This is a genomic window from Ornithinibacillus scapharcae TW25, assembly GCF_000190475.1.
GTDB classification, from domain to species: Bacteria; Bacillota; Bacilli; order Bacillales; family Amphibacillaceae; genus Ornithinibacillus; species Ornithinibacillus scapharcae.
Genome location: NZ_AEWH01000057.1, coordinates 1 through 45,637 on the forward strand (window position 1 = coordinate 1; position 45,637 = coordinate 45,637).

At 37.4% G+C, this 45,637-nt stretch carries 13 protein-coding genes and 5 pseudogenes; all 18 read left to right on the top strand.

Features of this window, described 5'->3' with window-relative positions; genetic code table 11:
• The first annotated feature begins 80 nt into the window (after positions 1–80).
• The 18 genes and pseudogenes from G5W_RS24355 (at position 81) to G5W_RS0115255 (ending at position 45,348) form a co-directional block, all read left to right on the top strand.
• A complete protein-coding gene (locus G5W_RS24355) occupies positions 81–4,754 on the top strand; it encodes a type I polyketide synthase (RefSeq protein ID WP_157998054.1) in 4,674 nt (1,557 codons plus the stop codon).
• Between the two features lie 20 nt (positions 4,755–4,774).
• Positions 4,775–7,672, top strand: a complete 2,898-nt coding sequence (locus tag G5W_RS25000) for a type I polyketide synthase (protein WP_010097990.1) — start codon at positions 4,775–4,777, stop codon at positions 7,670–7,672.
• A 24-nt stretch (positions 7,673–7,696) separates the two neighbouring features.
• The gene (locus G5W_RS0115200) at positions 7,697–12,574 is read left to right on the top strand and encodes an SDR family NAD(P)-dependent oxidoreductase (protein WP_010097991.1); all 4,878 of its coding nucleotides are present in this window, start codon (positions 7,697–7,699) and stop codon (positions 12,572–12,574) included.
• Positions 12,571–13,296 (top strand): acyl carrier protein, encoded by a 726-nt coding sequence (locus G5W_RS25005; RefSeq protein ID WP_029191154.1) that lies wholly within the window; start codon positions 12,571–12,573, stop codon positions 13,294–13,296. Before G5W_RS0115200 ends, G5W_RS25005 begins: the two co-directional genes overlap by 4 nt.
• Before the next feature lie 193 nt (positions 13,297–13,489).
• A pseudogene (locus G5W_RS24925) lies at positions 13,490–15,037 on the top strand (type I polyketide synthase); the annotation flags it as partial.
• A 306-nt stretch (positions 15,038–15,343) separates the two neighbouring features.
• A pseudogene (locus tag G5W_RS24930) lies at positions 15,344–17,958 on the top strand (SDR family NAD(P)-dependent oxidoreductase); the annotation flags it as partial.
• Between the two features lie 177 nt (positions 17,959–18,135).
• Positions 18,136–19,566: pseudogene (locus G5W_RS24935) on the top strand (type I polyketide synthase); the annotation flags it as partial.
• Between the two features lie 353 nt (positions 19,567–19,919).
• Complete coding sequence (locus G5W_RS0115220) at positions 19,920–31,070, top strand: SDR family NAD(P)-dependent oxidoreductase (protein ID WP_029191157.1); 11,151 nt, start codon at positions 19,920–19,922, stop codon at positions 31,068–31,070.
• A 181-nt stretch (positions 31,071–31,251) separates the two neighbouring features.
• Positions 31,252–31,734 (top strand): SDR family NAD(P)-dependent oxidoreductase, encoded by a 483-nt coding sequence (locus G5W_RS22925; RefSeq protein ID WP_029191158.1) that lies wholly within the window; start codon positions 31,252–31,254, stop codon positions 31,732–31,734.
• Positions 31,715–31,804, top strand: a pseudogene (locus tag G5W_RS24940) (KR domain-containing protein); the annotation flags it as partial. The gene G5W_RS22925 and the pseudogene G5W_RS24940, both read left to right, overlap by 20 nt.
• Positions 31,805–32,161: 357 nt before the next feature.
• Positions 32,162–37,675 (top strand): annotated as a pseudogene (locus G5W_RS22930) (beta-ketoacyl synthase N-terminal-like domain-containing protein); the annotation flags it as partial.
• Between the two features lie 110 nt (positions 37,676–37,785).
• Positions 37,786–39,066 carry an acyltransferase domain-containing protein gene (locus G5W_RS24535; RefSeq protein ID WP_272941579.1) on the top strand — a complete coding sequence of 427 codons (1,281 nt, stop codon included), beginning with the start codon at positions 37,786–37,788 and terminating at the stop codon, positions 39,064–39,066.
• Between the two features lie 16 nt (positions 39,067–39,082).
• A complete protein-coding gene (locus tag G5W_RS24540; RefSeq protein WP_010097994.1) occupies positions 39,083–39,769 on the top strand; it encodes an ACP S-malonyltransferase in 687 nt (228 codons plus the stop codon).
• Complete coding sequence (locus G5W_RS24380) at positions 39,730–41,064, top strand: PfaD family polyunsaturated fatty acid/polyketide biosynthesis protein (protein WP_010097996.1); 1,335 nt, start codon at positions 39,730–39,732, stop codon at positions 41,062–41,064. Before G5W_RS24540 ends, G5W_RS24380 begins: the two co-directional genes overlap by 40 nt.
• A gap of 53 nt (positions 41,065–41,117) precedes the next feature.
• Positions 41,118–41,807: a 4'-phosphopantetheinyl transferase family protein gene (locus G5W_RS0115240; protein WP_010097998.1), complete on the top strand. Its 690-nt coding sequence runs from the start codon at positions 41,118–41,120 to the stop codon at positions 41,805–41,807.
• Positions 41,808–41,869: 62 nt separating this feature from the next.
• Positions 41,870–43,135: a hydroxymethylglutaryl-CoA synthase family protein gene (locus G5W_RS0115245; protein ID WP_010097999.1), complete on the top strand. Its 1,266-nt coding sequence runs from the start codon at positions 41,870–41,872 to the stop codon at positions 43,133–43,135.
• A gap of 387 nt (positions 43,136–43,522) precedes the next feature.
• A complete protein-coding gene (gene fapR, locus G5W_RS0115250; RefSeq protein WP_050801684.1) occupies positions 43,523–44,164 on the top strand; it encodes a transcription factor FapR in 642 nt (213 codons plus the stop codon).
• Between the two features lie 218 nt (positions 44,165–44,382).
• On the top strand, positions 44,383–45,348 hold the full coding sequence (locus G5W_RS0115255) for a tRNA dihydrouridine synthase (RefSeq protein WP_010098002.1): 966 nt from the start codon (positions 44,383–44,385) through the stop codon (positions 45,346–45,348).
• The last annotated feature ends 289 nt before the right edge of the window (positions 45,349–45,637 follow it).

The following is a 45,637-nucleotide window of genomic DNA, read 5'->3' on the forward strand; positions in this document are numbered from 1 at the left end:
GTATTCAACATTTAGTTATGACGGGGATCAAGGAGAGGGTATATAAGTTTCTTAGATTAAAAGAGAAAGTAGAAACAGAAATGGAAAAAATAGAAACGAAAAAAGTTATGGTTCCTCCAGGTAAAGGCAGACGACCAGAAATGGAAGATTGGACTATTGAGGAATGTGTGCTTTGGGAATTAAAGGATGGCGTTACACAAATTCTTAAAATGCCTTCAGAAAAGTTAGATGTAAAAGAAAACCTTGCCGAATTTGGGTTTGATTCGATAAGCCTTGGTGAATTTGCGAGTGTATTAAGCGATCGTTATGAAATTGATATAACACCCGATTTATTTTTCAGTTATCCAACTTTGGAAAGATTAAGTCATTACTTATTAGAACGCTATGCAAATGAAATGCAAAAGCTTTATCAAGAAGGTGAGGAAGTTTCACTTGCGAAAGCGGAAGTTGCGGCAACAGTAGGTGAAGAATTAAAAAGAAAGGAAAGAAAAATTAGACGTAATGATTGGAGTAGAACTTCTCCAATCACTAAAACAGAGCCTTTAGCAATCATTGGGATGAGTGGAAGGTTCCCAGAGGCGCGCAGTGTAGAAGAGTTATGGGATTTACTTTATAAAGGTAAAGAGGTTATAAAAGAAGCTCCATTAGAACGTGTCGAGTGGTCAAAGGAAGAGAGAAAAGGCAAAAAGTTTGGAGCTGTGCCAGGTATGGCAGAATTTGATCCGTTATTTTTTGAGATATCTCCTCGCGAAGCAAGCTATATCGATCCAAGACAACGGTTATTGCTCCAGGAAACTTGGAAGGCACTAGAGGATGCTGGCTACGGTCCAAAATCATTTAAAGGTGAGAAGGTAGGAATGTTTGTAGGTATAGAAGATGGAGAATACAGGACATTAGTTGATAGTGAAGCAAGGATTACCTCGAATCATAACGCTATCCTTGCTGCGAGACTTTCCTATTTCTTAGACCTGGATGGTCCGAATATGGCAATTAATACAGCTTGTTCTTCTAGTCTTGTAGCGGTACACCAAGCATGTCAGAGTCTGTGGAACGGTGAGTGCGATACTGCCATTGTTGCAGGTGCTAATTTGATGATTACTCCAGAGAGTTACAATAGTATGCAGAAAGCAGGAATGCTATCAGAAGATGGAAAGTGTTACGCTTTTGACAAAAGGGCAAATGGGATGGTACCTGGTGAGGCTGTTGGCGTTGTTGTTTTAAAGAGGCAATCCAAGGCAGAGGCGGATCGCAATCCTATCTACGCAACAATAATGGGAAGTGGCATTAACTATGATGGGAAGACAAACGGCATTACTGCTCCTAGTGGAAACTCACAGAGCAAACTCATTAGGGAAGTGTATGAACGGTATAAAGTAAATCCACAAGACATGGAATATATCGTTACGCATGGAACAGGGACAAAGCTCGGGGATCCGGTGGAAATCAATGCATTAGCAGAGGCTTTTAAAAATTTTACAGAGGAAAGTCGTTACTGTGCATTGACTTCGGTCAAGCCAAATATCGGACATACTCTAGCGGCTTCGGGAATAGTAAGCCTTATTAGTCTAGTCATGTCATTAAAGAAAGAAATGATTCCAGCGAGTATCAACTGTGATCAATTAAATGATTATATACAGTGGGAAGACAGTCCATTTTATGTAAACAGTGCAAATAGGGAATGGAAGGACAGAGAAGGAAAGAAACGACTGAGTGCTGTCAGTTCTTTTGGTATGAGTGGTACGAATGCCCATGTAGTGGTTCAAAGTTATGTTCCAGAACGAATAGAAACAAGGCATCTAACTAATTCGAATGAAAAGCCATATTACTTACTAGCCTTATCTGCTAAGACTCCAGAATCACTGCAGAGGAAAATTGATGATTTGAGAGAAATGTTTGAACAAAATCAGCATATCTCACCATCTGAACTAGCAAATATTAGCTATACATTGATGGATGGAAGACATCATTTTCGATATCGTCTTGCTGTGGTCGTAAGAGACGCTATGGAAGCCATTCGAGTACTAGAACAAGCAGATAGTACTGGTAATGTACCGAATATGTTCAAGGGAACATTAGATAGACATTTTACCCCACAAGCGGCAATGGTTAAGAATGTAGAGGAATTAATAGAGCGTTCTCAAGAAGCAGAAGGGAATCCTAAAACGTATAAAGAGAATCTCTATGCACTAGCTGAACTTTATTGCATGGGATATGAGGTCTCTGGTGAAGAAATCCTAAATAGTTTGGAGCCATATAAGTTACGTCTACCTACGTACCCATTCATGCAGGAAGAATATTGGAGTACAAATGTAGATACAGGACAGGTAAGCACTGGAAAGGCTGAAGCAATTCATCCACTTCTGCACCGAAATACGTCAAATTTCTATGAGCAAAAATACTGTTCAGTATTTTCAGGAGAAGAGTTCTTCATGAAGGATCATGTGATTAATGGAAATATGACATTTCCGGGGGTTGCTTATTTAGAAATGGTGAGAGCAGCTATCCATGATGCAATGGGAAATGAGGACAAGAATCTTGTTGGACTAAGACTGAAGAACATAGCTTGGATTCAACCCATTACAATTGTTGATAATCCTACTGAGGTTAGTATAGGACTAAATCCGGAAAAATATAATGAAATTGGTTACAAGGTGTATACGGAAGATGGCGAAGAAGGAATAACGGTTCATAACCAAGGTAGTGCGGTATGGATAGAAAAAACAGGGGATCTTGTCCTAGATTTGCAAACTATCAAAGAATCATGTAACGAATTAGTAGGTTCACAGCAATGCTATGACACGTTAAGTAGAATGCATATGGTATATGGACCGAGTTTCCAAGCAGTTAAAGAAATTAGGGTGGGAACGGACTTAATCATTGCTCAGATTAGCATACCTGAAATTGTAAGAGATACGATGGAACAGTTTTTGTTACATCCTAGTATGTTAGATGGGGCATTGCAAGCCTCCATAGGGTTTGCACTTCATGCAATTGAAACGAAGCCAAGCGTACCATTTGCAATTGACGAGATGGAGGTATATGGACACTGTGAAAGTAATATGTGGTCAGTGATTAAGAAAGTTAACAGTGCAGATAGTAGAGTTGTAAAATATGACATTGATCTTTGTGATGATAAGGGTCATGTATGTGTACGTATAAAAGGTTATACATCTCGTGTATTAGAAGGAAGCATAAAAGAAGATAGCGTAACGGAAACGAGAATAATGCAAGTGGATTGGAAAGAAAAACAGATAATAGAAAGAGAAGCCCCTAGATACCAACAACATATTGTTATCTATTGTGATTTCGAGAACGTTCCGAGTGACTTACATTTCAAGGGAAAAGGACTTCATTCTGTACAGAGTATAGCCTTAACCAGTAGAGAAAGTAACATCGACCTACGATATCAAACTTATGCTGTCAAAATCTTTGAGGTTATGAAAGAGGTGCTTTCTAATCCATCAAGTGATCGTTTGTTGCTTCAAGTAATCATACCAAAAAACAATCACTCTGAAATATATAGAGGATTTGTAGGTATGTTAAAAACTGCGTATCAAGAGAATCCAAAAATCACTACTAAGCTGATAGAGATAGATTCCATGGAGAGCAATATGAAAACCCTATCTATTATAAAGGCGGAAATGAATAACCCAGAAGATATACACATCAGATACCAAGATGGAAAAAGACTTGTTCCGGAATGGAAACAGGCGGAATTACAAGAAGTGACTACCGTACCATGGAGAGAACAGGGAGTATACCTTATAACTGGCGGTGCTGGGAAACTGGGGATGATATTTGCTAGGGAGATAGCGGAACAGTTAAATAAAGGCACGATTATATTAACTGGACGCTCACCAGAGGATATTGGAATGAAAAAGAAAATGAATGAGATTCAAGAAATGGGAGTTACATGTAACTATCATCAAGTAGATATAACGAACAAGATTCAAGTCAAGGATCTCATTCAAAGAATTACAGAAGAGTACGGTACTTTAAATGGCATTATTCATGGGGCAGGAATTATGAAAGATAACTACATTATGAAAAAGTCTACTGAGGAATTTACGGAAGTCCTTGCTCCCAAAGTAACAGGAACGGTAAATCTTGATGAAGCGTCGATGGACCTCCATATGGATTTCTTTATCTTATTCTCTTCTATTTCTGGAAGTATGGGGAACCCAGGACAGTCTGATTATGCGGCCGCAAATGATTTTATGAATCATTATGCTAATTATCGAAATGCGTTAGTTATGAATGGGTTTAGAAACGGAAAGACATTGTCCATTAATTGGCCATTATGGCAAGAGGGCGGAATGAGTATTGCCGCTAAGTCGCAGGAAATAATGGAGAAAAACAGTGGATTAATTGCGATGCCAACAGAAAAAGGTATTCAGGCTTTTTATGGTTCATGGCAGATAGCTACAAGTCAGGTAATGTGTCTCTACGGTAATGTGAATAAGTATCTAAATCTAGTCCAAAAACCTAATAATCACATCGTCCAATCAACGAAAATACAAGAAAACCAAGTCGGGATTTCAGATACAGACCAAGGAATGATGAAGGAAAAGACTGCACTCTATCTAAAGAAACTATTATCAGGGACACTCAATTTGTCGGTTAATCAATTAGAAACCGACGCACCTATGGAAGAGTATGGAATTGATTCTATGATGACCATTGAACTAACCAATGAATTAGAAAAAAATTCGGATCACTTTCCAAAACGTTATTTTTTGAATATCAGACTATAGGAGAGTTGAGTGAGTACTTTATGAAGTCATATCGAAACGAGTTGCAGGAATTATTGGGAATAGGACTATCTGATACGAAATCAACGGAATCTGTACAGATAAAAGAAAGAAAGGATAAACCAGAAGTTGTAGAACGTTCAAGACCAGTAAGATTGTTGACCAAAAAGACTTTCAACTTGGAGGATAGGAATGTTGACGAGGATATTGCCATTATTGGGGTATCTGGAAAATATCCTCAAGCAAAAGATGTAGCAGAATATTGGGCTAATTTACGAAGTGGTAAGGACTGTATAAATGAAATTCCGAAAGATCGTTGGGACTATACTCCGTATTATGATGAAGATAAAAGTAAGAAAGGAAAAGTCTATAGCAAATGGGGAGGATTCATAGACGGGATGAAGCAGTTTGATCCATTATTCTTTAATATTTCTCCTAAAGAGGCTGAATTAATGGATCCTCAAGAAAGACTCTTTCTTACAAGTGTTTACGAGTTATTGGAAGACGCGGGATATACTCCAGAGGAATTGAGAAAAAATAGTAGCATTCTAGGAAATGTCGGTGTTTATGTAGGCGTCATGTATAGCGAGTATCAATTATACGGTGCTGAGCAGCAAAGCAAGGGCAGACCATTGGCGTTATCAAGTAGTGCATCATCCATCGCTAACCGTATTTCTTATTATTTCAACCTCCATGGACCGAGTATAGCGTTAGATACAATGTGTTCCTCTTCATTAACAGCAATCCATCTTGCATGTGAAAGCATAAAAAATGGAGGATGTAATGTAGCGATAGCAGGAGGAGTAAATCTGTCTCTCCATCCAAATAAGTATTTCCTACTTTCCCAAGGTAAATTTGTATCTTCTAATGGTAGATGTGAAAGCTTTGGTGAAGGAGGGGATGGTTATGTACCAGGAGAAGGTGTGGGATCTGTCATGCTTAAAAAGCTATCACAAGCGATAGCGGATGGGGACCAAATATATGGTGTTATTAAAGGCACTGACGTAAATCATGGTGGTAAAACCAACGGATATACAGTACCTAATCCAACTTCACAGAGTGAAGTGATTGGAAGAGTACTAGAAAAAACGGGTATTAACCCTAGAACAATAAGTTATGTAGAGGCACATGGTACAGGAACATCACTAGGTGATCCTATTGAGATTACTGGGTTAACACAAGCATTTAGAAAGTATACGGATGATAGACAATTTTGTGCAATTGGATCGGCCAAGTCGAATATTGGACATTGTGAAAGTGCGGCTGGAATTGCTGGGCTTACAAAAGTTCTGATGCAGATGAAGCACGGAGAAATTGCACCTTCATTACATTCGCAAACCTTGAACCCGTATATAGACTTTGAGAGTACACCATTTGAAGTACCACAAGAAGTAAGGGAATGGAAGAGACCAATACTTGAGATAGATGGTGTAAGCAAGGAATATCCAAGGAGGGCAGGCTTATCTTCATTTGGTGCAGGTGGGGCCAATGCCCATGTGATTATAGAAGAATACCAACCTTTCGAAGAGACGGAAGTAGTGTGGTCCAATAACCAAACCCCTTACATGATTATTTTATCTGCTAAAAATAATGAACAGCTAAAAGAGAAAGCTAGAAGCTTAAAGGACGCTATTCGTTCAAATAAATACACGGAGAGAGACCTTCCATCCATTGCCTATACACTCCAAATTGGGAGAGAGGCTATGGACTATAGACTAGGGATGGTAGTTCCCAATTTAGACCAACTAGTAGACAATTTGGAAGTATTTCTGAAAGGTGATACAGATATAGATGATTTTTATGTCGGGACTACAAAAGGCAGTAATGAAGGAATATCCATATTGGCCAATGACGAGGATATGACACAAATCATTGATCTATGGGTCAATAAAGGAAAGTACGCCAAATTACTACAGTTCTGGGTAAGGGGATTTCATGTTGATTGGGAGATTTTATATCAAAATGATAAGCCAGCTAGAATAAGTCTTCCTACTTATCCTTTTGCAAAGGAAGAATACTGGATTCCGAACCATGAAGAGACACGTTCATCATCTAATCATAAAAATGGAACGGTACACCCATTAGTCCATGCGAATACGTCCGATATTCTAGGGCAAAGGTTTAGTTCGCAGTTTACTGGAAGTGAAACCTTCTTTAAGCCGGGTATAGAGGAGAAGGAACACATTCTTATGAATGAAGCTCATATAGAGATGGCTCGTATTGCATCCACTCTATACATTCATAACGAACATTCTAATCTTGTGTTAAAGGATGTTTGTTGGAATGACCCTGTCACAATAGATGAACTTTCCAAGAAAATTAATATTGTCTTGTATGAACAAGACAATGAAGAAATAGAATGGGAGATTTATAGTGAGAAGGATATGGATGGAGAAGAGTATATTGTTTGTAGCGAAGGAACCGTTATGACTCGGGAATCCGCTGAATCTGAGAAAATGGAATGGAATGTTATCAAAGAGCAATATCCAATAAGTCTTTATGCGCAAGTAGTCGAGGAAATTAATAGTAACTTAGAAGTTAATAGTCTTATTGATAATATGTGGACTACCGAAAAACGTGATGCAGGAGGCTCGTTACAACTATTAATTAGGCTCAACCATTCTATTCCAACATTAGACGAAGGGTATCAACATCCCGTAGTAATCGATCCATCATTGTTAAAGTCATGTATACAAGCTATTCAAGTATATCGTGGCAAAGAGTGGCATGATGCAAAACTTCTATCCATGAGCGAGGCAGAATTTATTGCCGATTCAGAAGTTCCAAGATGGGGAGTTATACATGTCCAACAAAAAGGACACGATGAACCAAATATGTTGGAAGTAGATGTGACCTTTTATGATGATTTAGGTAATACAGTAAGTGTTCTAAAAGGATTGAGATATGGAAATACAAACTAGGGCGAAAGGAGTTGAGCCATACTAATGACTAATGAACCAATGATAAATTTCAAATCAAAAGCTAACAGAATAGTTCAGGATAAAACCTCCAATTTTCAAGCTCCTAGTAAGGGTAGGAAGCCTGAAATGAATGGTTGGACGATAAAGCAATGTGTACTTTGGGAAATAAACGACTTAATTAGTCAAGCGCTTGGGATTCCTAAGGACAAGTTTTACTCAGATGAAAATCTAGCAGACTTTGGATTTGACTCTATATCCTTAGTTCATTTTTCCACTAGTTTGAGTGATAAATATAACATAGATATTACACCAGATGCGTTCTTCGGATATCCAACGGTTGATCGGTTATGTGAATATTTATTAAATCAATATGGGGAAGAAATGGCAGCATATTATCATGAGGAAATTAAAGAAATCGATGTAGGGATTCAGAATCATTCCAGTTCGACAAATTCGAGTTCGAGGACTAATCCATCTGAAGGGCAGAATAATTTTGGGAATAGGCGAAGTAATAGCAATTTATTTCGTGAGAATAATAAGGATTCCGTTCTGACCTTCGAAGAAACTTGGCAGGAAGCGGCGCTAACAATAATAGAGAAAGATTTTCGGAGTGTTGTTGTTTTTATAACAGGTGAAGAACGACGTCTTGCAATGGAAAAAAAGATAAAACAACTATCGCCAAAAACAGAAGTACACTTCGTTGGGGATGGCGAAATCTATCGAAAAGAATCAGCCAACCGTTACACCGTTGATTATCGAGATAAAAGCGGTTATGTAGCGAGTCTGAAGGAAATTAGCGCATCGGCGGGAAGGGTAGACGCTATTCTCTATTTGTGGCCGGTAGAGAATCGAAAATACATCACAGATCCTACCGGAATCCTTTATATGCTTCAGGGAATGGCAGAGGCTAAGATAAAGAGTGATAGAGTCTTAATTGCTGGTGAATATAATGACGAACTTGAACGCTGTCATTTAGAATCCTGGATAGGAATTGAACGTTCCACTGGCTTAATAATACCAGGAACAAAGGTGAATATAATAATTGCCAAACGTGAAGAGAGAGAATTTGTCGATTGGGCAGAACGTATGTGGAAGGAATTACAGGCAGCAAAAGCAGAAAGTGTATGGTACGAAGGTATTCATCGAAAGGTAAGTAGAATTCTCCCTACACATATGAAAGATAATCATAGAAATGTCCCCCTCAAAAAAGGGGGGGTCTACCTTCTAACTGGTGGAGTTGGTGGGCTTGGTATGATTTTTTCTCGTTGGCTAGCTCAAAAATATCAGGCGAAATTAATTCTTGTTAATCGCAGCAGTAAGGAGTCGAAGAAAGAGAAGCTTCAGGAATTAATAGACATTGGAGCGGAAGTCGTATATTACAGTGCGGATGTATCGAATACGGAACAGTTAAAACAAGCAATAAAGGCAGGGAAAGAACGCTTCGGAAAATTAGATGGTGTCATACATGCTGCTGGAATTGAAGGGCAAGGAAGTATTTTACAAAAAACTGTCAAAGAATATCTTCGTTGTTTAGGACCTAAGATACAAGGGACGCTTGCTCTTGAACAAGCATTACAAGGTGAAAAAATAGATTTTATCTGTTATTTCTCTTCCAGTTCAGCAATCATAGGAGATTTTGGAAATTGTGATTATGCTGTAGGTAACAGATTTCTCATGAGTTATGGGGGACATCGTCATCAGGCAGGATATCCTGGAAAGACTGTTGTCATTAACTGGCCACTTTGGAAGAGTGAAGGGATGGGGTTTGCTGATGAAGAAGGAAGCAAGATGTACCTGAAATCCAGCGGACAACGATTCCTAGAATCTGAAGAAGGCACCGAAATCTTTGAAAAATTGCTCCAACAAACGAATATCCAACATCTAGTTATGACTGGAAACAAGGAGCGAATCAATAAGTTCCTCGGAATCGAAGAAGAGACTAAGAGAGAAGTTAAACAAGAGATAAAGAAACATAACGTGATGGTTCAATCCGGAAAAGGAAGACGACCAGAAATGAAGGATTGGTCGATTGAGCAATGTGTGCTTTGGGAGTTAAAGGATGCAGTTAGACAAATTCTTAAGATACCAATAGAAAAGTTAGAAATAGAGGAAAACCTAGCAGATTTTGGGTTCGATTCCATTAGTCTTATTGATTTTGGTGATAGCATAAGTAAGCGATATAAATTGGATATAACGCCAGATGTGTTCTTTGGATATCCGACATTGAAAAGATTAAGTGGATATTTATTAGATAAATATGCTGCGGAAATGGAAGAATTTTATTCAGAAACAAAAGAAGAGATTCCGGATACATCCAATAAAGTCCTGAATCCAACACACAACCTGGATAGAAAGAATAAAAGAAATTCTAGACGAAAAAGGATAGGAAAGAATCCAAGAATAAAAGAAGAGATTGACTCTATTGCAATCATCGGAATGAGTGGGAGGTTTCCTGAGGCAAGAAGTATAGACGAGCTTTGGTCCATACTCATTGAAGGAAGAGAAGCAATCCATGAGGCCCCAGCGGAGCGTACTGAATGGAATGAGGGGGATGGAAGAGGAAAGAAGTTTGGTGTCGTACCGGGTGTCTCTGAATTTGAACCGTCCTTCTTTGAAATCTCACCTCGTGAAGCCATCAGTATGGATCCTAGACAGAGATTATTGCTCCAAGAAACATGGAGGGCATTAGAGGATGCGGGCTATGGTGCTAAATCATTTGATGATGAAAAGATTGGTATGTTTGTAGGAATAGAAGAAGGAGACTACACAGCATTAGTTCAGGACGATGCAAGTATTACATCAAACCATAATGCAATTCTTGCCGCACGACTTTCCTACTTTCTAAACTTAGATGGTCCAAATATGGCCATTAATACAGCGTGTTCCTCTAGCCTAGTAGCTTTACATCAAGCATGTCAAAGCCTTCGGAATGAGGAATGTGATACCGCGATTGTAGCAGGCGCTAATCTCATGACTACTCCTGGTAGTTATATAAGTATGAGTAAAGCCGGTATGCTCTCAGAAGACAGTAGATGTTATGCTTTCGACAAAAGAGCTAACGGTATGGTGCCAGCAGAAGCAATTGCTGTTGTCGTATTAAAACGACTTTCTAATGCAGAAGAAAATAATAATTCTATATATGCAACAATTGTAGGTAGTGGAATCAATTATGATGGGAAGACAAATGGTATTACAGCTCCAAGTGGTCCATCACAAAGTAAGCTTATCCGAGAAGTGTACGAGCGTTATAACATAAATCCAGAAAATATGGATTATATCGTTACCCATGGAACAGGGACAAAGCTAGGCGATCCCGTGGAAATTAATGCACTTGCAGATGCTTATAAACAATATACCCAAAAGAGTAAGTATTGTGCCTTGACCTCGGTCAAGCCTAACATCGGACATACTTTGGCGGCATCAGGGATCGTGAGCCTTATTAGTCTTGTTATGTCATTAAAACATGAAACAATACCTGCAAGTATTAACTGTGAGCAGTTAAACGATTATATCCGTTGGGACGCTAGTCCATTTTATGTAAACAGAGTGAATAAGGAATGGAAGGAAACAAATGGTAAAAAGCGATTAAGCGCCGTTAGTTCTTTCGGAATGAGTGGCACCAATGCCCATGTGGTAGTCCAAAGCTATTCTAAAAGGGATGATAGTGAAAATCCAGCGAATCAGCACAGGATACCATATTATCTGCTGGCACTTTCGGCAAAGACATCAGAATCTTTACAACAAAAAATTCATGATTTGAAAGTACTGTTTGAGCAAAAACAAGATATGGGACCAGCAGAACTAGCAAATATTAGCTATACATTGATGGAAGGTAGACAACATTTTCAACATCGTTGTGCAGTAGTTGTAAGTGATACGAAAGATGCGATTCAAGTCCTTAACCAAGTAGAAGGTAACGGGAATGGAATAAATATCTTTAAAGGTATTGTATCCAGAGACTTTACTGTTCAACCAAGTATATCTAAATCTATTAATGAATTAGTAGAGAGATGTATGGATGCTGAAGGAAACTCTCAAACTTATAAAAAGTATTTGAAAGAGTTGGCTAGTTATTATTGCGAAGGGTATGAAGTGTCATGTGAAGGCCTTCTAAGTCTTGTTAAACCAATGAAAATTAATCTTCCTTCATACCCATTTATTAAAAAGGAATATTGGGTTAGGAAAAAGGAAAACAGAACCCTTTCAGCAGATAATCATGAAAAGAAATTCTCAATTGGGGAGGAGAAGCTCAAGCAACCTCAAGCTATCAATAAGAAAGAAAAAAGCGAACCGAAACCAGTAATAATCGAAACGAGACAGGAGCCAACAGTATCTAATAAAGTAAATTTACGATTAACTAATGACTTCAAAGGAAATATGCCAGTAGGTATAACCCTTACACCACTAGAAGAAATTACGAATTACGCTGAAAAGAACCACTCGTATCTTACAAATAAAAAAACGATAACCTTATCAACTTTACCATCACAAGAGAAGGCAAAACAGATGGCTGGTGTAAGGATAACGGAAGATAAGTTACTTATAGAGTTATCCAAGAGTCTAGCAGAAGAGTTGTTTATGGATGAAGGAGAAATTGATATCGATAGAAGTTTCACAGAGCTGGGTCTGGATTCGATTGTTGGGGTGGAATGGATCCACGCTATCAACAAGAAATATCAGACTTCCATTAAGACAACAAAGATCTACCAATATCCAACACTTACAACCTTTGCGAACTACTTCTATAATGTTCTATCAACCATGACCAATAATAATGGTAGTAATCCCACACCTACGAATAATGACCATAAACACTCACCTCAATTGATAGAGAACCAACAAGAATTTTCCGAAAAGAAGGAAACCAAAGTTCATCCTGTGATAAAAAAGAGGCGTTATTGATAGAGTTATCCCAGAGTCTAGCAGAAGAATTGTACATGGACGAAGGAGAAATTGATGTCGATAGAAGTTTCACAGAGCTGGGTCTGGATTCAATCGTTGGGGTGGAATGGATCCACGCTATCAATAAGAAATATCAGACTTCGATTAAGACAACAAAAATCTACCAATATCCAACACTTACAACCTTTGCAGACTACTTCTATGATGTTCTCTCATCTATGGAGGTTAACAACATCAATAAGGAAGATAGTAATTCTACATCTACGAATAATGACCATAAAAAATCACTTCCTATAATAGAAAGTCAACTAGAATTTTCCAAAAAGAAGGAAACCACCATTCATCCTGAGATTAAGAAAGAAGCGTTATTAAAAGAGCTATCTAAAAGCCTAGCAGAAGAATTGTACATGGACGAAGGAGAAATTGATGTCGATAGAAGTTTCACAGAGCTGGGTCTGGATTCAATCGTTGGGGTGGAATGGATCCACGCTATCAATAAGAAGTATCAGACATCAATTAAGACAACAAAAATCTATCAATATCCAAATCTAGTAGAATTTACGAAATATATGCATGGTGAATTAGTTAGTCTGAATGAGAATGCCGAAAGCATAATTCCATCTGATGATGAAATGGAAAAGTTATTGTGGCTAGTATATCAAGGAGAGATGGATATTCATAATGCTGAAGAGTTAATAGCCATTAGTAAGAAGGAGGGGTGAAAACATGGAATTAAAAAGTATTCTTAAAGCATTACAGGAGAAAAAAATAACACCTGAAGAAGCTAGAGCTGCAATGCAAAAGTTACAATCGGGCAATACAGTTACAGATTCCGATAAAAAATCTAACCATAGCATAAATATCGAAAGCGATAATCCTAGGAATATTATTCATAGCTCAAAGGCTACTAGTTTTGATGAGGATAACAATCGCATTGCAATTATAGGAATATCAGGACGTTACCCTACTGCAGATAATATGGACGGTTATTGGGATGTACTTGTTAATGGTAAAAATACAATAAGAGAAATACCAAAAACTCGATGGGATACAGAAAAGTATTATGACCCAGATAATACAAAAGAAGGAAAGATTTATAGTAAATGGTTAGGTATGCTTGATGATGTCGATTGTTTTGATTCCTTGTTTTTTGAAATCTCACCATCAGAAGCAGAAGTAATGGACCCCCAACACCGTCTTTTTTTAGAAGAGGGGTATAAGGCATTTGAAGATGCTGGTTACAATATCTCTACCTTAAATAATACAAAATGCGGTGTATACTTGGGAATCGTTAATGGGGAATACGATGCATTAATGAACAAAAATGGAACAAAAAATACAAGTGTTACTGGTAATAGTAATGCAATTGGTGTAGCACGAATAGCGTATTATCTTAATTTGAAGGGTCCGGCAATATCTATTGATACAGCCTGTTCCTCTTCTCTAGTGAGTACGCATTTAGCAATACAAGCTTTACGTAATAGGGAAGTGGATATGGCACTAGCTGGTGGGGTAAGTTTGTATCTATCTCCAGAATCATACGTTAATATGTGTGCTGCTGGAATGCTATCTCCAGATGGACAATGCAAGGCTTTTGATAATAGTGCGAATGGTTTTGTTCCAGGTGAAGGTGTGGGAGCCATTGTATTAAAGAGACTTAAGGATGCAGTGGCTGATGGAGACTATATTTATGGGACTATTATCGGTTCGGCTATTAATCAAGACGGAAAGACGAATGGTATAACTGCTCCTAATCTAGAAAGTCAGATAGAGCTAGTTAATGATTTGTATAGTAGATATCAGATTAACCCAGAGAGTATTAGTTATGCTGAACTGCATGGGACAGGGACTAAATTAGGTGACCCAATTGAACTGGAAGCATTAGCTACCGCATTTGGTAAGAAGACCAATGCCAAAAATTATTGTGCAATCGGATCGGTGAAAAGTAACCTTGGCCATACCTCTGCTGCAGCTGCAATGGCAGGAATTCATAAAATAATATTGTCCATGAAGCATAAAAAGCTAGTACCAACATTACATGTTCAAACACCTAATGAACATTTTGATTTTCATGATTCCCCTTTTTACATCAATTGTGAAACGACCGATTGGAATGGTAGAAATAATACTCCTAGAAGAGCAGCAATAAGTTCCTTTGGATATAGTGGTACGAATGCACATGCTGTAATTGAGGAATATGAAATGGGTGCAGTAGAAAGAAAATCATTAGTCATAGACGAGAATCATCCAGGAGTATTTGTATTATCGGCCAAAAACGAAACCCAGCTCATGGTATATGTGGAAAAGATGAAACAGTACTTAGATAATTACCAGGATAGTGTTCTTGCAGATGTATTGTTTACGTTGCAGGTTGGACGTGAACCGATGAATGAAAGACTTGCGATTATTACTTATGGCAAGGAAGACTTAACCAATAAGCTTTCCTTAATTCTAGAAGGAAATTTAGATTCTGATTGTTTAAGAGGCAGAATCAGTAAAAAACGAGGAAACAATAAACAAATAATAACTAACGTCGGAAGTAATACAAAACATGAAGAATTACCCATTCAGAAACTTTACGATGTTGCACAGTCGTGGGTGAATGGGGAACATGTTGATTGGAAAGATGGTTACGTAGGCTATGAACCTCAAAGAATTTCACTTCCAACATATCCATTTGAAAGGGAAGTGCATTGGTTTCAAGAAAAAGAAGCGGATTTCCAAAGTTTGTCGTTAAGTGATAATTCGATTACTTTGCATCCATTATTACATCATGATACCTCTAATTTTGACGAGCAAAGTTTTCAATCGATTTTTACAGGGAATGAGTTTTTTGTTACGGATCATATTATCAATAATAGGAAGGTACTACCCGGAACAGCTATTTTAGAAATGGCGAGAAAAGCCGGAGAATTGCTAGGTGAAGAGAATGTTTCTAGCCTTCGCAATATTTCCTGGAATCATCCGATAAGTGTTGAAGATGGCAGCCAGAACGTGAAAATTCGTCTGTTTCCACAAGAAAATAATACAACTTTTGAAGTGAGTATCTCGAATCAATTAGTTGATGACAAAACGGATGAGATTATATGTGCAGAAGGTGTCATAGAATATGGAAACATCCCAAGAGAGAGTCAGGCATTGAATATACGTGCCTATAAATCTCGCTGTCTATCAAGTGTAGATACAAAAAAGAATTATGAGAATATGAGGCAAAATGGCCTTATTTATGGACCAGATTTTCAAACGGTTACTGAAATCTATTATAACGATAATGAAGTGTTAGCAAAACTGGAGTTAACGGATAGTAGTCAATCAGAAACCAAAGATTATGTACTACACCCAGGATTGCTTGACGGCGCAATGCAGACGATTTCTGTATTTCTACAGGGACAAGATGATTTAGTATATCTTCCGTTTTCTATGGGAAGAGTAAATATATTTTCTTCCTTAACGAAAACGGGTTACGTGTATACAACGCTTGCTGCAAATAGTGGAGCGAAAAGTAGGCTGAAAAGCTTTGATATTGTTGTTACAGATGAAGTAGGTAATATCTTAGTTGAGATTAATAACTTTAATGTAAGACCAGTTCAAGCAACATCTGCTCCAATAAACAATGACAGGTTTACGGAAGCAGCAGTTTCGGTAGAGGCGAGTCCAACATCTTATTATAAGAAGGTTTGGGTTGTCGAGGATAGTAAAAGGTCTAAAAAAGCTCAAAGCGGTGCAATCCTACTTTTTGATGTAAATAAAGATCTTTATAACGCTTTACGTTCCATAACTGATTCAAAAATTATACTAGTTCAACCTGGAAAACAGTATGACCACATAGATGAATATATGGTGGTCATGAATCCTTCTAAAAAGGATGATTATAAGACTTTATTGGAAGTTCTAATAAAAAGTGGTTTAACACCGAATAAAATCATCTATAACTGGGGGAATGATTCATCCATTCATGGACAACATCAATTAAATAATAGACTGGAACGTGGTGTCTATTCCATATTAGCGTTAAGCCAAGCGATTACAGAGGTTAGACTTAATACCGAAATACAGCTATTGTATGTCTATTATTCATCCCAAAAGCAACTCGTTCCTGAACAGAGTGCTATGAGTGGTTTCTTTATAACCCTTCACAAAGAAAATCAGTTATTCAACTATAAGACAGTTGAATTGGCGAATCCATCCATTTCGATAACTAAAATTGCTAGTTTTGTAATGGACGAATTTCTTGTAGATGATCATGACTTTGGCATCCGTTATGATGGAATCAATCGATGGGTTACTAGGATAAAGAACGTAGAAGAAAACGAAGTTCTAACTCATTCGGATTTCATTAAAAATAATGGTGTATATATGATAACTGGAGGAATGGGTGGCCTCGGATTAATATTTGCACGATACTTGAGCAACAAGAGAAATATTAAGATTGTGCTCACTGGTCGAAGAGAATTGAGCGCGCATGATTTAGAGGAAATAAAAGAACTAGAAGCATTAGGTTCAGAGGTCCTCTATGTACGAGCTGATGTATCGAAGCGAGAGGATGTAGAGGAACTTATAAAAAAGTAAAAGCAAAATTTGCGCGCATTGATGGAGTGATTCATTCAGCTGGTGTTATCAGAGACTCTCTTTACTTGAAGAAACATTACGAAGAAGTGAAGGAAGTATTGGCAGCTAAGGTCTTTGGTACAAAAAATTTAGATGAAGCTTTACAGAATGAAATATTGGACTTTTTCGTTGTATTTTCGTCTCTAGCGTCTGTAGTTGGAAATGTCGGGCAGTGTGACTATAGCTATGGAAATAGTTATTTAGATCACTTTGCATCCGCTAGAGAGGAACTGCGTGCAAAAGGAAAACGTTACGGGAAGACACTTTCGATTAATTGGCCTTTCTGGGAAGAGGGTGGAATGTATATTGACCAAGAGGCTAAGAAAGCGATGGAAGAAGATGGAGGAATTTTCACGTTAAACTCCAACGAGGGAATTAAGGCATTTGAAGACGGACTTCACTTAAATGTACCCCAATTGATCGTTATAAAAGGAGTACAAGAAAAAATAATGGAACTTATTGATTCCGTTACTGGCCAGAAAATGAATAAAGCAAAAGTACTTATGGAACAAGGTTCTGTGGAAGTACAAGTTCTAGAAACGAAAGATGATCATCAAGAAAAGATTGAAAAGATACTCCGTGAAGAGACGAATCAATTTTTAAAAGGAGTGCTATCAGAAAAGACCAAGATACCTGTTGAAAAGATAGACATGCTGGAACCATTTGAAAAGTATGGAATTGACTCTATCCTGATTATGAGTCTTACTCGTTTGTTGGAGAAGTCCTTTGGGGAACTTTCCAAGACCTTATTTTTTGAGTATAGAAATTTAGAGGAGTTATCGGAATATTTCCTTCAGGATAAAAGAGATATGTTAATGGAAATGTTCGGAACACTACTCTCCGATAATGAAAATAAAAATGAAATTAATGAAGCGAAACATGATGAAAAGCCATTATTAATTCAGGAAGAGCAATCTAAGGTGATACCTACTGTACAAGATACGGATACGGATTCCAAACAAGATGATATCGCTATTATTGGAGTGAGTGGACGTTATCCACATGCCGATAATTTAGAAGAATTCTGGGATGTTATAAGCAACGGTAAAGATTGTATTACCGAAATTCCAAAGGAACGATGGGATTACCGTAAGTTTTATGACCCTGACAAACAAAATCTTGGCAAGTCCTATAGTAAATGGGGAGGATTTATTCGGGACGTAGCGATGTTCGATGCATTATTCTTTAATATTCCCCCGATTGAGGCGGAGGTTATGGACCCCCAGGCAAGATTATTTATGGAGGTTGCATGGCATACACTTGAAGATGCTGGCTACACTAGAGCATCCCTTGAAAAGGATAAAGTTGGCGTTTTTGTAGGTGTGATGAATGGGATGTATGAACTTTTCGAAAGCGAAATAAAAGGGAAAACCGTTCCGGTAGGGTCATCTTTTGCTTCGATTGCGAATCAAGTTTCATATTTTTGTAATTTTAATGGACCAAGTATGGCAATTGATACAATGTGCTCCTCCTCTCTAACTGCGCTACATCTAGGCGCAGAAAGTATTAGAAACGGTGAAAGTGACTTAGCTATTGCTGGTGGAGTAAACCTTATTATACATCCTAATAAACATTTGTTACTAAGTATGGGGAAATTCGCTTCGAGTGATGGTCGCTGTAGAAGCTTTGGCGAAGGTGGAGATGGTTATGTTCCCGGTGAAGGAATTGGAGCAGTTCTACTGAAGCCATTAAAGAAAGCTATAGCCGATAAGGATCACATTTATGGAGTGTTAAAGGGCAGTGCTATTAATTCCGGTGGGAAAACTAGTGGATTTACCGTACCGAATCCAAATGCCCAAGGAGATCTAGTTGCGAATGTATTTCAAAAATCGGGTATTGATCCAAGAACAATTAGCTATATAGAAACCCATGGGACTGGAACCTCACTAGGGGATCCGATTGAGATTACAGGACTAACAAAAGCATTTAAAAGGGAACAAGGACAAGAGGAGATGGAGACGCAATATTGTTCAATTGGGTCTGTGAAATCTAATATAGGTCACTTAGAATCAGCTGCTGGAATTGCTGCATTGACAAAGGTGCTTCTCCAAATGCAAAAGAAAAAGTTGGTTCCGTCTATTCATTCGAGTCCACTTAACCCGAATATAAACTTTAAAAATACACCTTTCTATGTACAAAGGCATCTTCAAGACTGGGAAGAACCTGTCATTACAGAAGGTAGTATAAAGAGAAAGGTACCTAGAAGAGCAGGGATTAGTTCATTTGGGGCAGGCGGATCTAATGCTCATATAATTGTGGAGGAATATCAATCAGACTTGATAGAGACTTTAGTAGATAGGAAGAAACCTAACCTCTTTGTTGTCTCAGCTAAAAATAAAGAGAGAGTACGAGAGTATATCCGGTTGTTAACCGATTACTTACGTCAAAATTGCGGCATGAATAAGAAACAAGCTAATAAAATCATTAGTAAAAACTTATCCTTTGATACGGTACAACAAACTATTAAGGAGTCTCTTTCAGGATTACTTGGTATCCATCAGGAGAATATTGACTCTGAAGTCAGTATGCAGGAGTATGGATTGGACATTGTTCAATCAACGAAATTAAAGAATGCTATTAATCTAGCATTGGATATCGAATTACCTGAAATAGAAGTGAATAAGGAGTTATCAATTTACTCACTAGCAACCTTAATAATGAACCTTGTAGATAATGACATTGACTCACATAATATAGAAGGAAAAAGGATGTTAATGTTACCTCTATTGCTTACACATTGCAAGTAGGTAGAGAAGCAATGGAAGAGAGAGTAGCAATTATTGCGGAGAGTAGTGAAGAGTTATTACAAAAACTCGAACTATATTTGGATGGTAAAGCGAATATTAACCAATTATATGAGGGTAATGTACTAGATAATAAGCAGAATCTCCAAACAATCATAGAAGAAAATACTCGCGGTAAAGCTATAACAGACCTTTTAGAAAATGGAAAATTAGAAAATATCGCAAAGCTATGGGTTGCAGGAGCTAGTATCGATTGGAATCTACTATATCAGGAAGAAAAACCACACCGCATAACATTACCAACCTATCCGTTTAGTAAAGAGCGTTTTTGGCCAAAAGTTATGAAGGAGAGTGTGAGTAATCAAGCAGTAGTGGTGGAAGTTATCCATCCACTATTAAATAAAAATACATCAAATATTCATGGATTGCGATATAGCACTGTATTTCATGGTAATGAGTTTTTCTTAGAAGACCATATGATCAATGGTAAAAAGATTTTACCAGGTGTTGCCTATATAGAGATGGCTCGAGCGGCTTTGGAAGACTTACTGGATGCTTCAGAAAAAGAAAGTAGTTCTGTGCAAATTCAGCATGTAGTGTGGCTTCAACCATTCGAAGTCAGTGGTAAAGCTAAAACTCTTCATATATCCATCTTACCGAATGAATATGATCAATTGAAATTTACTATCTTTAGTGATTCGGAAGAGGAAAGTATGGAATCTATAGTCCATTGTGAGGGTACTGCGCGTTTTAATCAATCATCTGAACAATCTAGTCTGGATATAGATTGGATTAAATCTGAATGTAATTTTTCTAAAAAAAGCGGAGAATCGTTCTATCGCTATTTTGAGAAAGTGGGAATCAATTATGGTCCTTCTCATCGAGGCATTAAGGAAGTGTATAAAGGAGAAAACCAACTTATTGCTTCCTTATCTTTACCTGAGATAGAAGGTGTCAATAGTAGCAAATTCAGATTACATCCAAGTCTATTAGATTCAGCCTTACAAGCAACTATCGCTTTTTCATTAACAGAATATAGCACCACGGAGGCTATCTTCACAAGTGCTGAGACGAATAAGCAGATTCATTTGCCTTTTGCATTAGAAGAAATAGAGATTATGAAAGATTGTTCCGCTAAGATGTGGGCCTATATCTATAAAGATATGCAACAGAAAGAAGAAAAAATACAAAAAATTAACATTGATCTTTGCGATGATGAAGGAAATATTTGTGTTCGTATAAAAGGGTTAGCATTTAGAACGCTTCAAAGCGAGGATAAGGCTACAAACATTTCACAAGTTACAGAGACGAATAAATTACTTTTTACCAAAAGGTGGAGAGAAGTTTCGGTACTGGATAACAAAGAGAACCAATTAGAACATAATAGAATTGTATTTCTCTGTGATCCTGATCAGCAAACCATGTATCATATTGAAACACGACTACACAACACGAAATGTATACCTCTTCGTTCTCATGCTACTAATCTATCAGAGAAGTATACGGATTATGCGGTTCAATTGTTGCATGAAACTAGAAAAATTCTTTCCAATAAAATTAATAATCCAGTATTCATACAGTTATTTATCAGTACTAAATCTGAAGATCGGACATTGACCGGGTTATTAGGATTTCTGAAGACTATGCAACTTGAAAATCATCATTTTGTAACTCAGTTAGTTGAATCACAGCAAGATCTAGATGCGGAAAACATTTGCAAGTGTTTAGAGGAAAGCGGGGAGCTCCCTTACGAACAGCATGTCCGATATCGTAACCAAAAAAGATATGTAAGTGAAATGGAACAAACCTCTGTTAAACCATCCAGCCATATGCCACATTGCTGGAAGGATCAAGGTTTATACCTTATTACAGGTGGGGCTGGTGGTCTTGGAGCCATTATAGCTAATGAAATTGCACAAAAAGCCAAGCAAGTAACCCTATTATTACTTGGTCGTTCACCATTCAATCCGAACATAGAAAAACAAATTAAGAACTTAGAAGCATTAGGTGCTCAAGCAATATACAGACAAGTAGATGTAACAGATAAACAACAAGTCGAAAATCTAATCCAGGAAGTTGTCAACCAATTTGGAGCCATTAATGGGGTTATTCATTGTTCCGGAATAATCCGCGATAATTTTATCGTGAAAAAAGATGAAGAGGAACTGCGTGCTGTTTTAGCTCCTAAAGTGTCAGGCATTTATAACCTGGATGAGGCCACGAAAGAGATGTCTTTAGATTTATTTATCATTTTTTCATCCTTGGCTGGAATTATGGGCAATATTGGACAAGCAGATTACGCTACTGGAAATGCATTTATGGACTCTTTTGCAGAATACAGAAATCAGTTAGTTAAAAAAGAAAGACGATCCGGGCATGCTATTTCTATTAATTGGCCATTATGGCGTGACGGTGGTATGCAAATAAGTGGAGAAATGGAAGAAATCATTCAGGAAAGTACTGGATTAGTACCAATGCAAACGTCGACTGCAATCGAGTTGCTTTATGAAAGCATCCATAGCGGTCAATCCCAGGCGCTGGCACTGGAAGGGGAATATGAGAAAATAATCCGTTACTTATACCGTCATACATCTGAAAGAAAAGACATAGAAGGGAGTCTGGAGCAAGAGAAAGAGAATATTGTCCAGGAAAATATGAAAGAAAAGTTTACCAATATTTTAAAACAAATGCTTTCTTCTGAATTAAACCTTGATGTCGGACGTATTGATCCAAGAGTTTCTCTAGAAACTTATGGAATTAACTCCATCATGATTATGCAGCTAACCAATCAGCTTGAGAAGAGTTTCGGATCATTACCAAAAACGCTATTCTTTGAATATCAAAGCTTGTTAGAGCTGACGGATTACTTCTGTGAAAACTATCCAGAGCATGTAAGAGAATTGACTGGTGTAAAGAAAAATCCAGTAATAATGGTACAAGATAAGCCTAAGAAGATTGAAACAGAAAAAAAACATACCTACTGGAGCCAAATGAGTAAAGCTCCAAGTAGAAAAGAGAGTAATAATGGAACAACAGGTAATACCATTATGCAAGTAAATAACGATATGGATATTGCAATAATTGGGGTTTCGGGTAAATATCCGCATGCCAATACCCTAAAGGAATTTTGGAATATACTAAAAGATGGCAAAGATTGTATAACAGAGATTCCGAAAGAACGTTGGGATCATAGTATCTACTATGATGATGACAAGCGAAAATTAGATAAAACCTATGCCAAGTGGGGAGGCTTCCTAGACGGGATAGACCAGTTTGACCCTCTATTCTTTAATATTGCACCAAGTGAGGCACAAATGTTAGATCCTCAAGAAAGATTATTTTTGCAGTGTGCTTATAATGCCATAGAAGATGCAGGTTATACAAGATACACCCTTGGGAAAAATGACAAGAATAGCTTGGAATCTAATGTAGGTGTCTATGTAGGTGTCATGTATGAAGAATACCAGCTTTATGGAGCACAGGCACAAGCCTATGGCCATATGTTAGCACTTAGTGGAAGTCCAGCTTCCATTGCTAATCGAGTCTCTTATATAAGTGGTTTCAATGGACCTAGCATGGCTGTGGATACCATGTGTTCTTCATCACTTGTTTCCATCCATTTAGCATGTCAAAGTATTCGAAATGGCGAATGTGACACAGCTATTGCAGGTGGAGTAAATCTATCGCTACATCCAAATAAATTCCTTATGCTTGGGCAAAACAAATTTATGTCCAGTAAAGGAAGGTGTCAAAGCTTTGGAAAAGATGGTGATGGCTATACCCCAGGTGAAGGAGTAGGGGCAGTTATTTTAAAGCCGAAAGCAAAAGCAATTGAAGACGGCGACAATATCTATGGAATTATTAAAGGTTCAGCGGTTAATCATGGTGGTAAAACCAATGGTTATACCGTCCCAAATCCACGAGCGCAAACAAGTGTAATTAGTAAAGTACTTAAGCGTTCAGGGGTGGATCCGAGAACTATCAGTTATATAGAGGCACATGGTACTGGTACTGCGTTGGGTGATCCAATAGAAATCGCAGGATTGAATAAAGCGTTCGAGGAATATACCAAAGACAAGCAATTTTGTCTGGTAGGATCTGTAAAGTCTAATATTGGTCACTGTGAAAGCGCGGCTGGAATTGCAGGTTTAACGAAGGTTCTATTACAAATGAAACATAAGAAGATTGCTCCATCTTTACATTCATCTGAGCTCAATCCAAATATCGATTTTGAGCAAAGTCCATTTATAGTTTCACAAAAACTAACTGATTGGAAGCGTCCGATAGTGGAGAGAGATGGTGTAAAGAAGGAATATCCAAGGATAGCAGGAATTTCTGCATTTGGAGCTGGAGGTGCAAATGCCCATCTTATTGTGGAAGAGTATATTCCGGAAGAACCGGAAATAGTGACTGAGGATGAACAGAGTGAGGATCCAGTAATGATCACTCTATCAGCTAGAAAGGAAGAGCAGCTAAAGGAAGTGGTTAAGCAATTAATTACTTGGCTTCATGATGAACAACCATCCTATGAAAAATTAAAAAATATAGCATACACGCTTCAGGTTGGGCGTGAGAGTATGGAAGAACGCCTGGCATTTATTGTTACTTCCAGTATGGATTTGGAAGAGAAACTTACGGAGTATTTGAGTGGTTCTGGAGACTATTACAGGGGTCAAGCTAAAAGTATCAATAATGTCCTACACGTACTAGATTCTGATCAAGAGTTTCAGAATGTTCTCAACACATGGTTCAAACTCGGGAAGTATTCAAAAATACTAGAACTTTGGGTGAAAGGGCTGACTATTGATTGGGATAATTTCTATTTTATTGATGAACGGAGAAAACGTATCAGTTTACCTACGTATCCTTTTGCGAAGGAACGTTATTGGATACCTGAGGTAGAGGGAGTTCTTTCTGACAATCAAATTGCAAATAGTGTTCACTATATTCATCCATTAGTACATTCAAATTCGTCTGATTTTAGTCAACAAAAATATAGCTCATTGTTTACAGGTGAGGAATCATTTTTCACTGATCACCTGGTAAATGGTAGAAAGACAATGCCAGCAGTGGCTTATATTGAAATGGCTTATGCTGCGATTCGAAATGCTTTTAACATGGATGAAAATGATCCTTCCACCTTCGAATTTAGGGATATTACTTGGATTAGACCATTAACTGTTGATAATGCCGTTGAAGTTCATATTGCTCTAGATTTAGAAGAAAATAGTCAGGTTTCCTTCGAAATTTATTCCGAATCTGATGAAGGGAATTCTGAAAAAGTAATTTATTGTGAAGGTTTTGCAGTAATCAGTGCGGGTACGGAATCCCCTGAAATTGACTTGCGAGAGAGATTAAATAACTGTAATGTGATGAAATTGCAATCGGATACCATTTACAATCAGTTTGATTCGATCGGTATTCAATATGGAGATAAACAACGAGGAATCGAGTCCCTTAACCTTGGTAAAGAACAGGTGTTAGCTCACCTAGTTCTTCCGGATTCATTAGAAGCTTCACTGGTTGATTATCGACTTCATCCTTGTATGCTAGACTCTGCTTTCCAAGCAGCCATTGGCATGACATTAGCAGAAGAACAATTAAGCAACGAATCAACCACAGCAGCGTTAGCACCAAAGCTCCCATTTATGATTAAACGAATGACTGTTTATAAGGACATCACTTCTATTATGTGGTCTAGTATACGGCCTAGTAATCAGGATATAGCAGAAAAAGGAGAGCTTTTAGATATCGATCTTTGCAATACGGATGGTGAGCTTTGTGTTCGAATGGAGGAAGTTTATTTTCGCTCGCTTAAACAAAGTGATAGAGAAAGCAATTTAGAAGGACATACATCCAAAGGGGAGGCAGAAAATGAAAAGATTGAATCCCTAACTATCATTCCGGAATGGAAAGAGAGTGCTTTGGATAGAAGCAGAGATACACGTCCATATACGAAGCGTATTGCTATACTGTGTGAAGTAGATAATCATATACAACAGGAACTGTACACGAAATGCACCGATTATGACTTCATTACAATACAATCTGACTCTAGTAATATCGCACATCGTTTTCAAGAATACGCTGTAACGATCCTTGAAGAAATAAAGAAGCTGATGCATAGCCATACTCAAGACCGCAATCTCATACAAATCTATATTCCTCTAGCCTCTAATAATTATCCATTGCTGGGGTTAGCGAGTTTACTGAAAACAGCAAACTTGGAGAATCCAACTATATTTGGACAGGTAATTGGGATTGAGGATCAACATGATACAAACCAAATTGCTACATGGTTGGTTGATAATGCAACATATAGTCAGGATCATTCTGTGTTATATAGGGATGGAAAACGCTTGGTGCAAACCCTAAAAGAACATGATTCGATGCTACCAGGAAAACCAGTTTGGAAAAATAATGGTGTCTATCTAATTACTGGGGGTATGGGGGGCTTAGGCTTAATTTTTGCTAAAGAAATAGTCAATAAAGTCAAGAATGCAGTTATAGTTCTAACAGGCAGATCCCCACTAACTACAGAAAAACAGGCTAAGCTTCATGAATTGATAAAGAATGATGCAACCGTGTTGTATGAAAGTGTCGATGTTAGTGTGAAAGATTCTGTAGAGAACGTAATTGAAAAAATCGAGACGAACTTTGGTAAGATAACTGGAATTATTCACAGTGCAGGACTGGTCAACGATAACCTTATCTATAAGAAGACTCGTCAAGAATTTTTAGATGTACTTACACCTAAGATCCAAGGGATAGTGAATCTTGATATGGCTAGTAAAGACCTTGACCTAGACTTTTTAGTTATTTGTTCATCATTATCAGGTGTTACAGGGAATGTTGGTCAGGCTGATTATGCAACGGCAAATGCCTTTATGGATGCTTACGCAACACACCGAAATGAACTGGTTAAACAGAACCAACGGAATGGACAAACATTATCGTTAAATTGGCCACTTTGGCAAGATGGTGGCATGACTATAGACGAATCACTTCAAAAATCGATAATTGTTCGTACAGGTATGACTAGCTTACGAACAGAAACTGGATTAGAGCTATTTTATAGGTCACTGTCACTACAGGAAAGTCAGGTTATTCCTGTAGAAGGTTTTGCAGATAAAATACGGTCTCTATTGCTAGAACATGAGAATCATAACAAAGCGGATGTGGAAGTAATACTACCAAATCGTGAAGTGATAGAACCAACTAATGAGGGTTTATATGAGAAATCTGTTCTGTTTATTAAGCAGATTTTTGCTGATGCATTAATGATTCCTATACAGGATATCGATGAAGACGAGCCACTGGATAGGTATGGTATCGATTCAATTCTAATCATGAAATTAACAGATATATTAGAAGGAACATTCGGGTCGTTACCAAAAACTTTGCTATTTGAATATCAGAATATCAATGCTATTACTAAATATCTTGTTGATAGACATCAGGATAAACTAATTAACCATATCGGAGTAAGTGGTGATGAGGCGCATAGCAACAAAGAAGAAATAAAGCCAGTGTCAGTAAAAGCAAAAGATGTGAAGACCGTTAGGAAAAAACAAATGGTACAGGATATTCAGTCAGGTATTGTAAAACAATTGGAAGAAACTAGTACAGATAATGACATAGCGATAGTTGGTATGTCAGGTGCGTTTGCTCAGGCAGATGATATAGAGGAATACTGGAAAAATCTACTTCAAGGTCGTGATTGCATTACCGAGGTTCCATTGTCACGCTGGGATCACAGTAAATACTTTAATGAGGACGTAAATAATCCTGGAACTGCCTATACGAAGTGGGGCGGTTTTATGAAAAACGTGGATAAATTTGATCCTTTGTTTTTCAATATTACACCTACAGATGCAGTAATCATGGACCCACAGGAAAGATTATTTATGAAATCAGTGTATGAAGCGATTGAAGATGCTGGGTATACAAGACACGAACTTGGATATAACCCAGGTTCGGATGTTCGTAGAAATGTGGGAGTTTATGTAGGTGTAATGAATGAGGATTATCAGCTCTATGCTGCTCAAGAGCAAAAGGTAGGAAATCCTATTGTTTTATCAGGAAATCCGGCATCTATTGCTAATCGTGTGTCATATTTCTTTGACTTCCATGGACCTAGTTTAGCAATTGATACGATGTGTTCTTCTTCTCTGGTCGCTATTCATATGGCATGTCAGGCAATAAAACAAGGGGAATGTGAATATGCCATTGCTGGTGGAGTCAATGTAATGAGTCACCCGAATAAATACCTTCTTATTAGTCAGTCCAAATTTGCTTCGACTAATGGAAGATGTGTTAGCTTCGGAAAAGATGGAGATGGTTATGTTCCTGGTGAGGGCGTCGGCACTTTACTTTTAAAATCAAAAGAACAAGCAATAAAGGATGGAGACCATATATATGGTGTTATTAAAGGGAGCTCTGTCAATCATGGTGGAAAAACGAATGGTTATACCGTCCCAAATCCCAACGCTCAATCGGAAGTCATTCGTACTGCATTGAATGCGGCGAATATTACTCCTGATACGCTAAGTTATATTGAGGCACATGGAACAGGGACAGCCTTAGGAGATCCAATAGAAATTATCGCATTGCAAAAAGCATTTGGAGAAAATGTCGATAACACACAAAAATGTGCTATCGGATCTGTAAAATCAAATATTGGTCATTGCGAGAGCGCATCAGGTATAGCTTCCATTGCAAAGGTGCTACTTCAGATGAAGCATAAAAAGATTGTACCGTCCTTGCACTCAAGCGAACTAAATCCAAATATTGATTTTGAAAATAGTCCATTCTATGTTCCACAACAAGTAATGGAATGGAATCGTCCAAAGGTAAATCGTGATGGGTCTGTTAAAGAATATCCTAGAAGGTCTGGTATTTCTTCCTTTGGAGCAGGTGGTGCAAATGCTCATATCATCCTTGAGGAATTTATACCTAATGAGAACGAGGAGAAGAAGGAAGATAGTACTCTATCAAAAAAACCAGTAGTGATTGTTGTATCTTCTAAAACAAAAGAACAGCTTAAAGTCCAAGTTAACAATCTCATTAACGCCATTCATAGCCAAAAAATTATGGAAAATAACTTGCTAGATGTTGCGTATACACTACAGGTTGGGCGAGAGGAAATGGAAGAGCGTATGGCATTTGTCAGTGATTCGGTTGACATGCTCATGCAAAAGTTAAATGAATTTCTAACTGTACAGGAGAATGCTGAAGGAGTTTACTATGGTCAGGTATATGGAAAAGCTAGATCATTACAAGACTATGATACTGCTAATCTGTCGATGGATGTGCAGACTTGTATAAGACTTGGCCACTATGAAAAGCTTTGTGAGTACTGGGTGAATGGGATAACGATTGATTGGAAGAGTTTATATCAGAATAGACCAAAACGGGTTAGTTTGCCTACGTATCCATTTGAAAACGAAAGGTTTTGGGTAACCATAACTCCAGATACACCATCAAAGGAGACTCCTGTCGCCAAAGAGATACACCCGCTAATTCATGAGAACAACTCGAGTCTTTATAGGCAAAACTTCCGATCTAATTTTTCAGGAAATGAATTCTTCTTAAAAGATCATTGTCTTGGTGAGAGAAAAGTGTTACCAGGAGCTGCCACACTTGAAATGGCTCGTTTCGTCGGTAAACTTAGTTTGGAAACAGATGTTAATGTTCTGAAGAATGTCATTTGGATAAATCAGTTTGAGGTCTCTAATGAACCGAAAGACATAGAAGTTAAAGTCTTCTCTGATAACGACACAACCAATTATGAAATAAGTACAGTAGTGGAAGGATCTGGTAGTGGTGAGGCAGAAAATGAGTTGATTTGTTCGGAGGGGCAATTGGAATATAGAGATGATCTATACGCGACACTGGATTCCAAAACGATTCATATTGAGGATATTAAATCTAGGTGTCATCGAATAGAGGATGGAAATGATTGTTATAGGGCTATGACTGAGAGAGGATTAATAAATGGTCCAAGTTTCCAGGTCATTCAGGAAATATATTCTAACGAATTTGAGGCTTTATCCTTTATGAGTCTTGAAGCCGACTCGGTCGATTCGTTAAGTCATTATGTTCTTCACCCTGCACTATTAAATGGTGTATTCCAGTCTGTGTTAGGTTTAATGAGAAGTCAAAATGAAACAAATCCGACTGTCTTTCTACCATTTGCATTATCGGAAATGAAAATCATAGAGCCGATGACCAAAGAATGTATCGCTTATGTTAAACAGTCCAACCATACAAAGAAATCACAATCCTCTTCCATACAGAAGTTTGATATAACAATTACAGACAAATCTGGAAGGATATTAGCTATCATTGATGAATTCACACTAAAAGCGTTTCAAGTCATAGATTCTGTTCAGAATATGGTGGGGGATGAGTATCCATCTTCCTTCTATAGTTTGAACAACGAGCCTGTGCTTGAAAATCAATATTTTATGACTGATTGGTCTGAGACGTTTTACATGGAGGGTCAGGAAGTGATGAACGATCAAGCTCAAGGCACGATTGTCATTTTTGACCAAGATGAAACGCTATTTAGGGAAATTCAAGCACTTTATCGTGAAGAGAATCATTCGGATGTAATTCTTGTAAAGCCAGGGGAAACTTGTCAATCATTGGGTAAGAATATCTATGAAATCAATCCATTGATTCAAGAGGATTATGAACAAATAATTCAAATGCTAATCGACCAGAAAACTTCATTAACTAGAATAATTTTTCATACCAAAGATGGTAAATATGCAAGGACAGATGATGAATTAACCGAACACTTGGAACATGGCATATATTCACTTTTCTATCTAAGCCAAGCATTAATGAAGCAAAAAATAAACTACAATGTTCAATTACTATTTGCATTTGAGAATGAAGAGGGAAGAGTTATACCAGAATACAGTGCGGTTAGTGGTTTTGCAAAGACTATTAGAATGGAAAAGCCTTCGTTTACTTTTAAGACAGTTGAATTACAAAAGGTTAGGACTATCCATGGTGAGTCAGATGATAGTCATATTGCGAAAGTGTTACTTCATGAGTTTGAAATTGAAGATTCTGAAGTCGAGATACGATACGAAGGTAGGAATAGGTTAGTTAAAGAAGTCAAAAGTATTTGATTCCTTTAAGCAATAGTCCGAATTATTTCAGTTGAATCTTTGTACAGATGACCTGTTTTGATTCACTTCTCAGATGAGTTGCAACATTCTTAGAGAAGTGAATCTTAACAGATGTCACCTATAAAAAAACATATGGTTATTTCGGACATAAATTGGGAGAAGCGAAAGGAATGAGTATGTAGTGGAAATATTTGAATCTAACTATGAGATGAAGCCTTCTGACTTGATAAAGGAAAAAGGAACATACATTATAACGGGTGGCCTAGGTGAATTAGGAATGATATTCGCACATTACTTAATTCAAAAGGCAAGAGTCAGATTGGTCATAACTGGTCGCAGTAAGTTAGTAGGTGAAAAGCTAGATAAATTAAAAGAGTTAGAAACTGCCGGAGCGGATATCCTTTATGTTCAGGCAGATATTTCAAAAAAGAAAGATGTCCAGAATCTTATTCATAAAACAAGAGAAGCATTTGGAACGATAAACGGTGTCGTACACTCAGCAGGCGTCATTAAAGATTCATTTATCCTGAAAAAAAGAAAGGAAGAAATCGATGCCGTATTATCATCAAAAGTATTTGGGACAAGGTATCTTGATGAGGAACTAAAAGAGGAACAATTAGTACTTTTTTATTTTATTCTCTTCCATTGCTTCTGTACTAGGTAATGTAGGACAAAGTGATTATGCATATGCGAATAGCTATTTAGATTATTTCGCTCAGTGGCGAAATGAGTTATGTAAAGAAGGTAAACGTTTTGGTAAAACGTTATCGATTAATTGGCCATTATGGGAAGAGGGCATGAGGGTTGATAACGAGAAACTCGAAATGATGATTGATGGGATGGGAATGATTCCTCTCTCACGAGAAAATGGTGTTCTCGCATTTGAACATGGCTTAAACCAGAAAGGTTCACAATTTATTGTGGTGAACGGGGAAAAAAATAAAATAAGTAATGCGCTAAACGCGAAGACAGTGAATGAAGATGTAACATCGGATATAGAAGATAATGAAATAGAATTGGAGAATCCAACCAATAACATAGAGGTTAGTCAAGAGGAACTATTAACTCATACGGAGAATTACCTGAAGCAGCTAGTAGCTGAGAAAACCAATATCGATTTGAAGCGAATAAGAAATGATGAATCTTTCGGTAAATATGGAATCGAATCAGTGACAATTATGAGTATGACCAAATCGATGGAAGACAAGATGGGCGCTCTTTCGAAGACACTGTTTTTTGAATATGACACAATCACAGAATTGGCTCAATATTTAATCCATACGAAAAGAGAATTATTGGAGAAGATGTTTGGTCTAGAAGCAAAGAAGAATAATAATCATATTGAGAAACAAAATAGCATGAAAATAGAAAAAAGGCCACTCGTCACTGCATCTAAATCTAAAGCTACAACAAAAAAGTCTAGTCTATCTGTACGACTAAATACGGAAGCTAACGATGAAATCGCTATTATAGGGGTAGCAGGTAGGTACCCTATGGCAGAGGATTTGAATCAGTTTTGGGAAAACTTAAAAAGGGGCAAAGATTGTGTAACAGAAATACCGGATGAAAGATGGAATCATGATTTATATTATAATGCCGAAAAAGGTACGATTGGTAAAACCTACAGCAAATGGGGAAGTTTTGTGGATGATGTCGATAAGTTTGATGCCCATTTTTTTAGTATCCTGCCTAGTGAAGCCAGGTTTATCGATCCTCAAGAACGGTTGTTTTTAGAAACTACTTGGAATGCCATTGAAGATGCTGGATATTCTAGTAATTCGCTAAAGGGTAAAAAGGTTGGGGTATATGTTGGTGCGATGTATGGTCTGTACCAGTTACTTGAAACAAATCAATATGGAGATAAGGTCTCAGGACGGTCTTCCTTTGCATCGATAGCGAATAGGGTATCGTATTTCTTTGATTTCCATGGTCCAAGTATAGCTCTGGATACGATGTGTTCCTCTTCTTTGGTTGCCCTCCATCAGGGCTGTGATAGTATCCGAAATGGTGAATCGGAGATGGTCATCGCTGGAGGTGTAAATCTAGCACTGCATCCAAACAAATACGTACAGTTAAGTATGGGGAATTTCGTTTCCTCAGATGGGAAATGTAGAAGTTTCGGTGCAGATGGTGATGGCTATGTACCAGGTGAAGGTGTAGGTGCAGTAGTATTAAAACCACTGAATAAGGCAGTGGCAGACGGTGACCAGATTTATGGGGTTATCAAAGGTAGTGCGATTAATTCAGGTGGAAGAACTAGTGGATATACAGTGCCAAACCCCAATGCTCAAGGAGAATTGATTAAAGATGTACTCCAAAAAGCAGACATTGATCCAAGAACCATTAGTTATATTGAAGCACATGGAACAGGGACAGCGTTAGGCGACCCAATAGAAATAACTGGACTGACAAAAGCCTTTAATCAATATACAGAAGATCAACAATACTGTTCTATTGGCTCCGTTAAATCGAATATCGGACATTTAGAATCTGCAGCAGGCATAGCGGCATTGACGAAAGTCTTGATGCAGATGAAACATAAAACACTTGTACCATCCATACATTCTAACCATTTAAATCCTTTTATTGATTTTACTAGCACTCCTTTCTATGTACAGCAATCGCTAGAGGAGTGGAAACAACCCATAGTTACTACGAAGTATGGTAAGAAGCTTTTTCCTAGAAGAGCCGGAATCAGTGCCTTTGGTGCAGGTGGTGCTAATGCACATGTAATTGTAGAAGAATATATTCAGGAAGAAGTGCCACAAACGATAGATGATGATAGTCCTAAGCTTTTTATTCTTTCTGCTAAGAATAAGAACGGGCTAGAAAGATATGCTGAGAAGCTAAGCTTATTTTTAGAAAACTACTCATCCAATAAAACGATTATTTCTTCAAATACTGCCCAGAAGGTATTGGATGAAGCATCTATTAATCTACTAATAAAAGAAGAAGTGGCGGATTTACTATCGATAAAACAAGCAGATATTGCTAATGATTTGTCATTTAATGATTACGGACTGGACACGTATCATCTCCATAACCTCTATGAACGTCTTCAAGACAAACTAGGAGTAGAAATAAATACTGAAGTGGTAGTCCATTGCAGTACCGTAAATAGTTTAACAAAATACTTATGTAACGAAGACAGAGCAGACGACGCATATGAATTCTATGAAAAGGATTCAATGCTAGAAAAGGATACAAGCCATACACTTCTTCAGAATATAGCATATACACTACAGGTTGGTAGAGATGGTATGGAAGAGAGACTAACCATTATTGCAAGAAATATAGATGAACTAAAACAGGGCTTGTTAGATTTTAGACTGGGTAACAAGGATAATCCTAATGTTAAACATGGAAACATCAAGGATTACTTGGAAAAATTTAATGCTTTATTAAATGGTGAAATAATCAAGGAACAGGTGGAAAGGTATCTCATTCAAAAAGACCTATCAAAGCTTGCAGAGTTTTGGATTATGGGAGCACCTATTGGTTGGAAAAAAATGTATAAAAGTCAATATCCGCAAAGAATTTCTCTTCCTACTTATCCTTTTGAGAAGGAAAGTTACTGGGTAATGCCAATCGGTAGTGATAATAGGCTAATCTATGAACCCCAAGAGAGTAGTACACGTATGGAAGTTCATAAACCTCTAGATAATACACCGACAATTCAACAAAAACAAACAAATACCTCAAAAATAGAAGTTGATGTGTTAGATGAACATTTGATTGAAGATGAAATGCTAGCTTATTTAAAGCAAATTTTTTCTGAAGTACTTGAATTACCAATTGACTTCATTGTTCCAACTGAGAACTTCGAATCCTATGGTATTGACTCCATTCATATCAACCAAGTAAATAGACGTTTAGAAAAGGACTTTGGTACATTACCATCGACATTATTGTTTACTTATAAAAATTTAAAAACGCTCAGCAACTATTTTGTTGATAAGCAAAAAGAAAAATTAACTACGGTATTACTTCCAAGGGAGGCTCATACAGCGGTTGATCCTGTACATCAAAACAAAGAGGCTAGTCCCCATTATACCGATCAAAAAGATAACAGTGAAAAACGTTTCGAAAGGGAACAGGATATTGCCATCATTGGCCTAAGTGGTAAATTTCCTAAAGCGGAGGACTTGGATGAGTTTATTAATAATTTGATACAAGATAGAGATTGTATTTCCGAGATTCCAAAGGATAGGTGGGATTACCAACAATACCCTGATGTTACCTGTAAATGGGGTGGATTTGTTAATGATGCAGATAAGTTTGATCCGCAGTTCTTTGGTATTTCACCAAGAAATGCAGCGTTTATGGATCCACAGGAGCGACTATTCCTACAAGCTGTCTGGAGTTGTTTGGAGGATTCTGGCTATACACCGGAATCGTTAGGAGATCCAAATGATGAGGATTACCGTGGTAATGTAGCAGTTTATGCTGGAGTAACCTTTAATTCATACGGGTTGTATGGAGCAGCAGAAATGGAAAGAGGTAAATCGGTTCCAATAAATTCACAAATTTACTCGGTTGCGAATAGAGTTTCCTATCTTCTTAATTTAAAAGGGCCAAGTTTATCCGTTGATACGGCATGTTCGTCTTCACTATATGCTATTCATCTAGCATGCGAGAGTATTTTAAGAGAAGAATGTGAGTTGGCGATAGCGGGTGGTGTAAATCTTACCTTGCATCCTAGCAAGTATATAACGCTAGATTCGGCAAAGTTTTTAGCATCAGACGGTCATTGTCGAAGCTTTGGTGAGGGTGGTGACGGCTATGTACCTGGTGAAGGTGTCGGTGCAATCCTACTGAAACCTCTCTGGAAGGCTAAAAGGGACCAGGACCATATTTATGGCGTAATTAAAGGGTCCGCTGTAAATCATGATGGGAAAACAAATGGTTTTTCCGTACCAAATCCAGTTGCCCAGAAAGAAGTTATTAAGAAGGCTTTGAAAAAGGCAAATGTTGATCCAAGAACCATTAGCTATGTCGAAGCGCATGGAACAGGAACCTCTCTTGGGGACCCGGTTGAAGTAACTGCCCTTACAGAGGCATACCGCATATACACCTCAGAAAAGCAATTTTGTTCCATTGGATCAGTCAAGTCGAATATAGGTCATTTAGAAGCTGCAGCTGGTATATCACAGGTTGCTAAAGTGCTTATGCAAATGAAACATAAAGTATTAGTTCCAAACAGATTAAATAGTGAACGGATCAACCCGAACATTGATTTTTCCGAAACCCCATTTCGTGTTCAAACTAAGGTAGAAGAATGGAAAAAGCCTCAAATTGGTCAGGAAATCTATCCAAGGAGAACCGGTATTAGCTCGTTTGGTGTTGGTGGAGTAAACGTCCACATGATTCTTGAAGAGTATGAGGATGATAAGAGGTCTCCTAAAACGAAAAATCAAAAACCAATCATGATTCCTTTGTCAGCAAAAAATGAAAATATGTTGTTACAATATGTAACCAAGTTCTATCACTATATACAATCAAGGATAGATGAAGGGGAAAACCCTTCAGGACTTCCTGATATTAGAGATATGTCATTTACTCTACATATTGGCCGTGTCGCACATCCATATAGAGTGGCATTTGTCGCATCTGATTATCAGGAATTGAGGAACTTGATGGAATTGTATGTAAATAAAAATGGGGAGCTATCTGACAGTATCAAAGGAATAATAAAAGGAAAAGCTTTATCCGCTAGAGAGAAAGCAAGACTTGGAAGGAATGCAATAGCTGAATCTAGTGATAGTTATGAACAGGGATATTATTGGGTACAAGGATATGATGTTAGCTTTCAGGAACAATATTTGGGTTATCAGCCATACCGTGTTTCACTTCCAGTGTACCCTTACGAAAAGGAAAGATACTGGATGTATGATTCTACCAAAAACGAGGAGTCAACGGAATCTAGTTCCACACTAAGAAGTGAAGAGGACACAAACGTTCCAGCTAGTAATCAGATAATAGATAATAGTCAACCTAGTGTGGTTGTCGTGAATGCCGTGCCTAATACAAGTAAAGATTGTAAAACAAAACCTAGTTTAGAAATTACAAATAAAAATAAACCAATAGATTCTATTGAAAAAAATAAAACCAATGGTACCGCTGATATGGAGTTTTTATATCAACTTGCTGATTCCTTTGAGGATGAACAGATTCCTATGATGATTAGCTATATTCAAGATATATTTGCCTCATTATTAGGGTTCACGGAAGGGAGATTACCAGATCCGGAACAAGGATTCTTTGAACTTGGTTTGGAATCAGTAGTCATTGCCGAGGGATATAATATGCTACAAAATAAGTTTGATTTAGAGCTAGATGATCAAGTTTTCTTCAACTACCCTAATATTATCGAACTATCTGAACATATTTTATCACAGTTAGATTTGGACCACCTTGCGTCCTTAATGGAAGAGGAGACTGCTGTTTCCTTGGAAATAGATAGTATAGAAGAAGAGCAAAATGAACATTTGTTAATAGAAGAAATGACCGAAACCAGTTCCGATGAAGCTATAATGAACGAGCTTAACAATATGAACGAAAATGAATTATTAGCTTTGCTAGAGAGTGAACTCGCAAATGAATAAGCCAAGTAAACTAATATTCTAGTCATTTGTCTTATGATATGGTCAGTGTCTCCATGAATTACTATGCTTATTCTATGATTGTTAATCTAATTGGAAGTAGAGGAATTGAAATGAAAAAGATATTTATGTTTGCTGGACAAGGTTGTCAGTATTATGGCATGGGAAAAGGCTTATATGAAAAAAACATTGATTTTAGAAGATTGGTAGATGAAGTAGATGAAGAAATAGTACATCAAATAGATTTATCGGTACGGGATGTATTATTCGATAAAGGCAAAGATCGAAGTGAAGCATTCTTGCCTTTATTGCATACGAGTCTAGCTATCTTTATGTATGAATACGCTGCCGCAAAAATGATGATGAATAACGGGATAATTCCGGATGGCATTATCGGAAGTAGTCTAGGTGAAATAAGTAGTGCAGTAGTTTCAAACATGATTGATATGAAAGAAGCGGTAAGATTAATCATACAGCAATCTAATCTAATTATGGAGAAAGCACCAGCTGGTGGGATGATAACGGTTTTTGACGATTCCTCTTTATTTTATAATCGAAACGATATCTTTCGAGATGTTGAACTAATATCGGTTAATCATCGGAAAAATTTCGTAGTTTCTGCAAATGAAGAACGGATTGAACAATTGGAAAAATTACTGAATGATAATCAGATTCTTCATTTCAAGCTCCCAGTTCAATATGCATTTCATTCAAGTGAGGTTGACGATATTCGTGAGGATTATCTTAATTTGGTTGAGGGTCTATCCATTAGAACTCCTAGATGTGACGTGTTTTCTTGTGTAACGGGTAAACCTCTAATAAATGTTACACCTGACTATTATTGGAAGGTCCTAAGGGAGCCTATAAACTTTCAGGAATGTATTACCAACATGGATAGCAATGATTGTATTTATATTGATTTATCTCCAGACGGTGAGCTTGCTATGATGCTGAAGTATATCTTACCTAATGATGATAATGTGTTTAAAATTTCATCCATGTTTAATGTGGATATCGATGTCGTTAAAGTTATGAATGATATTAAGGAAAGAGGAGGCAAAAAGATGAAGGCATATGTTTTTCCAGGACAAGGGTCACAGGCTAAAGGAATGGGAGGTGAGCTTTTTGATGAATTCGAAGAGCTTACGAGAAAGGCAAGTGAAATACTTGGATATTCCATCAAGGAACTTTGCCTCTATGATCCAGAAGACAAGTTGTCACAGACAGTTTATACACAACCAGCATTATATGTTGTAAGTGTGTTGTCCTATCTGAAAAAGCTTAAAGATGGAGAAGGTGAACCGAATTACTTAGCTGGACACAGTATTGGTGAATATGCAGCATTATTTGCATCTGGAGCCATAGACTTTGAAACAGGCTTAAAGCTACGTTAAAAAAAGAGGAGAACTAATGTACCAAGCAACAGGTGGCCAAATGGCTGCTGTTGTGGGTTTAACAAAGGAGCAGGTTGAAAAAGTTTTAGAAGAAAACAACTTAACGGAAATCGATATTGCTAATTTAAATACACCTACCCAAATAGTCATCGCTGGCTATAGTGAGGATATTCAAAAAGCTAGTGAAGCATTTACGAATCATCCTAATTGTTTTATGTATAAGGTTCTCAATGTTAGTGGAGCATTTCATTCAAGGTATATGCAACCAGCTATGGAAGAATTTACGGAGTATTTAAAACAATTTACATTTCAAGATTTAAGAATACCTGTTATATCGAATACTTATGCTAGACCATATTCCAATTCAGAGATAATGGAAACTTTATCAAAACAGCTGGTATCATCTGTTCAATGGACAGACAGTGTTCGATATTTATTAATGAAGGACATTCAAGATATCATTTCAGTTGGTCCAGGCAGAGTTGTTCAGGGAATGGTAAATAGTATAATTCGAGAAGCAGAACCTATGAGCATAGAAGAAGCAAACGTAATTCCTACTATAGAGAATCCGCTATGGAATAGAATAACTTCCTCTGAAAAAAACAGGAGGAGTTATCTAGTAATGAACAGACTGATCAAAATTCAAATGCGATATTACCAGAGATGCTCGGTAATCCTAAATTTAAAGAGGAATATAATCTGAAATATGCTTATACAATTGGTGGAATGTACAGAGGGATATCCGGAGAACGATTAGTAATTGCGGCTGGAAAGTCTGGATTGCTCGGTTTTTATGGGACAGTCGGTCAGGAATATTCCAAAATTGAAAATGCCATTATCAATATCCAAAAAGCTCTACCACATGGTGAGCCATATGGATTTAATTTGTCAGCGGATTTAATTAATCCTGAAAGAGAAAATAAAATTTGTGAATTATTTTTACAATATGGTGTAAGAACGATTGAAACTTCTGGTTATGTTACTATCACCAAGCCGTTGGTCAAATACCGAGTGAAGGGACTTACAACAAATAGTTTCGGTGATGTTGTGGTTCAAAATCGAATAATAGCCAAATTATCTAGACCAGAGGTTGCGGAATATTTTATGAGTCCACCTCCACAGAGAATAATCGATAACCTATTACAAGAAGGAGAGATTACGGAAGAAGAAGCACGGCTATCAACCCGTATACCGATGGCAAGTGATATATGTGTCGCAGGTGATTCGGGTGGTCATACAGATGCAGCCAATGGATTAGTAGTACTGCCATCTATCTTTCGATTAAGAAGTGAAATGATAGAAAAGTACGGTTATAGCCACGAAATTCGCCTTGGTGTTTCTGGGGGAATCGGGACACCGACTGCTGCTTCAGCTGCATTTATGATGGGGGCCGATTTTATTACTACAGGGTCTATTAATCAATGCTCTGTCGAAGCTGAGATAAGTAGTGTTGCGAAAGATATGATGAGTTCTATTAATGTTCAGGACACAGGTTATGCACCTGCATGGGATTTATATGAAACTAGTAGTAAGGTTCAAGTTTTGAAAAGGGGAACACTATACCAGGTTCGGAGTAATAAATTACACTCTATCTATACTAGTTATAATTCGTTAGATGATATTGATGAGAAAGTGAAAAAACAACTGGAAGAAAACTACTTTAAAAAGAGCTTGGAAGAAGTTTATCGAGAAGTGAAGCCTTATTTCGATTCGAAAGTGCTCGAGCAAGCTGAACAAAACCCAAAATTGAAAATGGCCATCACGTTTAATTGGTACTATATTAAATCCGCACAATGGGCATTAGATGGAGAAGCGGATAATCAAACAGATTATCAGATATTATGTGGTTCCTCACTAGGGGCCTTTAATCAGTGGGTAAAGGGAACTAATATGGAAGACTGGAGAAATAGACATGTCGATAAGATAGGTATCATGTTAATGAATGAAACGGCTACTCACCTTAATAACTATTGCAAAGGGATGTTAAACATACAATAATTTTATACTTAATATCTTTGCTTCTAGGAATCTATGGAAGGATGTTTCATTTAATGTCAGAAATATATGCATTAAATATTCATGAAGCTGTAGAAGATAAGGTTTACTGCGATTTGTTTCATGTGTTATCCGAAACCCGGAAAGAGAAAACGAAGAAATACAAATTCGAAATTGATGCCAAACGAAGTATATGTGCTGAGGTACTAATAAGGTTCATCCTATGTCGTAAGTTCCAAACATCATATTCTAATGTCGAAATTCTATTTCAATATAATCCGTACGGGAAACCATATATTGATGATATGGCAGGGCAGTATTTTAACATTTCGCATGGTGGTAATTGGGTCGTCTGTGCTTGGAGCGACAAAGAAATTGGAGTAGATGTGGATAGAATTAAGGATATTGACTTAGGAGTTGCCGAACATTACTTTAGTAAATCGGAATATGAAGAACTTATTCAAAAAGATGGGGACGATAGACAAAGAAGATTTATGGATTATTGGACCCTGAAGGAAAGCTATGTAAAATACAAAGGCCGAGGATTATCTATCCCTTTAGATAGTATCAGCTTTCATTTCGAAAATGGGAAAGTATACTACAATAGCGAATCAGAGACAGATATTTATTTTCACATGTTAGATATAGACAAAGAACACAAGCTTGCCCTATGTTCTATGGATCCTGGACTGGAATCAATCCGTTTTATTTCTATAGGTGAAATATGGGAGACCCTTTGTCAGTAATATTATATTGATTAGTTAGAAAAAGCTTTCAACAAAATTATCTTATGAAAGGATACTAAATTATGAATGAAAAGATTGTAGGAATTGAATCTATTAATTTTTATGGTGGCTCAGCTTTTCTAGATGTTCAAAAGTTAGCAAAATATCGAAATCTAGATAACGAAAGATTTGATAATTTGTTAATGAAAGAAAAGACTGTTCCCCTTCCCTATGAGGATCCTATTTCATTTGGCGTAAATGCGGCAAAACCACTTATCGATAATCTTTCTGAGGAGGAAAAGGATCGTATAGAGATGGTGATAACGTGTACAGAGTCAGGCATAGATTTTGGAAAATCGATTAGTACATATATTCATCACTATTTGGATTTAAGTCGTAATTGTCGTCTTTTTGAGCTAAAGAATGCCTGTTATTCAGGAACAGCAGGTTTTCAAATGGCTGTAAACTTTATATTATCTCAGGCATCACCAGGTGCAAAAGTGTTAGTTATTGCTACTGATCTAACTAGGTTTTCGGTTGCAGACCCGGGGGAAGCGCTTATGGCAGACTGGTCCTTTGCCGAACCTTCCGGAGGAGCAGGTGCCGTAGCTATCCTAGTAAGTGATAAGCCCCTTGTTTATCAAGTTGATATTGGTGCAAACGGATATTACGGTTATGAAGTGATGGATACTTGTAGACCAATTCCAGACAGTGAAGCGGGAAATGCTGATTTGTCACTTATGTCATACTTGGATTGTTGTGAAGCTTCTTATTTGGAGTACGAAAAACGTGTCACAGATGTGAATTATAAAGACTCCTTCAACTATCTAGCATTTCATACGCCATTTGGGGGAATGGTAAAAGGAGCGCATCGTAAAATGATGCGTAAAATGTGTAAGGCAAAGCCTAATGAAATTGAAAATGATTTTAATCAAAGGGTTGTCCCTGGGTTATCATATTGTCAACGTGTAGGAAATATCATGGGTGCTACAGTATTTTTATCCATGATAAGTACCATAGACCACGGGGCGTTTGATTCCCCTAAAAGACTTGGCATTTTTTCTTATGGGTCTGGCTGTTGTTCAGAGTTTTATAGTGGAGTAGTAACGAAAAGTGGACAAGACAAGGTACAGGAGTTAAGTATCGGTCAACAGTTAGATGAACGGTATGAACTATCCATTGAGGAGTATGAAGAGCTATTAAAAAGTAATAGTGAGATTGTATTTGGTACACGTAATGTCAAGCTGGATCTTCATTTAATCCCTGGAGCTTTTTCAATTAATGAGAGTAGAGGAAGGCTGGTGCTTCATGAAATAAATGAATATCACAGAGAGTATATCTGGCTTTAGGATCCTGTAAACATCATTTTTTACATGGTTAACGAAAGAGAACAGTAGTCAACAGAACCAAATAAAATACGGATTAACCAAATGGATATATTTCGAGGCCGATGGACTCTTAGAGAAGCAATGGTGTCGTTAATGTACCACTAATAGATTTCGATAGTTTTGATAAACAGTAATGTATGGCAAGTGTAGGGTATTTTATCCAACACTTGCCTTCTTCTTTTCTATAGATAAGTATATTACTAATAAAATGTTATTTATTTCATAATAAATTGTAAATTTAGATAATTTAGAAGGAAAATTGATGATGAATATCGAACTTAGTAATTATATAAAACATTACGTGTCGTTTTTTAGCAATCTTATTATAGTTTGTAACGTGTTACTCAAATGGAGTTATTCTTAAAAAGGTGTGATTGTCCGGTGAGGAATAAAGAGAAGAGACAAGAATTATTAAAGCATATTATTTCAGAAACTCCTTTTATAAAGGATAAAGAGTTAGCTAGGAAATTCAATGTGAGTATACAAACAATAAGACTAGACCGACTGGAATTATCCATTCCAGGATTAAGGGATCGGATAAAAGATATTGCTCACAATAGTCTAAAGGATGATATTCGTTCGTTGCCAATTGAAGAGGTAATCGGAGAAATTATTGATCTAGTACTTGATAAATCTGCCATATCTATATTAGAAATAGAAGGAAATGACCAAGTATTTAGTCGGAATCAGATTGTTCGGGGGCATTACTTATTTGCACAAGCTAATTCATTAGCGATTGCAGTGATCAATGATGAACTAGCTTTAACTTCAAAGGCTAACATACGTTTTATTAAGCAGGTTAAACTAGATGATAGAATTATTGCAAAAGCTTGGGTAAAAGAAACAGATTTTAAAAAACGACTAACTACGGTTGAAGTCAAAAGTTATGTAGGAAATGAAGTAGTATTTTGGTGTGAATTTCAAATCTACCGATCTAACTTGTTTGGTTTAAAGACAGAAAATAGAAGGAAAACTTTAACAACAACTTAAGAAATTACGTACATTCAGAAACTTTCTCCTCCTCTTCCAATTGTCATCCCACAGATTACCAACAAAAAAATATTTACAACTGCTAGTAAACTAATTATTGTAGGTACAGGAGACAGGTTCCTTTCACATTCCTTCGCTGTATGCAAAACACTTGTAAAAGTAGGCTTAGGGATGTAAGACTTGTAATGGAGCCATGATGAAAGGATTTGAATTTGTTTATGAAAGATAATTTTTGGATTACATTACCACGACCGTTTTTTGTACTTGCACCTATGGAAGATGTGACCGATGTTGTTTTTCGTCACGTTGTTGGTGAAGCGGCAAGACCGGATGTGTTCTTTACAGAGTTTACGAATACGGAGAGCTATTGTCATCCAGAGGGCAGACAGAGTGTTCGAGGACGTTTAACGTTTACTGAAGATGAGCAACCAATTGTTGCACATATTTGGGGCGATAAACCTGAATTCTTCAGACAAATGAGTATCGGTATGGCTGAACAAGGATTTCGGGGAATTGATATTAATATGGGATGTCCTGTTCCAAATGTTGCTGCTAAGGGAAAAGGAGCGGGACTTATACGCCACCCAGAAGTTGCGGCTGAGCTAGTACAGGCAGCAAAGGCAGGTGGACTACCTGTAAGTGTGAAAACTAGACTTGGTTATACAGAAGTAGATGAATGGAGGGACTGGTTGACACATATATTGAAGCAGGATATTGCGAACCTCTCCATTCACCTTCGTACTAGAAAAGAGATGAGTAATGTGGATGCTCATTGGGAGCTAATCCCCGAGATTAAGAAACTTCGTGACGAAGTGGCACCAGATACACTTTTAACAATAAATGGCGACATTCCGGACCGTCAAACAGGATTAAAGCTTGTTGAACAATATGGTGTGGACGGGGTGATGATAGGTCGGGGGATATTTAAAAATCCATTTGCTTTTGAGAAGGAACCGAGAGAACATAGTAGTACAGAATTACTGGACCTTTTACGAGTGCATCTGGACCTATTTGATAAATATTCTAGTATAGAACCACGTCCATTCGGACCACTTAGACGATTCTTCAAAATATATGTGAAGGGATTCCGTGGTGCTAGTGAATTAAGAAATGACTTGATGAGTACGAATTCGACAGATGAAGTGCGTGCAATGCTTAAGAACTTTGAGGAAATGACTATATAAGTAATGTTAAATAAAGGGCAGAGGCAGACTCTTTTAACAGTGTGCTTTTGCTTTTCACTATGAGGACGGTTCTATTTTCTGAGTGCGGATAGATGGAATTCCTAAAATAGAATAAAATATCCTAAAGAAAAAACGTCTGTACCTATACAGACGTTTTCTTACGTATATTTGTGGCGAAGAATCATGTGTTCACATTCACATGTATTACCTTATTCCTCGTCTTACACAAATCAGCTCATCGCTTTATTAGTATAACATGAATAAGATACTGAAGCACTAGTAAAAAATA

Bases quoted from the DNA above. Each gene is read 5' to 3' on its own strand.
- G5W_RS0115200 (WP_010097991.1), top strand. From the start codon at position 7,697: ATGACTAATGAACCAATGATAAATTTCAAATCAAAAGCTAACAGAATA.
- G5W_RS24540 (WP_010097994.1), top strand. From the start codon at position 39,083: ATGTACCAAGCAACAGGTGGCCAAATGGCTGCTGTTGTGGGTTTAACA.
- G5W_RS24355 (WP_157998054.1), top strand. From the start codon at position 81: ATGGAAAAAATAGAAACGAAAAAAGTTATGGTTCCTCCAGGTAAAGGC.
- G5W_RS0115255 (WP_010098002.1), top strand. From the start codon at position 44,383: ATGAAAGATAATTTTTGGATTACATTACCACGACCGTTTTTTGTACTT.
- G5W_RS0115240 (WP_010097998.1), top strand. From the start codon at position 41,118: ATGTCAGAAATATATGCATTAAATATTCATGAAGCTGTAGAAGATAAG.
- G5W_RS0115245 (WP_010097999.1), top strand. From the start codon at position 41,870: ATGAATGAAAAGATTGTAGGAATTGAATCTATTAATTTTTATGGTGGC.
- fapR (WP_050801684.1), top strand. From the start codon at position 43,523: ATGGAGTTATTCTTAAAAAGGTGTGATTGTCCGGTGAGGAATAAAGAG.
- G5W_RS24535 (WP_272941579.1), top strand. From the start codon at position 37,786: ATGAAAAAGATATTTATGTTTGCTGGACAAGGTTGTCAGTATTATGGC.
- G5W_RS25000 (WP_010097990.1), top strand. From the start codon at position 4,775: ATGAAGTCATATCGAAACGAGTTGCAGGAATTATTGGGAATAGGACTA.
- G5W_RS24380 (WP_010097996.1), top strand. From the start codon at position 39,730: ATGCTCGGTAATCCTAAATTTAAAGAGGAATATAATCTGAAATATGCT.